Below are 57,671 nucleotides of genomic sequence, written 5' to 3' on the forward strand. Positions count from 1 at the left end.
TTAAGTCGTTTATTTTGTGTAAAATCCATAATTGAAGTCTCCCTTCGGTACTTAATTCGAGGTCATGCATGACACTCTCTATCGTACCAAGGGGGCTTTTTTTATGCACATCGCAAAAACTTCGATATAAACGCAATTTACTTTATAACAGGAATGCTCCTCGTCGCTTCGCTTCTGAACAAAGCCCTTCCGCTTTTCTTATCACCTACTCTTCCCGCAGGCGTCTTCGTCTTGCACTCCGATCAACTGCTGAAGCCCTCTGGAACAACCCTTTAATCTTTATCAAAGTTCAAAAAAAGACTACCTGCAAGGTTTAACACCAAAGGTAGTCTTAACTATATATCCCTAGCGGTCCGGGTCTTTTGGATGCAGGAAGCGCGGCCTTCTGTTTTTGAGGGGCATCGGCGAGCGCAGGAATACGTCTCTGAATGCCCGGAAGTTGAATGGGATGAACGGCCACATATAAGGAATGTCGAATGATTTCATTCTTGATAGTGCTATGATCCAGGCCATGACACCTATTACGAAGCCGTAAACGCCGAATAATGCAGTGGCTGCGAGCAGAAAGATCCGCACGAGCCGGTTTGCCAGGCTGAGTTCATAACTCGGTGTGGAAAATGTCCCGATTGCAGCGATTGCAAGGTACAGGATCACTTCGTTCACAAATAGCCCGACTTCTACTGCAACCTGGCCGATCATCAGCGCAGCCACAAGACCGAGGGCAGTGGCGAGCGACGATGGTGTATGGATTGCGGCCATCCTCAAAATATCGATCCCTATCTCGATCAGCAGGAACTGAAGGAATAAGGGGACCTCTCCGGTTTCATTCGGTCCGACATAGCTGAATTGTGCCGGCAGCAGATCGGGCTGTACGGCAAATAAATAGTAGAGAGGAAGCAGAAAGATGGAACTCCACACTGCTATAAATCTTACAAAACGCAGATAAGCCCCAACCGAAGGCTTGTTACGGTATTCTTCTGCATGCTGCAAATGATGCCAAAATGTAGTAGGGGTGATCAGCACACTTGGAGACCCGTCCACCATGATGATGACATGCCCCTCATAAAGATGAGCAGCGGCGGTATCCGGCCTCTCCGTATACCTTACCATCGGATACGGGTTCCAGTGTCTGCCGGATATATACTCTTCCAGCGTTTTTTCACCCATAGGCAGCCCATCGGTGTCAATTTTCGAAATGGAATCCTTGATTTTTTTCACCAAATCGGGATCGGCGATATCCTCGAGGTATGACACGACAATGTCCGTTTTCGATCTTCTCCCGACCTGCATATATTCCATGCGGAGGGATGGATCCCGAACCCTCCTTCTTGTAAGGGCGGTATTAAACACGATCGTCTCAACATATCCGTCCCTTGAGCCCCGCACAACTCTTTCGATATCGGGTTCCTGCGGACCCCTGACCGGATAGGTCCTGGCATCGATGATGATGACTTTATCGATACGGTCCACAACGAGCGCCGTAGGTCCTGCCAGCACCAGATCCACGACTTTATTCAGGTCGTCCACCTGTTCAATCTCGATATACGGTATATAGGTTTTCAATAATTTTTCCAAGGCATTTTCTTCAAGCTGCTTTGGATCCAAACCTGAAAGCAGCTTCATTAAGTAATGCATGATATCATCTTTTACGAATCCATCAACCATGAACATCGCCATTTTGCGTTCTGCATATTCCAAGTCAAGCTGTATGACATCAAAACTCTTATCAACAGCCAGCACTTCTTTTAGAAAGCTCGTATTTTCCTCTATTTCTGCAGAGACAGGCTTTTTCTCCATCGACATTCCAGCCTTCACCCCTCATTAGTTAACATGTTTTACCATATTTACCATACTAGACAACCTGCACCTAAATCATACCTTGACACATATTAAAACACCTCATTACATAGTAATTAACAACCGGACAAACCATTGAGGTGAACGATATGAAACAAAAGTTGCTTCTTGCCTTCCCTTTTTTGATCCTTATGGTCATTCTTGCAGTCGGCATTGAGTTCATTTATCAGCCGAGGACAGAGGAGAGCATCATTTTTTTCCCTATCAATGAAAATGTTGCATATGAATCGGCTTCGACACTTCTCACTCTCGTTCCTGAAAAAAAAGATAATGTATATGAAGTGAAATGGAAGATCTCCTCGAAGCTGGATACACCTGCTTACCTGCGCCAGGATGTTGGTTTTCTATTTATCAATGGGAGACTGAAGGGAAAGCAGAATGAGTGGGAGCAGGATACCGATGGGATGGTTCAAGAAAAAACAATAGAATGGAAAGAAAGCAGCCTGTTGGAGGCGGTATCTTTCCATTATTCTGAGATTCATGAAAATGATGACACGGCCTATACAAGTGCACAAAAGATGACAGAGGATCGGCTCTACGTCATCGATTCTAATTTCAGTCCGCTCAATTCTTTCAGACAGCCTGGAACCGACGCAGAAAAAGAATGGAAGATGATCCTCGACAGGGTGACATCTCAGCAGCTGGATTATACATGGGAAAAAGCAATCCAAACACTCGGCATTCCCATTGACGAATATACTGCTGTACCACTTACAGAATTAACCCGGCTTGAGCAAGAACCCCCGGGAGGGTTTGAAAATCGAGAGTGGCAAAGGCTCATTGGAAACCTTTGGGAAGGACTGTATAAAAACTATTACTTAGGAATAAAAAAGGAAGACGGTACAATCGTCGATTCATTCGACAGTACCATCCCCCTTATTCTGATCAAGAAAGATAAAAAAGAAGTTCTTGTTCTTCTGGTAGATAAAGACGGAAATCCTTCATTATTGAGGCAGAGGGTGACTCCTTCTTAGGAACCTCCCTCTAATTCATCGACCAATCTTTTATATTTATCGTCTTTTTTATTCAGGCTGTACGCCTTTTCAGCATGTGTAAGTGCCTCTTCACGATCACCGCTGTCAATCAGGATCAGTGCCAGATTATAATGGGCTTCATGGAAATCATCCCTTTTTTCAATGGATCTCATCAAATTCTCTTTGGCAGCTTCGGTTTTACCAAGCTTTATTTCAGCATAGGAAAGATAAAAATATGTCTCTGCATTCGGCGTGCCTGTTTCAATCACTTCATTCAGCAATTCTTCAGCTTCCATCCATTCTTCGTCTGCAATTTTCTCCTGGGCCACGCCGTTCACTGTATTGATGTCCCAGTCAGAAGGGTTTGACTGCCGGTCGCCTGCATAAAACACACCGATGAGTACCACGGTTGCCGCCAGGATGAGTAACTGTCTGAAAATCCGGTGTTTGCCGGGGACACTGACAATTCCGGCAGCAAGGAAACCTCCTGAAAGACCGCCAAGATGACCGGCGTTGTCTATGCCGGGGATCGTGAAACCGAAGGCGAGATTCAAAAGAATGACCGCAATGATATTGAAGCCCATTGTTCGGAAGAAAATTTTCGGATACAGAACCCCGAAATAGAGCAGTGCACCGAAACATCCGAAGATTGCCCCGCTCGCTCCCGCAGAAAGGTTAGAGGTGAATAGGTAGCTTGCAAAAGAGCCTGCGATTCCCGACAGCATATAGATGAACACAAAGCGGAATCGTCCATATATTCTTTCTACAGCACTGCCCAGATAGTAGAGCGCCAGGGTATTCATGAGAAGATGCAGAAGCCCGATATGCAAGAAAATCGGCGTGATGAGTCTCCACCATTCCCCCTCGATGATCAATGGATTATATTTTGCCCCATATTCGATCAGAGCTTGAGGATCCTGGCTTCCCCCATTCATCTCGAGTACGGCAAACATGATGAGCTGCACTGTGATAAACAGATACGTGAAGAAAGGTTTTCCCCTATCGAATAACTCCCTTTCCTTTTTAACCTGCTTTGTCGACGCGCTGACAGCCCTGCTTCTCATCCATTCTACGTTGGCTTCAAGCACATCGGGAGGAAGCTCCCAGTCGCCATCCGTGAAAATCGGCTCCTCGTTCAGCGTTTCTTTTCCGGCTGCCTCATCAATGAGAATGGATTCAACGACAGCGTGCTCATTTCCTCCATTTTGAGTGAAAGTCCCTACTCCCCCGTCAACAGGCGGGTATGTGGTTATGTATAGATTCTTCATCTTCAAAGTTCGTTTATGCCGCTTTCTTCGTATCATTTCTGCATTCCTGATCGTCTGATCAATATCCCGTTCCAGCCAGGCTCCCCAGTCGAGGTCTTTCAGGCGAAGCCTTATCACATCAGGCTCTTTTAAGACTGTGGATTCGAACCAAATTTCATCCTGCTCCTGTGACAGATTCAGGATACGGTAGTGCTTTTGTTCGATCAAGTAAAGCGCCATCTTCCAAAACAGGTAATGATATCGTAAATTCACTACATCCACTACTTTCTGTTTTTTACAGGAACCCCGGAGGTTTCCTTGATTTACTGCTACTATAACCTTACCTTTTTTAGAATGTAAAGTTATAAAGGTCAAAGTCTAGTTATCGCATAAAAACCGCTCGAGAAGGAAAGTCCTTTTCGAGCGGTTTTTTCTACCTGAATGTACTTTGAATGAATTTCGAGCGAATTGCTGGTATGCTCATTGCTCCTTGAACAGCAAAGCGGCGGATAAGAAAATTCCCGAGGAGCAGGTTGAGTATCCGATAGCGGTTAGGCAGCAAAAACAGAATGAAGCTGCCGATTACGAGCCATTTGATCCATCCGTTCATCTTGATCCCTCCTGGGAATAGTTTGGATCATACCCCGGCAGATTATCCATTTATTATCACAAGCACACAAAAAAGGAACCCTCCAGCAAAAAGACTGGACAAAAAATTGACAGCTTCATTGTTCAGCCAAGCGTACCCTTTGCTTTGGACGGTCGCAGTGCCGCAATGAACGGCAGATTCAGTGGTGGAATTACACACCACACATGAGAATTCAGCCTGCCAAAATGCACCTGCCACGGTATCAAACACATTCCCAATAAATCCTGCAGCTGTGATCATGATGAACATCGGCCAGTTAAATGAACCCATGAAAAAGAAGAACAACAGAGATATAAAGAGAGCCCCCGCTATTGAAGCAATTGTGCCGATGAGGGATACGGCCCCGGAAGTCCCTTTTTCCACTCTCCTGAAAGAACGTATTGAAAGCGGTGATTTTTTGCTCAAAGGACCGATTTCAGAAGCCCAAGTGTCAGAGTTTGCTGCAGCGACAGCAGCTGCAAAGGAGTAGAGCCACCAGTCATTGCCGGTAAAATGGAATAATAGGATGAAGAGAACCGAGGGCCCCCCATTCGCAGCAACTTGCTGCCAGTCACGAACGGCAGTCTTAGCGAGCCGCCCTTCTATTTCTTTTTTTGAAGAGGAAAACAGCTTTGACCATATGCTGGAACTCAGGAAAAATGCCCCGATCAACAACAGGCCTCTCCAATGATAGAAATGGGTGATGATCAAGCCCATTAAAAAAGCGGATACGGCCCCTGAAGGGCTGAGATTTTTTGTTTTCCATCCCCCGCTTGAAACAAGCAGGATGATCAGATAGACGATGATGTTCTCATTCACAATGGATTCGTCCATTTTCAGTTATGATTTCAGCTACCGGAATATCGAAAGATTCAAGTGGAAGGTTCTCTACAAGCTGTTCACTGAATGCTAAAGATAAGGTATGCCCATTGAACCCTGAAAGGAAGCGGTCGTAATATCCCCCGCCGAATCCGAGCCGGTATCCTTTTTCGGTATAGGCAAGGCCCGGTACGATCACTGACTGAATGCTGTCTCTATGTACTCGTTTGGTAATGGAAGGAGTGGGTTCAAATAGTCCGTAAAATACTGTCTCAAGCTCTTGAAACGAATTGAGTTCATGAAAAATCAGTTCCTTCGTTTTAGGCATGCATTTCGGTACACAGATGGTCTTACCTTCCTCCCATCCCCTTTTGATGATGTTCCATGTATTTACTTCAGGGGGCTTTGAAACAGTGACTGCTACCACTTCACTGTTCTTCCAGAAATCAGACCGAAAGAAGCGTTGTTCAATTTCAAAACATTTTTGTTCATATTCCAATGGAGAAATCGCTTTTAACAGATCCAGCTGACTTCTTCTCAATTCTTTTTTGTCCATATCATCCCTCCTTTTCATTGATTATTATATCAGCACTTCAGCCGAATGCTAAAAAGAAGTATAAAAAAAAGCAGCGGATAAAATCCGGCTGCTTATTTCGTTTCGCGGTGAAGAGTCACACGCTTTAATTTCGGGCAATATTTTTTTAGCTCAAGACGATCTGGGTTATTACGCTTGTTTTTTGTTGTAATATAGTTACGCTCACCAGTTTCTGTGCAAGCTAAAGTAATGTTTACACGCATTATTATTTCCCTCCAAACTTCACTATCTTCATCTATTCATACGACTTTTCTATAATATCACTTTTCCTGCTGAAATGCTAGTCCGTTTTTCATTCTATCATTTAAAATTAATCCATTGCCTTCTACAGCACCTTCGACGGCAAACAGCTTACCTTGTTTAACTTCAAAAGGCTTGAACGTATATTCCAGCATATAGGCCATCATATGAAGGCCATTGGTGATGGGATAGTAATGCAGGCTTCCGGATTTCAACGATTTTTTCCACATTTGCAACCCTTTGAGATTTAAGGGATACACGGACTTTTTTATACTGTCTGCACTTGATACAACGTTAGACATCGCCATATCTCTTTTACTGTAATTGTAGAATGCATTTTTTGAGAGGGAAAGGACGCCTATTGTTTCTTCACAACAGGAAAGCCATTCCACCAGGAAGAATATTTTCAGCTTCTTGGTTTCCTTGGTGACGTTTTCCAATTCGAACGATAACGATTCCCCCCATTTCTCATTTCCTTCTGACAGATTGACTGTAATACCGTCGAATCCATCCGTCATTTTCTCGAGAGGTATATATGAACCGGCTTTCTTCCAGGCAATCCCTTGAATATGAAATTTTTTATTCGGTTTATTGTTCATCAGCCTCTACACCTTTTGCCAAGTTTTTATTTTTTTCCCATAGTATCTGGCAAGTTCCCTCGCCAGATTTCTTCGATCCGCCTTTGAATAAATGACAAAACCCCTGTCAGGATCACTTACTATTCTGGTCCAGCCGCCATCACGGTGTTCAATTTTGAATTCTTGTTCATCCTTAAATGGAACTGATTCAGTTTCCAGTAATTTAGCAACTACGAATGGCTTTTTCACTTTTGGACAGGCTACCTGGACCCTGGTAATGAATGGATCAAGGACGGCCGTCTCTGTCTTTCCGGCGGCAGGTGCGGTTTCAGGTGCGAACTGCCCTCTCATTAAATCCTCACGTGCTCTCTTGTATTCCTCCGGGTTTCCAATATCCCTCCAATAGGCGTTCGTTTTGAAGACATACACCTCTTCATTGTTATGGAGTAGTGACGGAATAAGATCATGACTGAAATCCAGTGCACCTTTCCGGAAATACTTCTGCAGAAGGAAGGGCTCGATGACATATACTCCTGTGTTAACCTCATTCCCCTTCCAAGAAGAAGGCTTTTCAGTAAAACCGGTAAGCTTCCTGCTTTGATTGGTATAGCAGATACCATATTCCCTTGGGTCCGGCACTTCTTTGGACACCAGCGTCATGGCAGCCTTTTTGCTTTGGTGGAAATGGATTACCTGATCGATCGGGATATTGGTGAAAGCATCCCCGCTCAATACGAGAAAAGGTTCCTCCAAAAGGTGCTTCGCCAAAAAGACCCCACCTGCGGTCCCTAACGGTTTCCTTTCTTCCAAGTACGTGATATTCACATTGAACCGGCTTCCGTTCCCGAAGTATTCTTTAATGGTATTGCTTTTGTAACATGTCGTAATGAGGATATCCCTGATCCCGTAGGATCGAAGCAGGTTGATGCTGTACTCGAGTATTGGCTTATTAAGGATCGGCACCATTGGCTTGGCGACTGAAATCGTATAAGGTCTCAGCCGCTTCCCTTCTCCTCCTGCTAAGATGACCGCTTTCATCATCGGAGTCCTTCTACTTTTGTATGGAGGAGTACATCATCATACACATTCATGGTCTGATCTGCGATCCGATCCCAGCTGAACATGGATTGTGCCAATTTCAGCCCAATTTCTCCCAACCGTTCCGATTTAGATGGCTCATGGAGCAATGAAAGAAGAATTTCAAATAAATCCGAGTCATTGTCAGGCTGGAATAATAAGCCGGTCTTCTCATGCTTTACAATGCTTTTCAGCCCACCCGTCTCAGATGCAACCACTGCTTTCCTGAAAGCCATTGCCTCAAGCGCAACAATGCCGAACGGCTCGTAAAGACTCGGAAAGATGACTGCCAGACAGTTTTTCAAATAACCATTTCTCTTTTCATCGGAAATGAACCCGGGGAAGAACACCATATCATCCAGATTTTCATTTTTAACAAGCTGGCGGTAATGCTCGAGCATCGGTCCTTTTCCGGCGATGATGAATGAAACCATGTGACCGTCCCGTTTTAACAGAGCAGCGGCCCTGATAAGCGTTTCAAAGCCTTTCTCATGCACCATCCTTCCAATGGAAAAGAAATACGGCCTGCTCTCATCAACTGATTGATCAAAGGTCATTTGACCGAGTCTTTCCAATTCAACTCCGTTGGGTATCACTTCAATAGGTGCTTCAAAAGTAAATAATGATCGGACTTCTTCCTTCATATGCTCACTGCACACGATCAAATGGTCGGACGCCGCAGCCAGCAATTGTTCTTCACGGTGTATCTTCTCCTGAAGTTCTGTATAGATCCCCTGATTTCTGCCGTGTTCGGTTGCATGGATGGTCGTAATCAATGGAAGAGAGTAAAATTCCTTCAGCTTGATGGCAGACGTTGATACGATCCAGTCATGGGCGTGAATATGTGTGATTTTCTCCTGTGAGATCAGTTCATGTGCATATTGAACAAAGGATTGGTTCAGATCAAACACCCATTTAAAGAAATTTTCTTCATAGGGATGCAGCGGATGCACACGGTGAATAGTCACACCTTCCACAGTTTCGTAAGGAAGAGTGTCCTTGGCCCTTGCAGTGAGGACGTGTACCTGCTTCCCTTTCTTGACCAGATTATTCGCTAAATCATAAACATGACGCGAAAGCCCGCCTATAATATTCGGGGGATATTCCCAGCTCAATATCAGGACGGCATCCTGTTTATCCTCATTCGGAGCAGTTGTCTTAGAATTCTGGGAAAGATCTAATAATTCATCTGACGGATAAGGATTCACTTTCTTGCGGTGATAAAAAAAGTGATCGTCCGTATTCCCGCCCATCATCATAGCGGCCGTCCTGTTAAAGGCTGAATCGTCAATGCCGGTCTCAGACATTCCTTGAATTGCTGAGATGAATTCTCTCATTAATTGTTTGAAGCCGGAAACACTTGTTTTCTTATCGGCCCTCAATCTCTCCATTTTTTCTTCCATCCAATGAATTTTCCGCAAATTCCTCATCTCTGCATCGTTCATGATCGGCGATTGTTCTTCCATCCCTATATAGCCGAAACCGATTCTTGCAAGTGTTGACGGTGCATTGAGCCAGTCATTTAAAGGCAGATCTGAATGGACCGGGAGTTTCTGTCCGTACCCTTCTCTCAAATTTTCATTTTGAAGATTTTCCGCAGATACCGGAATCAATTTCAACCCTCTTGGGCTGTGAAGGAAATCAGCCTCTTCATTCTCTTTCTCGCTGAACTTGTAAGAAAAGGAGGAAATGAAAGAGGCTTTAATCCCTTCCCTGAGAAGATAAAGATCGATTCCCGGCAGATAGGCTGCTTGAGGAAGCCAGAAGAATTCCGGATCGCGTCCAAGGTGTTTCTTGTAAATCCCGATGCTTACCTTAACCTGTGCCTCTATGCCGGTTGTGGTCCGGTAATGTGTCAACGGGACGGAGTTCATGGCAGTCGGGATGACCATCGTCTTTCCTTCATCAATAAGATTTTTATAGGCTTCTGACAAGTTCTTGTCCCAATTCAGCCACTGTGAATAGATCCTGACCCACTTCTCCTTTTCATCCTTCTCTCCCATCAGCATCCCCTGAAGAAATTCATCGGCTGCCGCAATGAATTCCTCTGTAGAAAAGATGCACAGCGCCAATGGATTCAAGATCACCGGTATAGGGCATCCATCATTTCTATTAAGCATTTGGATCAGATTTAACTGTTCCTTGAACAGGGCTGAACATCTTTCTAAAAACTCTTTATTATCTTCCATTTCCATAGCAGGTTCATTGAATCGGGGTATAATCATCACGTTCTGCCAATTGCTCATGCTTTATCCTCCTGCTCCATCACATAATAAGAGTAGGTGCTTACATGCTCCACCCATTTCGGTTCTTTCATTCTGCCTTGCTCAAATTCTTTTAATTCTTTTAAACTATGATATTCCGTATCAAGCGCAGTCCGGGGTGTATGAATGACATTGGACCGCTTTATTGCGATGAATTCCCCTGAAGGGGCCCGCATACCTAAATCCATGCAATAACTCCGGTTTTCCTTAAGGCCATTTATAAACCAATCACATTCTGATGAAGGAACGAATGAATCGGAATACGAGTGATGATTATGGCCATTAAATATGATCGAAGTGATATCATACAGCCTGAGAACGAAAGGTGATTCAACGTCCATATTGAAACGGTCTTTCAAATGATTCACCCATTCTCTGGAAACCGTCCAATAGCAGTAAATCCTGGATCCCGTTGAGTATGTAATCGTGAGGTCCTCAACGATTGGTCTGCGGCTTTGTTTTCCCGATGTTAATGCAGCTTTTTTCTTTACTCTCCCCACTCGGACATCAGTGTTTTTTTTCTCTGTTATGGTTTCCGCCGCCGCGATCTCAACGCTCCCCGATTCGAGCACCCTTTGGTATTTTACCCATTGATATTGAACCTTTCCTACGGTCGTACCCAGCTCTTTGGCAATTTTCCTGAACGAGATGCCCTTTTCTCTCATTATTATGATTTCATCCAGCACTAAAAGACCCTCCCAGCATTAAACAAATAGTATATGAATTCATCTAAATATTATGACAATTATCATTAAGTCAATCGTAACACCGTATTCAAAAACCTACAATAAACGCATTTTGTCGTATCTTGCTAAAGGAGAAGAAAACAACGCCTGTATAAAGAAAAACTTTAAAATAAATTCTCGAATTTTCCTAAACTGCAAATTTAAAACGGTTTCATTTATGTTACGACATATTTTTCACTGTATAAACCGGAAACCTTTTGACAAATAAATTAGATTTTTTACAAATTATTCTTTCCTTCTCTAGAGAACGCTCTGCCACTATGCTATAAATAAGTAAGAATAAACTGGCAAGAGGTGATATCTTTGGAAGCAATACTTATTGGATTATTGGGGTTTTCAATTCTATTATTCTTTCTATCTTTCTTTCAGAAAGACAGATATGCTGTCATCGAGAAAGAAGTGGAAGAGTTATCAATGACCGTACTGCAGGAAAATTATCAAATGAAGAAACGGGTGAAAGTATTGGAGGAAGAACTGATGATGGACGGGGAAGTATTTCAGGGACGCAATCCCTCCCCTAAGAAACCGATTCATGAAGTGGTAAAGAATCAGGTCATCGCGCTCCATCAGCAGGGGACACCGCTCGAACAAATCGCAAAACAATCAGCCCTTACAAAATCGGAAGTCGCACACATTATTTCCAAGCTTTAGAAAGGAGCCCACATGAACAAGCAGACAACCAGAGCCTTTTCAGCGGGCATCATGTTCACCGCCGCAATCATATTCATCTACGGTCTTTACTTTAATGAAGCGCCTTCGCAGAATGAAGACGCTCTCCCCTCTGGCATTATCATTATAAAAGAGTCAGAAATCAAGGCAAAAGAGAACGAAATCTCCGACTTAAAGAAACAGCTTGATCGATATAAGACTGGAACAGAAAAAGAGAATGCTCCCACCCAGACAGACAAATATCAATTGACACTCTCTATAAAAGCCGGGACGCCACCCCAGGATATTGAAGAGAAATTGAAAGATGTGAACATCATCAGTGAGGATGAGGATTTCGTCCAGTTTGTAGTTGATAATGGGTATGCTGATAAAATACAGATCGGTGAGTTTCTTGTTAACTCGGAGATGTCAGTGGAAGAAATTGCAAACACAATCATTAAATAAAAGGGCAACCTGTATAGTTTAATCAGGATTATAACAAAAGCTGGCTGACAAGAATTTTGTCAGCCAGCTTTCTTTGTTAACTCCATGGAAGGTATTGAGCTTTATCAATCGTTCAAATCGAAGCGCTCTCCGGTTACCAGATAAATGACATTCTCACAGATGTTCGTCACATGGTCGGCAACCCGTTCAATATATCTGCAAGTAAACGCAAGCTGAGTGATCTGGCTGATCTCGTCCGGATATTGAGGGATGTATGCCATCAGTTCCTGAACGAGCTTTCCGTACAACTCATCGACTTCATCATCACGGTCGGCTATCTTTCTTGCAGCTGCAGCATCTTCTTCGTAAAATGCTTTCAGGGCGTCTTCAAGCATTTCTTCTGCAATCGACAGCATCCTTGGGATTTCTTCAATCGGTTTGATCAGTTTTTGATCGCCTATGTGCAGAGTGGCTTTACTGATATTGGTGGCCATATCGCCGATCCGTTCAATCTCGGAACAAATTCTTAAAGCGGAGATGATTTTGCGCAAATCAGTTGCTACTGGTGACTCCTTCGCAATCAGTACGATTGCCATATTGTTGATTTCGTTATCAAATTTGTTAATTAAACGGTCATTGCTAATGATTTCCCTGGCTTTTTCTATGTCTTGATTTTTAAGTGTCTCAATCGAATCCCTAAGAGATACTTTTGCCAAATCAGCCATGTCGAATAATTTTTCTTTCAGTTCTTTCAATTTGTTATCAAAATGCGTTCTGTTCACCATGAATTCATTCCCCTTTATCGTCTTTTATGAACTTAAATCAGCCAAATCTGCCGCTGATGTAGTCTTCTGTCCGTTTGTCAGCTGGATTTGAGAAGATTTTATCTGTTTCGTCCAATTCAATTAAGTCCCCAAGAAGGAAAAATGCCGTTTTATCAGACACCCTTGCAGCCTGCTGCATATTATGGGTGACGATGACGATTGTATACTGTTTCTTCAGCTCTGCGATCAACTCTTCGATTTTCACCGTAGAAATCGGGTCAAGCGCGGACGTTGGTTCATCCATCAAAAGGACGTCCGGCTTTGTGGCAAGTGCGCGGGCAATGCACAGACGCTGCTGCTGGCCACCGGAAAGTCCGAGCGCTGGAGCATCCAAACGGTCCTTTACTTCATCCCACAGCGCAACATTTTTTAAGCTGGTTTCTACGATTTCATCCAGTTCTGCCTTCTTTTTGGTACCATGGATCTTAGGGCCGAAAGTGACATTGTCATAAATGCTCTGCGGGAAGGGATTACCCTTCTGGAAAACCATTCCGACGTTTTTCCTCAGCTCAACCAGGTCGATGCGGTCTGAGAGAATGTTTTTGCCTTTATAGTTGATCTCACCTGACATTTTGATTCCGGGTACGGAACGATTCATCAGATTCAACGTTTTGACAAACGTTGATTTCCCGCAGCCAGAAGGACCGATGATTGCGGTCACTTCCTTCTCCAGGATCGGAAATGTAATATTTTTTAGCGCATAGTTATTCCCATACCATAAATTCAGGTCATCTACATTGAATATCGTGTTCTTTTCTACAGCTGTTCTCATATTAAAAACCCCTCCATCCTCTTAAATCAACTGAAACGCCCTGAGATATAGTCTTCCGTACGTTTCTCTGATGGGTTTGTGAATATCTTCTCTGTCTCGTCAAACTCCACCAGATCTCCGTTATAAAAGAAAGCCGTTTTGTCGGAAACCCGCGAAGCCTGCCCCATATTATGTGTAACAATGACGATTGTATAGTCTTTTTTCAATTCAGTGATCAATTCCTCTATTTTCGCGTTGGAAATTGGATCTAGTGCAGATGCCGGCTCATCAAGCAGCATGACGGTTGGTTTCATCGCAATCGTCCTCGCAATACAGAGACGCTGCTGCTGACCGCCTGAAAGAGAAAGGGCTGATGTGTGCAGGCGGTCCTTTACTTCATCCCACAAGGCAGCCTTCCTTAAACTTTCTTCTACAATGTCCATAAGAGTACTCTTCTTTTTGATACCGGAAAACTTAAGGGCATGTGTGATGTTCTCATAGATTGATTTATTGAATGGGTTCGGTTTCTGGAAGACCATTCCGATTTCTTTTCTCAGTGCCACGACGTCAATGTTCTTCGCAAGGAGGTTGACATCCTCGTACATGATTTTCCCTTCAGCACGCGCAATCGGCACGAGGTCGTTCATTCGGTTGATTGTCCGAAGGAATGTGGATTTCCCGCATCCTGATGGACCGATTAATGCCGTAACCGCGTTCTTCTCTATTTTCATATTGATATTCTTCACTGCATGATTATCGCCGTAATAAAAGTTGAGGTCCTGCACATCCAAGATGATTTCTCTGGATGATTTCTTATAGTCCGATCTAATTGGTTTTTCTGTTAATTGTACAGACATCATTTATCACACCTTCTATTATTTTGTTGCTGTGATTTTCTTGTGTATATAGCTTCCAAGGAATCTGGCACCAAGATTAAAGATCAGGACAGAGATGATAAGAACCGCAGATGCGCCTGCAGCTTTTTCATCTACATCCGGGATCAACCCTTGTGTGTTTACTGACCAAATGTGTACCGCTAACGTTTCAGCAGGTCTGAAAAGATTGAGCGGGGACGTCGGTGAAAATGGATTCCAATCCATATAATTCAGTCTTGGTGTAGATAGACCGGCTGTGAATAATAATGCAGCCGCTTCTCCAAAAACCCTTCCCGATGCCAGGATTGCCCCCGTCAGAATGGATGGGAATGCGCCCGGGATCAAGACGGTTTTAACCGTATGCCAATTGGTAATACCTAGTGCGAGACTTGCTTCTTTCAGCTCCCTCGGTACACTTCTGATCGCGTCTTCGCTGACACGTACCATGACAGGCAGATTGAACACTGTCAAAGCAAGTGCACCGCCGATGATTGTGTAGCCCCAGCCAGTGATGTTAACAAATACTAATAAGCCGAACATCCCGATAACAATCGAAGGAAGGGATGCAAGTACTTCAATACACGAACGGATGGAATCCGTCACTTTACCAGGCTTTGCGTACTCAGACATATATATACCGCCGCCGACTCCAAGAGGGACAGTGATAATCATTGTGATCACCAGGATGTAGAAAGAATTGAAAAGCTGATCTCTGATTCCGCCGCCCGCGCGTACTGCGCTTGAAGGGGATGTAAGGAAATCCCAAGTAATATAAGGAACACCTTTGACTAAGATATATGAAAATAATGCTATCAATATTGAAATGATGATGGCCGCGATCCCGATAAATATACCGGTCGCAAGCTTATCGGCTCTTTTACTGTTCATTAGATTTTCCTCCTAGCAGAGAGATAACGGATAATCAGGATAAATATGAATGACATAACCAATAGGATTAGGCCCATTGACCATAGTGTATTATTTTCAACACTTCCATATGTTGTATGTCCCATATTCAGCGTGATGATCGTTGTCAATGTTGCAGAAGCATCCAATATACTTCCAGGCAGATCTCTTGTATTACCGATGACCATCTGGACTGCAAGTGCTTCACCAAAAGCCCTTGCCATACCAAGCACTACCGCTGTCAGCAAAGTAGGGAGTGCCGCCGGGATCAATACTTTTCGAATCGTCTGCCAGCGTGTCGCCCCTAATGCATAGGAACCGTCCCTTAAGCTCTTAGGCAATGAACTCATTGCGTCCGTTGCAATTGTTGTGACAGTCGGCAGGATCATGACTGAAAGCACAATCGTCCCTGCCAGCAGTGAGAATCCCATACCAGAGAAATTCTCACGAATAAACGGTACTAATACTGTAAGCCCTATAAATCCATAAACAACTGACGGAATCCCTACAAGCAGCTCGACGATCGGCTGCATGATTTTCCTTCCCCATGAAGGTGCGATTTCAGTCATGAAGATTGCTCCGCCGATACCAAGAGGGGCGGCAATCAATGCAGAAAGAATCGTAACAGCAAAGGATCCGAAGATGAACGGCAGTGCTCCATACACAGGGTTTTCTCCTGTAGGGCTCCAATCCGGGCTGGTTAAGAACTCAATGAGGCTTACACCATTTTTTATGAATGATTGCAATCCTTTCGTGCTAAGGAAAATCGTTATTGAAATGGTCGCTGCAATCATAATGATTGCAGATAACGTCACTAAGAACTTCCCTTTAAATTCCCCGTTCATCCAAGCTCTATTATTCTTCACTAGCCTCTTTGAGGCAGGCATATTTTTTTCCATACTCGTCAAACACCCCTAATACGATATAATAGGGCAAATGCGTACCCGCATTTACCCTATTGATTTATTGGAATACTGAATACTACTTCTTTGTTTGATTACCTTCTGCGTCGCGTTCCACTTCCATTTTTGTAGAAGCGATGTAACCTTGGTCTTTTAATAGTCCAGTTTGAACTTCCTCACTCATCATGTAATCAAGGAATTCTTTTGCAAGTCCTTCTGGTTCACCCTTTGTATAAGAGTGCTGATAAGCCCAGATCGGGAATTCACCTTTTTGTACATTTTCATCTGTCGCTTTAACACCATCTACTGATAGTGGAATCACACTGTCATCTGTGAAGTAAGAGAAAGCAAGATAACCGACTGCCCCATCCGTTTCAATGATGATTTTCTTCACAGTGTTTGATGAGTCTTCTGTGATTCCTTCAGCTGGAGTTTCACCATCAAGACCGTATTTCACGAAAGTTGCACGTGTACCAGATGAATCCGGACGGTTTACAAGCGTGATTTTTTGATCTTTACCGCCAAGCTCTTTCCAGTTCTTGATTTCACCTGTAAATACCTTTTTAAGGTCTTCTTTTGAAATGTCTTTTACACCAACATTCGGATTCACTGCAGCTGTCATACCAACGACCGCCACTTTATGGTCAACCAGCTCGTCCGCCGGAATTCCTTCCTTTTCTTCAGCAAACACGTCAGAATTACCGATTTGAACTGACCCCTCAGAAACCTGGGATAATCCTGTACCAGAACCGCCAGCATTTACCTGGATATCTGCTTCTGGATTTTCTGCCATGAATTCTTCAGCTGCCGCTGCAACCAATGGCTGCATCGCAGAAGAACCTGAAACTACGATTGAACCTGAGGCACCTTCGCCTCCGCCTTCTTCGTTACCTGCATTTCCATTTCCGCAGGCAGCCGCGAAAGCAACAAGCATTCCTACGATCAAAAGCAGTCCGTATTTCTTTAAGTTCTTCATTACGTAATTCCCCCTAAGAATATTGGTTGTTTTGTCCTACGAGTACTAGATTAATAGACGAGTGTTAATTGTGTATTGACGGTTTGTAAAGGTTTTGTAAATTCGACAAAGTTCTTTATCTGCGCGGGTGTTTTGACGATTTATGGTAACTTTGCAACCTGTATTATGCTGATTATCCTTCGATTTATATTCAGCGGGATCCGTTACTTTTTTCCTGCAAAAAAAGCAGCTCCCACTCGGGAACTGCTTTTTGTAGTTCATCAGTTATTTTCTTGTCTGTCTTCTTCCTGTCTTTTTTCCGCCTCATCGGCATTTTCAATCTTTTTGTTGACAGAAGTCGGGTCTCCCATTTCTTCTGCTCTTTCTTTTTTCAATTCGAAATACTTGTCCATCACACGCTGTGAAATATACTTATTCACATAAGGGTCAGCGACTCCGCTTGCCTGCACATGGGATGCAGGTACCAATGTGGCGTATGCCACTTCGGGCTGATCGAATGGAGCATAGCCGATCAAGGTCGTGTTATAGCTCAGCTTCCCGTCAATATATGTCTCGGCGGTACCAGATTTACCTGCAGCGTTATAAGGGGCATCCTTGAATTGTGCATAAGCCGTCCCTTCAGGGCTGTGATACACCCGGTAAAATCCTTTTTGAACATGTTCAATCTGTGACTGAGTCGCTTCTATGCGATTCAATACATTAGTTTCTTTTTCATAAAGGATCGGACCCAGCCTGTCTTTCTCGTCTGTCGGTTCCCTGATTTCTTTCATGATATGCGGCTGCACCCGGTATCCGTCATTCGCGATCGTTGAAACATATTGTGCGAGCTGCATCGTAGAATACGTGTCAAATTGTCCAATTGCGAAATCCAGGAGCAATCCGGGATTTGTAAGATTTCCTTCGATACCGCTCGCTTCACCCGGCAGATCAATTCCCGTTGATACACCCAGCCCAAATTGGGAGAAATGGTTGCGGAACGTCTTGATTGCCTGTGGGTTGACCGGCATGTTTGCACGGGGAACGTATTCCCGTCCATTTATTTTCATGGCGATTTTGAACATATACGAGTTTGAAGACTTTTCAAGTGCGTAAAGATCCGACATCGGTATACTTCCATATCTATTGAACCATGATGTCTTAGGGGTACCCTGCTTACCGATGATGATCGGTTCATCTACGAGGACTTGCCCCGGAGTCAAATTCCCAGTCATATAACCTGTCAATACGGTTGCACCTTTTACGACCGATCCAACTTCATAAGTGGTTGTGAAGGTACCGAGCGCTGCATCGCGCATTTCATATTTCCCGGTTTCCGGGTCCTTGACATATTGCTTTCCTGCCATAGCGAGGATTTCACCTGTATTCGGATCCATCATGACTACATAGGCACGGTCAAGATCCGGCGATTCACTGCGGTTGACCACTTGCTTCATCAATTCTTCTTCGATGATCTTTTCGACTTCGCGCTGCAATTCCATATCGATTGTCAGAACGGCGTCTTTTCCGCGTTGTCCTTCCTGGATCAGAAGAGATTCGAGTACACTTCCGCCTTTTGTGACGTTTTTAATCTGTTCTTTCTGACCCTGCAGGACTTCTTCATATTCCAATTCAACATAGCTTTTTCCAACCCGGTCATTGCGGTTATAGTCTCTAGCTAAATAGGAATCTACGAGATCCTTTGGAAGACCTTCACGTGCGGATGAAACATTTCCAAGGATGGTCCGGAGTGTATCATCGAACATATAAGACCGTTTCCAGTCAGTTGTTGTATTGACCCCCGGAAGTTCACTCAGGTGTTCACTGACGACTGCAAATTCCTCGGGTGTCACCCCTTCATTTTTAACGATTTGAGGATTAAGTGCATAGCCGGTTGTAAACTCGCGATAGATCGCAATCACTTCCAGATCTTTATCAGTCAGTGATGAGAGCTCCTTCTCGGTGATCCGGTCAAGCCTCATTTTATAGACTTTTGCGTTCACTTCTTCTTCTGATAAGTCTTCATTATTCTGAAGTTTTTTAATTTCCTCTTCAGATACCTTCTCCTCGGCTTCTTCCTTGTTTTTAATGATCCAGTAATCTTTTTTATCCCGCTCGGTCACTTCTTTAGGATCTTTCTCGATAAAATCCGAAAGCTTCGATGCTACATCAAGCATTTCTTCGGTTGAAGTGTTATTCGTACGTGTATAGGTAATCGCATTCAAAGGAATGTTATCGACGATCACATTCCCGTAGCGGTCAAAGATTTTACCTCGGGGCACACTTGTTTTCACCACTACATCTTCTGTTCGTTCAACTTCTTTTTTGTAGCTTTCCCCATTCACAATTTGAACGAGACCAAGTCTCAGAACCAAAAGAGAAAACAACAAGAACACCGCAAAAAACAGCAAATTCATTCTTACGGGGACATGTGTCTTTTTCTTTCTCTTACTTTTTTTCAATCGTTCCAGTCCTTCCTCTATGTAAAAGTAGTGCACATCTTTCTGTCCATCCCTTATTTTATAGAAAATAAACCAGTTTTTCTACTATCATGAAGAGGAAATCACACAACAAAGAGAGGAAATAATTCCCTCTCTTTGTACGTATTTACATATTCAGGATACAGGGAACTCCACTTTCCTTACAAAGAAGTAAATCAGTGTGTGTCCGGCTCCCAATATTAAAAGCAGAATCGGTATGCTCTGATCCTGATTAAAGTAAGTCACAGCAATAATGAATGCTGCAACCGATACGATCCTCCCGAGATTCAGGAACAATTCCCTCACGACAATATATTCAATCCTCATTTCCGCAGCCTGCCAGCCAGTACCGATCACATCATAGGTCATGGAAATATAAGGTACCAGCAGGATGGGATAAGCAATGGCAATCACAGCTGCATAAATGAGCAGTTTTGTGTAGGTTACATCAAACACGATCAGGAATATGGCCAGATAGAGAAGCATTCCGCCAAGAAGGATGGCGCGTTTCCGGAACTGTTTCTTAATGACCCTGGAGGCGACATAATAGCCGACAAAGGCAATTCCTGAATTGATCAGACCGAAAGTACCGATGGCGAACTCACTTCCGGTGCTGATGAACACAAAGACGGAAATGATGAATACAAAAGTTCCTTCCCGCAGCCCCTGAAAAAAATGGGCATTGGTGATCAGCCTCCAGTTATTGTTGTGTTTTCTTTCCTCGAATATCCTTACAAACAGATAGCGCCCCGAAGCAGGACGTCTCTTCAAGAAAAAGCTTAACAGAACAGCAACGGTGAATAGTGCAAGTGAGATGCCAAACACGATTGTGTATCCTTTGAATGAAGCGAATCTTGAAATGATATACCCGGCAAGAATAGGGCCCAGCATTCCCCCTGCAGATGTCAGGGTCCCCAGGAATCCATTAAAGAAATCCCTTGTCTCCGGTTCGGTTATTTCGAATGTCAGCACGTTGAATGCCAGCCAGTAAAAACCATACCCTATCCCCAAAAGGGCGCCCAGGACAATCAGGAAGTCCTCGGCCGATTCCCCGAATGACAATACGGATATGTAAAAAACAGCCAAAAAGATAACACCGAACCTCAAGACGATCACCCGGTCCACTTTCTTTGCCAGTCTTCCAGCCAGAATGAATGTCAACGGTTGAAAAATCACGACGGTCAAGTTGTAAATGCCGAGATCGATAAACTCACCGGACTGTTTCCATAAATAGATATTTACGAACGTATTCGATAACGCGATACTAAGTGAATATAAACCTCCAATAAGCAATAACAACGTAAGGTCTCTTGTTAAATCAATGTCGCCTAAGATCTTTTTAAAGCTGCTCATCATTAAAACTCCCCTTTTGCGTACCCCTATCTTTTGAAAAAGGGCGGGAAGTTATGCAGAAAAAAGAGAGGTTCTAAAAAGAACCTCTCTGCACAGTTAGATAAGAATTATTTTGCAGCTGAATAACGCTTAGCCACTTCATCCCAGTTAACTACATTCCAGAATGCACTGATGTAGTCAGGACGGCGGTTTTGATAATTCAGGTAGTAAGCGTGCTCCCAGACGTCAAGTCCAAGGACAGGTGTCTTGCCTTCCATCAACGGGCTGTCCTGGTTCAGGGTGCTTGTTACTTCCAACTCACCGTTGTTCACTACGAGCCAAGCCCAGCCTGAACCGAAGCGTGTTGCAGCAGCATTTGCAAATTCTTCTTTGAATTTGTCAAAGCTTCCGAATTTTGAAGAGATAGCGTCAGCCAGTTCACCGCTTGGAGCTCCTCCGCCGTTTGGAGAAAGGATCGTCCAGAATAGTGAATGGTTAGCGTGTCCACCGCCATTGTTGCGGACTGCCGTACGTGCTCCTTCTGGAACAGCATCCAGGTTTGATACAAGATCTTCGATTGATTTGCTTAGAAGATCGTCATGTCCTTGAAGGGCATCATTTACTTTTGTTACATAAGCGTTATGGTGTTTTGTGTGGTGGATGTTCATTGTTTCCTTGTCGATATGAGGCTCAAGAGCGTCATAAGCGTAAGGAAGTTCAGGTAATTTGTAAGCCATAATAAAATTCCTCCCTATGTAAGTTTCCTGAAGATTTATTCAGGTCGTTTCAGTATAAGATTACCAAATCTCCTATATGTGTTCAAATATTTTGATTGGTTATTCTTACAAAGATAAAATGCCCTTTTCATTTGGAATTTAACCAATTTAAAATCCGGGTTTTATTGCCGCTGTTGATTTCCGTGCAAGACTTCGCTTTCCGCGGGTAGCCCGCCCTCATTGAATCGGTTATATGTCTAGCTGCAGGGCTTAGAGGAACATGTCATAAGCCTGACCGACCAAGGAGGCAAAGTGCGCCTTCGTGGCCGATTCGTCTTATGCCACACTCCTCTGTACAAAGCCCTTCCGCTTTTCGGGAGTCTTCGTCTTGCACTCCAATCAACAGCTGGAATGAACTAGAATCAATAACAGCCACTAATCAAAAACAAGAGATTAAATTACTATAAAAAAGTAAATCACCATAACAATCTGAATCAATCCTTTTGTGAACACACTAGAGATGAATCCTACTACTGAGCCGATTCCGACTTTGAGGGTTTTTTTGAATGAGGATCGGTGTACGATCCATTCCCCGATTATGGCCCCGAGAAATGGCCCTAAGATGATACCGAAGACGGGAATGACGAATGGGCCGATCAGGAGCCCGATTGTACTTCCCCATATCCCCGCTTTTGTCCCTCCAAAACGTTTGACACCGAATAATTTCGCTAAGTAGTCTGCACCGAATAATAACAGTACAAATAGGACCTGGACAGTCCAGAACAGCCAGTTGAATGGTGAGAAGTCAAAGAAGACACCATAGAGCAAAAAGCTTGCCAACAGAAATAAAACACTCGGTATGATCGGATAAACAAGTCCGACGAACGCTAAAACCATGAGAACGATGATGATCGTCCAATATACCACATCCAACATTACTGCCTCCCTTCAAAAAAAAGACTGACTCAAGCTTGAGTCAGTCTTTACTCTGCTATCTTCTATTATTCTACACCAAGTACTGCTTCTGCAATATTTACGGCGTGGTCACCTATACGTTCCAGGTTAGAGATGATGTCGACAAATACGATTCCAGCCTGTCCTGAGCACTTCCCTTCATTCAGGCGAAGGATGTGCTGCTTGCGGAGCTTTCTTTCCATTTTATCGATTTGATCTTCTTTTTCTGCCACTTCACGTGCAATGTTTGTGTCATTCAGGTCAAGTGATGTAAGCGATCTTTCAACAGTATCGATTGTCAAACTGAACATTGTTTCAAGATCCTGCATCGCATCATCCGTGATTTTCACTTTGTTGGACTGCTGATATTCGATCAGTTCAACTATGTTTTCAAAATGATCACCGATCCGTTCGATGTCACGGACGGTGTCCATGAGGATGGAGTGGCGCTCTGATTCACCCTCCGATAGTGAAGAGGATGAAAGGTCAACCAGATAATTGGTGATTTTCTTATCCAGATTGTTAATGGCCCCTTCAATTTGATAGGCAGCCTCAGAATTTTTCGAGCTTTTCGTCTTCAAGAATTCATTTGTTTCCTCAAGGCCCTTCACTGCAAATTGACCCATTCGCAGGACTTCTTCCTTCGCTTGACCCAATGCGATTGATGGAGACTGCTCAATGAACACCGGATCCAAATGTTTTGAGTTTGAGTCGACGAACGTGTCCTGACCAGGGATCAGTTTCGTCACGATCACTGCGAGTAAAGCAATGAACGGGAACTGAATTATGGTATTGGTGACATTGAAAGTCCCGTGAGCAAATGCGATTGTCATTGGTTCGTTCAGATTTAGTTCTGCCTGTAAGAACAAAATGAGTTTTTGGAACAACGGTAAGATTATAAGGAATATCGTCGTACCAATCAAGTTAAACAGGACATGGACAGCTGCCGCTCTTCTGGCTGCAACAGAAGCACCAAGCGCAGCAAGTACGGCAGTGATCGTAGTACCGATATTATCTCCGAATAATACAGGAAGAGCCGCTTGAATATCAATCAGATCCGAACTGTACAATTCCTGTAAGATACCGATTGTTGCTGAAGAACTCTGTACGATCACTGTAAACAATGTTCCGATGACCACTCCAAGGATAGGACTGGAACTCATGCTTACCGTCAGATCATGGAATGATTCCAATGAACGGAGCGGCTTCATGCCGTCACCCATCAATTCGAGACCATAGAAGAGCGCCCCGAAACCGAAAATCAGCTGACCGAAGTTCTGAAGTTTTTTATTTTTAAAGAAGAACAATAAGATGGTTCCGACTGCTATGATCGGCAGCGCGTACGCACCAATATCGAAGCCGATGATGAACGCAGTGACGGTTGTACCGATGTTCGCACCCATGATGACCCCGATTGCCTGTCTAAGCGTCATGAAGCCTGCACTGACGAGTCCGACCACGATAACCGTGGTACCACTGCTTGATTGAATCAGGACAGTTACAAAAACACCTGCAAGCACACCCATGAACGGGTTGGTCGTGAACTTATCTAGAATGTCCTTCAGGCGTTCACCTGCAGACTTCTGCAGTCCGTCCCCCATGTATTTGATTCCAAAGAGGAAGATCCCCAGTCCACCAAAGAACTGAAACAGCATCTCTTGCCAATTTAATTCCATTTTTTCAACCCCTACTTAAATTTTCGACATTAACTAACAAAAACCCCATACCATTTTTAATATATTTTAGAGTATCCGTAAATAGATTTCCCCGCAAATTTACAATAGGTTAATAAAAGGGCCCTATTATTACATAAATGTTACATTTAATATTAATTATAATTAACTGACTGATTCAATCTTTTTCCTTCAGCCCCTGCTGAGTTTTTGTATACTTACTTTTCCCCGATGAGCAGTCAGCATGTACAAAAGAATATTTACGACAGAGAACAGAAAGGTGACGATGTACATTCCCATTTCATTTTCCATCCAAGAAGAGAAGGCAATCGGTCCGAGCGCAACACCCAGAAACCTCGCCGTTCCGTACATACTGACAACAAACCCCCTCTCTCCTTCATTCACACTTCCTGTAATGAATGTATTTAGTACAGGAAGGATAAAGCCAAGCCCCCCGAAGCATACCGTAATGCAGAAGAGCAGGGAGCTCAATGAGTGAAAGATAATCAATATCCCCAAAGGGACCGTCATCATCCCCAGTCCCCATTTTATGTAGTACCATCCCCGTTCTTCATCTGTCTTAATCCTTTTTCCGCTCCAGATGGAAGAAATCGTCATCGCCCCCAGCGGGAACATAAACGAAAACCCTTTAAAAAAGCCATCGATGTGAAAAGTATTTTCAATATGGTAGGAAAGGAAGAACAGGATGCCGAATAATAGGAATAAGCCTATTCCGCCAATCGTATATAAGGGAAGAAGCAACAGCCATTTGGACTTCATAACAGAAGCAAGATCCCTGGCATACTCCCTTACCCCCTGTGAGTTTTTCTCTTCATCAGCAGGCTTCAAAGTCTTTTTCAGACCTAAGAGAATCACAAGGCAGAGCAGGGGAAAAATCCAAAAGGCGTTATTCCAGCTGAGGAATATTGTCAGGCCCGCACCTATGATCGGGGCAAACACCTTACCCATGCCGTTAAATACTTCCAGTGTCCCCAATACTTCCGAGCGCTCGTCTCCGTTGAACAGGTCACCGGCCAACGCGATGGCAAGCGGCGCAGTCCCGGCAGCCCCCACACCCTGCAGCCCCCTTCCACCCATGAATAAAAAAGCCGGGTTCTTCAGCAAGACACTTACTGCACATAAACTGCTCCCAGCCAGGATGATCCATAAAGAATATTTGATCAGGCGATCACGGCCGAGCCGGTCAGATAAGAAACCTATGAATGGGATACAGACTGCTGCTGGAATTGTAAATGAACTTAATATCCAGCCCGACCACCTTTCATCGATGTGAAGCCCCTTCTCAATGCTCGGCAGAATGGGTATCAGCATGGAGTTGCCGAGTACCATGAGAACCGGGAGCAAGCCGATCACGGTCACCAGTTTTTTGTTCGTCATTGCCTTTATCTCCTTTATCCCCAACTTAATTTACAGGAGGTTCATTATGAAGCGGATGTTTATATTCTTCGGTATTATCATTCTTCTTTACAGCGTCTATTATGATTTAAATAAGGGCACTTTAAATTTATTAACTGAAAAACAATCCACAGTGGCAACCTCCCGTCCCCAGGAAATGAAGAAAGAAAATGTGGAATCGGCTTCACTGACTGCAGAACCTGACGTTTCCCAAGCTTATATCGAAAAGGAAATTAAACCCGGCGACACGGTATTGAGCCTGGTGGAAGAGTCACTGCAGGGCAGGCTGCCTGTCTCCATTGAAGAGGTCGTCTCAGACTTTGAAGAACTGAATAACACGACAGCAGGCAAGATTCAGATAGGCAGGACGTATAAAATACCTCTATATGCCGACTGACAACTTCAATGCAGTACACCTAATTCTTGTCAATTGATGCAAAACACTGTTACAATAGCTTCGTATTATTTATAATGTATAGTTGAAGAACCTTTCTAAAGGAGCGAATTACACTTGAGTGAAATTATACATCGTTCAAAAACACGTCCAGTAAAAGTCGGGGACTTAACAATCGGCGGAAACAATGAATTAGTTATACAAAGTATGACGACCACCAAGACTCATGACGTAGAAGCGACAGTCAAGGAGATCCATCGTCTTGAGAAAGCCGGCTGCCAGGTTGTCCGGGTTGCCTGTCCGGATGAGCGTGCTGCAAATGCGATCGCTGACATCAAGAAACAGATCAATATCCCGTTAGTCGTGGATATCCACTTTGATTATAAGCTTGCCCTGAAAGCAATCGAAGGCGGAGCGGATAAGATCCGGATCAACCCGGGGAATATCGGACGCCGCGAAAAAGTGGAAGCAGTGGTAAAGGCTGCGAAGGAAAAAGGCATACCGATCCGGATCGGTGTCAATGCCGGAAGCCTGGAAAGAAAAATCCTTGAGAAGTATGGTTATCCAACAGCCGACGGCATGGTAGAAAGTGCCCTTCATCATATCAAGATCCTGGAGGACCTTGATTTTCACGACATCATCGTTTCGATGAAGGCATCCGATGTCAACTTAGCCATCGAAGCATATACAAAAGCTGCGCAGGCATTTGATTACCCCCTTCACCTTGGGATTACGGAGTCCGGAACATTATTTGCCGGAACCGTTAAAAGTGCGGCAGGACTCGGAGCCATTCTCAGCCTTGGAATCGGAAACACTTTGAGGATTTCCCTGAGTGCCGACCCTGTGGAAGAAGTTAAGGTCGCACGTGAGTTATTGAAATCTTTCGGTCTTGCATCAAATGCAGCGACATTGATTTCATGCCCTACATGCGGCAGGATCGAAATCGACTTGATTTCCATCGCAAATGAAGTGGAAGAATATATCCAGACCATAAAAGCGCCGATCAAAGTAGCAGTGCTTGGCTGCGCGGTCAACGGACCGGGTGAAGCCCGCGAAGCGGATATCGGCATTGCAGGTGCACGGGGCGAAGGACTCTTGTTCCGCAAAGGGAAAACCGTTCGTAAAGTTCCCGAGGAAACGATGGTCGAGGAATTGAAAAAGGAAATCGACAAGATCGCTCAGGAATACTATGATAAGCAGGAAGCTAAAAAGAAAGAAAAAGAAAAGCAATTATAAATAAATGCGCAGGCGACTTGATCAGCCACGGTAAGCATTGGAGGCACAACCGGTGAAGTCGCTGTTTGACTGGCGGTACCGGAATGTCACGAAGTGCCAGGCGCTTGAGCTAGCCATAATAAAGAAAAGAGGACTGATCGCTCAGTCCTCTTTTTACTTTTTTAAAACGCTCCCCATTTTAAAAAAGTGATTTATTGGTTAAAAGAAGGGCAGTACAAATAATCCAACGATAATGGATACTGCTCCGATCCCTATTGCCCATGCCCCAAGCGTTTCTGCTCCGCGTCTTCTGGCAACGAATCCGAGGACGATCCCGGCCGCCCCCATGATGACTGGAAGAATGAAAAGGGAAAGAATCGATAGTGCAAGTGCCGAGTAACCGAGCACCCGTCCTGACGTCGTGCTTTCCTCTGCTGCGTCTTCCTCAAAATCGCGGCTTACGTTTACCGGAGCAGCGATTTCTGCAGCTGTTTCTTCATTGAAATCATCGTCTTTTTCCACAATATCCGGATTGTCGTAATACAGGTCGATCTCATCACGATCACGAAGTCGTTCATCAGCCATACAGCAATCCCTCACTTTCGATATTTGGGAGCATTCTTATTGTTTGTCACGGGCTGTATTTTACTATGCTAATGTTTGTCATTTATGTAATGATGTACTGTATCTGCATTGATAAAAACTTTGCCTTAAGGGATAAGCTGTAATGTGGTACACTTGAGTAAGTTTGGATAAGAGGAGCATGATAACGCATGAAACGGTTTGGAATTGATATAGACGGGACAGTGACGTCCCCGGAGTCTTTACTGCCGCATATAAATGATCACTTCAATTTGAATCTGACACTGAATGATATAACACAATATGAACTGACAGAAGTACTCGATGTTGCCCCGGAGGTCTTCGTAACCTGGTTCAAAAAAGCTGAACCGCTTATTTACAGGCAGTCACCGCTCGCTTCAGGAGCGAAAAGAATCCTTGATGACTGGAAGGAACACCATGAACTGTTCTTCATAAGCGCCCGTCCATCGGAGCTTCTTCAATTGACAAAAGAATGGTTTGATGCAAAGGACTTGATGTATCATCATATTGAATTGATCGGATCTCATAATAAAATTGCGACTGCACAGAAACACGGCGTCGACATCTTTTTTGAAGATAAGCATGACAATGCAGTCATGATCAATGAGGAGTTGAACATCCCCGTCATCCTTTTCAATACCCCTTACAATCAAAAACCGATTCCTGAAGGGATCATCCGAGTGAATGACTGGCAGGAAGCCAATCAATGGGTTCAAAATTGGCTGCGTAAATAAAGAAAAAGCCTTGGACTTTCCTGAAGTCCAAGGCTTTTTTACGTATATAATTCACTGGCACTGAGGGCATTTTCCATAAATTTCAAATTTATGGCCCGAAATATCATAACCCGTCTTTTCGATGCTATCTTTCAGAGCATCCATCGGGCATGTGTGAATTTCCTTTGTTTTGCCGCAGTCCATGCAGATGAAATGATGGTGGTGATGGCTGCTTTCACAGGTGAACCGGAAATGCCTCTCCCCTGAAAGTTCTGTTTCTTCAAAAATCCCGAGCTCGACAAATAAGCTTAAATTTCTATAGATCGTGTCAAAACTTAAGGATGGATAGTCACTTTTCATGTGTTCAAGAACATCCTTCGCCGTCAGATATTTATTGGAGTCAGAAAAAAGTTGAAGCAGCTCCTGTCTTTTGCCCGTATGTTTGTATCCTTCAGACTTTAAAAGCTCCATTGCTTGAGTTACATTCATTCTTTACACCTCTGCTTTTTCAGAATGCCTGGATGATAAGACTTTCTTTGCGGCAATCGTAATCAATAAAATGAAAATCGCCGTTACGACAATCGTTCCGCCAGGGGCAAGGTCTAAATAAAATGCACTGATCAATCCAACGACTACTGATATTTCCCCGAATAAGACAGAAAAGCCGATTGTTTGCTTGAAGCCCCTCGCGATTCGGATGCTGGCCGCTACCGGAAGGGTCATAAGAGATGACACAAGCAGGATTCCGACAATCCTCATGGATGCTGCTATCACCAATGCCACCATCACCATGAAAATGAAGTGGATCGCTTTTGCCGGTATCCCGGATGCCTTTGCATGATCTTCATCGAAAGAGAGCAGGAATAGTTCTTTATAGAGCAGGAAAATCACCAGGATGACCACAATGCTGATCACTGCAATCAGATAAAGATCCCCCCTGCTCACGGCACTGACACTGCCGAATAAGTAACTGAATAAATCAGTCGTAAACCCGTCAGCGAGTGAAATGAAAATGACCCCGATCCCGATCCCTCCGGAAAGGATGATCGGGATGGCGAGTTCCTGATAATGTTTATACAAAGTCCTCAGACGCTCGATGAAGAGTGAACCCGTAACGGAAAAGATCATTCCGAAATATAGAGGGTTGAGTCCCTGCATGGATGGAACCGTCTTGCTGAAGTAAAGACTTGCAGCAATGCCGGATAACGTTACGTGACTGAGAGCATCCGCTATCAGTGAAAGTCTCCTCACCACAATGAACGCCCCTAACAGCGGAGCGATGATTCCGATCAAGATCCCTGTAAAAAAAGCATTTTGTAAAAATTCATACTGAAAGATTGCCTGAAGCACCCGCTTTTCCTCCTATCAATGGTGTTCGTGCTGCAGAAAGTGGACATCGTGCCCATAAAACGAAGACATCTCACCTTCTCTAAGCTGTTCAAATTCTTCCGTCGGCCCGTGAAAATGAAGATGTTTATTCAAGCATGCGACATGGGTCACTTTATTCGAGATGGAGCCGATATCATGTGTCACCAATAACAATGTAATACCCAGATCTTTATTCAAATGGTCGAGCATATCATAAAAATGCTGGACATTTTTGCTGTCCACTCCGACTGTGGGCTCATCCAGGATCAATACATCCGGCTTGCTGACAAGAGCCCGCGCAATGAATACCCTCTGCTGCTGGCCGCCGGATAGTTCCCCGATGTTCCTCTTTGTAAAAGGAGTCATGCCTACTGATTCGATTGCTTCCGCGATATCTTTCCGATAGTTCGAAGACACCCTTCTGAACAATCCGGCTTTTTTTGATAAGCCGCTGGCCACGACTTCCTGTACCGTCGCAGGAAAGCCGGTATTGAAACTGTTTGCTTTTTGAGAGACAAATCCGATGCGGTCCCACTGCCTGAATTTCTGCTGCGGGGTCCCGAACAATTCGATATCCCCCTGCTTCACTTTCAGTAAACCGAGCATGAGCTTCAATAAGGTCGATTTACCGGAACCATTCGGACCGACGATGCCGAGGAATGCACCCTGCGGGATACAAAGATTAATGTCTTCCAGCACCCGTTCACGATCGTATCTATAGCTCAAATTTTCAATTTTTATAATAGGAGTCTGATTATGTTCCATTGTATTCAACTCTCTTTTTAAGAATCATTACGATTTAAAGCACTTAGGAAAGTATACAACACGGGAAAATGATTGTAAACTGTACTGTTTCCCGTTTCCTCTTTTTCTCCGATAAAAAAATGTCACTTTCTTCACCGAAGTCACATATGTATTTTTTGAGGAGTGATATGGATGAAACTATTACAAAATGTGATCAATCATAAGATCAATACGATCAACCGTGCAGAATTGCTGAAGTATGCCAATCAATACAACATTTCTTTGACCACTAAGCAGGCCGATGCGATTGTTGACAAAGTCAAAGGGAAAAACATCAATATATTTGATGACGCCGGCAGGAGCAAACTGGTGAAGGAACTCGCTAAAGTGATCGGTCCTTCCAAAGCAAGAGAAATCAATCAGCTTTTCATGCAGCTGATCAGATAAATACTTAAAAAGGAGGCTGCTTCAATAAGTGAAGAGCCTCCTTAAATTTATTGATTTTCGATTTTAGTCAATACGTCTTCATCAAATTGCTGATTGCGGAGCATATCAATCTCAAATTTGTATGGGGCCTTCTTGTTTTTCTTATCTTCCCCTACATAAGGCGTCTCGAGAATCTTCGGCACCTCTGACAGCTGCGGATGATGGACGATATAGTTCAACGCCTTGAAGCCGATATGGCCGAAACCGATATTTTCATGGCGGTCTTTACGTGCACCTGTCGGATTCTTACTATCGTTGATATGAAGTACCTTCAGTCTGTCGATACCGATGATCTTATCGAATTCTTCCAGTACACCATCAAAATCTTCCACTATGTTATACCCTGCATCATGGGTGTGGCATGTATCGAAACAGATTGACAGCCTGTCATTCAATTCCACTCCATCAATGATCTGAGCAAGTTCTTCGAAGGACCTTCCGCATTCAGATCCTTTGCCAGCCATTGTTTCAAGTGCAATTTGAACAGTATGATCTTTCGTCAATACTTCATTCAGCCCTTCAATGATTTTGGCGATCCCTTTATCTGCTCCGGCACCAACATGGGCACCCGGATGAAGAACGATTTGACCAGCACCGAGCGCTTCGGTACGGTCAATTTCAGACCTTAGAAAATTAACGCCCAATTCATACGTCGCCGGATTGGTTGTATTCCCGATATTGATTATATAAGGGGCATGTACAACAATATCTTGAATATTGTTTTCCTTCATGTGCTGCAGGCCTGCTTCAATATTCAAATCCTCGATTTTTTTCCTTCTTGTATTCTGAGGTGCGCCGGTATAAATCATAAACGTATTGGCACCATAGGATACAGCTTCCTCACTGGAGGCCAGCAGCATCTTCTTGCCGCTCATTGAAACGTGCGATCCAATCTTAACCATTCTCCTCAACTCCTAAGAAAATCTCTTCGTACATTTTATCGAATGTGTGAAAATGAATCACGTCATATGACTTATTTGCTTCTATTTTTCTTTCTTCTTTCTTTCTTTTTGATTTGTTCCATCTTGTATTTCATTTTCTTTTTGTAACCAGGCTTTACATTCTTTGGTTTTCGCACAAGGGATTTTGCTTTTACATCAATTTCATCCGCCCCTGTCTTCTGGCGGCTTTTTCTCTTATTCAATGCCGGGAGCTCTATCCATTCACCCTTCTTCAGTTCCATGTTTTTGAAAGAGATCCCCATTTTTTCGAGACGGTTCAATGCATCTTCATCAGACGGCTCATAAATCGTGTATGCGATTCCTGAATTACCCGCTCTTGCTGTACGGCCAGATCTATGCACATAAAAATCCAGATCCTGAGGAAGTTCAAAATTAATGATATGGCTTACACCTTCAATATCGATCCCTCTGGCAGCAAGGTCTGTCGCAACGATATATTGGTAATCAAGGTTGCGCACCTGCTTCATCATTTTTTTGCGCTCGCGGGGGGAAAGGTCGCCATGTATCCTGCCGACTTTCAGTCCTTTTGTGATCAAGGCATTTGCTACTTCATCCGCATTCGACTTTGTATTAGTGAAAACGATCCCTAAATATGGGTTGATTTCCACTAAAAGATCGTAAAGGACATTGACTTTATCACGGCTTTTCTTCGGAATGATGATGTGCTCGATGTTCTTTGCTGAAATCCGTTCAGGCTCCACATGGGCATACTGTGGATTTTCCATGTACTTTTTCAAAAAAGGCTTCAGTTTTTCAGGAATGGTTGCAGAGAAAACCAGCATTTGCAGCTTTTCAGGCATTTTTGCGGCAATCTGATCGACATCTTCGATAAAGCCCATATCAAGCATAAGGTCTGCTTCATCAATCACGAGCATGGAGGCAGTATGCACAAACAGCGCCTGCGCCTTCACAAGGTCATTGATGCGGCCGGGAGTACCGACCACGATGTGCGGCTGGGTCTTCAGCTTTTCAATTGTCCTTTGTTTATCCGTCCCGCCGATAAAGCAGCGGGAAGTGATCTCGCTGTTTTTCGTGAGTTTCAGGACTTCTGTATAAATCTGCTGAGCAAGCTCCCTTGTCGGTGCCGTGATGACAGCTTGTACCTGTTCGACTGATGCGTCTGCCTTTTCAATGATAGGCAGAAGATAGGAGTGTGTCTTTCCTGTTCCTGTCTGTGACTGTCCGATCGCACTCTGCCCCTTCAGGATCAAGGGAATCATTTTCTTCTGGATCTCAGTCGGTTCATAGAAACCCAGTTCTTCTATCGCCCCGATAATAAAGGGTTGAAAATCATATTCCAGAAATAAGTTCTTTTTCATCTGTTTCATCTCCTTATTGATAATATTCTTTTATTTAAACGTAAGTAGTCGGCGTTATATTTTAAAGAACATCTAATCATTATAATAAACTTTTCCCAAAACATCTAGTTACACTTTCAGAGATTCGCCCAATTTGACTCAATCCCCTTTTCACGCAACTTGCATACTCTATAATGACAACAGATATTTTCAGCGAAAGGAGGCAGGCAGAATGCCGCCTAGATTACGAATGAGAATGCAGAACCAACAGCATGGCAGCCCTTTCGGAATGATGCCCCGGGGCGCGGGAAGAAGACCGTTCGGCCAGCAGCATGAGATGAGAAATCAAAATCCTTTCGGAATGGGGAACACCCAGCCATCTCCCTTTCAGATGGGACCGCCTATGAATGGATTCATGGGCCAGCAGGGACGGCCGCCCATGAATATGCAAGGTATGGGGGGTGGACCGAGAAAAGGACGGGGAGGCGGACTCCTGGCGAAAATACTAAAAAAAGGTGATCGTAACAATGGCCAGGGACAAGGAAGCATCCTTCAGCAGTTCAGCAGGGGAGATTCGGCAGGGGCAGCTTCGGGATTCGAACGCGGACCGGCTGCAGGGGCAGCAGGAGCTTCGACAATCGGCAGCCTGCTTAATCCCGGAAATATCACATCATTTCTCTCAAATACTCAGCAGGTCCTGAATGCAGCCCAGCAATTCGGCCCGATGATTTCACAGTACGGCCCCATGGTGAAGAATATACCTGCACTGTGGAAGCTTTACAGGGGAATCAAGGACTTTTCGGCAGACGACGCTTCCTCAGGAGACAGCACTAAAGAAGAAGCTGATGAGAAAGATGGTTTGGAGGCAGCAGTTGAAAAACCGTTAAGGAAGAAAAAGAAAAAAGCGGAGAAAAAAACGGAATCAACAGAAGGATCGGCTGATCATCTTCCAAAGAAAAAACATTCACAAGGAAGCTCAAAGCCCAAATTATATATATAAGACCCAATCCCTCAGGCACGCCTGTTTGGAGGGATTTTTCTTTTGACATATGAAACTGTATGCCCCTTCTCTTTGTCAGATAACCCATTCTCCTATATAATAGAATCACAACCTTTTCTCAAGTAGGAGGATTTTCATAGATGGATATTATTAAGATAACTCCGAGGGGCTACTGCTACGGTGTGGTGGATGCAATGGTCATTGCAAGAAATGCCGCGCTCGATAAATCGCTTCCTCGTCCTATTTATATACTGGGAATGATCGTTCACAACAAGCACGTCACCGATGCATTTGAAGAAGAAGGCATCATAACGCTGGACGGAAAAAACCGAAAAGAAATCATCGAACAGGTGAATGAAGGGACCGTCATTTTCACTGCTCACGGCGTCTCGCCCGAAGTGAAGGAAATTGCAAGGAAAAAAGGACTTGTCACCCTTGATGCCACCTGTCCCGATGTCACGAAGACACATGATCTTATCCGTGCCAAACAAGCTGAAGGATACGATGTCATTTATATCGGCAAGAAGGGGCATCCGGAACCGGAAGGCGCAGTGGGTGTTGCTCCCGATATCGTCCATTTAGTCGAAACGGCTGAAGATGTAGAAAAATTAACCATTGATAATGACAAAATCATCGTGACCAATCAGACGACCATGAGCCAGTGGGATGTCCTTGACACAATGGATAAAGTGAAAGAGATGTTCCCGCATGTTGAACTGCATAAGGAAATCTGCCTCGCTACCCAGGTGCGTCAGGAAGCGGTAGCGGAACAGGCAGGCGATGCAGATGTGCTGATCGTCGTCGGCGATCCCAAGAGCAATAACTCAAACCGTCTCGCTCAGGTATCCAAAGAAATTGCCGGAACTCCCGCCTACAGGATCTCAGATATCAGCGAACTTGATATCGAATGGATCAAGCAGGCAAAAGTCGCAGCGGTCACAGCCGGGGCTTCGACACCTACGCCAATCGTAAAAGAAGTCATCAATTTCCTCAAGGCGTTCGACCCGGAAGATGAAACGACCTGGACAAGGGAAAATAGTGTCCCGTTGAATAAAATCCTTCCAAAGGTAAAGAAATCAAAGCTAAGCTAAAATATCAGAAATCCCCCCGGCGAATTGCCGGGGGGATTTCTATTAGGCTTACATAAAGGTAAATGGATTCGTATTAGCCTTTGAGGCAAATATATTTACGATGTATCCCTTTTCTGCACATTTTTTCGCCAAATACTCTGCAACCCCATCCTTCATGACCTTCTCAATGTGATGGCCGGCATCCACGACATTCAGCCCCATCATCATGGCATCATGGGCAGTGTGAAAGTAAATATCACCGGATACAAATGCATCTGCTCCCTGCCGTTTGGCTGCAGAAATAAATTTATTCCCATCTCCGCCGAGAACGGCGATCTTCTTTACTTTGGCTTCCATATCCCCGATGACCCTGATTCCGTCCATACCAAAGGTTTCCTTGACGATCGCGGCAAATTGTTTCAGCGGTACTTCCTCCTGGAGTTTCCCTACTCTTCCAAGCCCGAGGGCTTCTCCTTTATTTTCAAGGGAATAAATATCATAGGCCACTTCTTCGTACGGATGGTGGGTGAACATCGCTTTCAGTACCTTTTTTTCAAGTGAGCGGGGGTAGATCGTTTCTATCTTTTCTTCACTGACCTCTTCAAGTTTCCCCTTCTGACCGATATGGGGATCTGTTCCTTCACCTGGCAAAAACCTGCCCGTTCCTTCTGTCGAAAAGCTGCAGTGGGAGTAATTCCCGATGTGACCGGCACCCGCTTTGCCCAATGCATTCCTCAGCTCTTCACTGTTCTCCTTCGGAACATATACGACGAGCTTTCTTAGTTGTTCAGAATGCGTTGGAAGCAATACAGACGTTTCTTGGAGGTTCAGGGCATCTGCAAGAAGATCGTTAACCCCTCCTGCAGCCACATCCAGATTTGTATGGGCAGCATAAACAGCAATGTCATGTTTGATCAGCTTCTCGATCATTCTCCCTTGATAGGTGTCTGTATGGATCGACCTAAGCGGCCTGAACAATGGCGGGTGATGGGCTATGATGAGCTTCACATTGTTTTTGATAGCTTCATCCACGACGTTCTCAAGTACATCCAATGTAATCATGACATTTTCCACTTTCTCATTCAGTTTCCCTATCTGCAGACCGATCGGGTCACCCTCTTCTGCCAGATGTTTCGGAGAAAACTCTTCAAAGAGTTGAATGATTTCGTGTCCGTTTACCGTTTTCATTTGGAAAGAACCTCCTCAACCATTTGGATTTTATCCATTAATTCAGCTTTTCGTTCATTCAGCGCATCTGTTTGCTCTGCTTTTTCCATGTTGGACATTATATTTTTCCACTGGGCACTCTCCTGTGTCCATTTCTTTCTGAACGCCTCATTTCGTTCCTGCATTAAGAAAGGCCCGAGCAGGAGTTCTTTTTGGCGTTCGTCCTCTGAGTATGGTCGGTCGGATTCTCCCCTGTCGGCAGTCAGTATTTCATACACTTTGCCGTCTTCTTCGATAATTTCTTCGGCTGTCAGCTCCCAGCCGTTTTGGAGAAGCCATACCCGAATCGATTTGGCACTGACATTCGGCTGAAGGATCAACCTTTTCACAGACGCAAGCTTATCCTTTCCCTCTTCCAATATAGTAGCGATAAGAGCTCCGCCCATCCCTGCTATCGTTATGCAGTCCACTTCTCCCGGTGCAACGACCTCGAGCCCATTGCCGAGCCTGACCTCGATTTTATCCTGGAGGCAGGCATCTTTCACCTGCTTCTCTGCTGAAAGATAAGGGCCTTTCACGACTTCGCCTGCTATGGCCGTTTCGGCTATTCCTTTTCTTAATGCATAACAGGGAAGATATGCGTGATCTGATCCGATATCAGCAATCCTTGAACCTGCGGGTATATATGAAACGACCGTTTCTAAACGTTTGGATAATTGTTCTATATTCATGACTTCACCTTTTTATTTTGATTTAATACTTAGTATGTACGTTTTACATTCTATCTGACTTTCTTCCATAAAAAAAGTCCTTTGCCCTATTAGACAAAGAACCTTTTTAAGCGTATACATTATTTAAGTGATTTGACCCATTCTGCCATTGCATCGAGATTTTCGTCAGCAACTAGGCCGGCAGGCATTGCGCCTTTACCATTTTTAATGGTCTCTTTAATCTCATCAACAGATTTGTCTGTGCCTTTCAGAGCCGGACCCATTCCGCCTTCATAGTTCCCACCGTGACAAGACAGACAGTTGTCTTTGTAAGTTTGCTCAGGATCAAACTCGCCGCTTGAAGCCTGTTCTTCCTTACCGCCTTTTTCCCCGTGTTCCGCTTCTTTCGCTTTTTCATCAGCATTGTTCAGGCCTTCAAGAGACATGAAGAATACAAGGCCGATCCCCATAGCCATGATCAGAATGAATGGAATGATTGGATTACGATTCATGATTTAACCTCCTTTATGTACAACATCCAAAATAGTGCTAGTAAACACCTTATATTTTACTTTAAAAAGGGACAAAGGAAAAGTCCTATAGATTAACTTTTCCATCTTTCTCACAAATTAGACACATTTGTTTGCTTTTCTTGTTCTTACTATCTTAGATTGTACTTTTAATATCCGCTTTTGGTTTCAATGCAGGACTTCGCTTTCCGCGGGTGACTCGGGGGCTTCCTGATAAAATCGAAACCGTCAAATTATTGTCACCCACAGGTTTTGGTTGTATTGTTAGGCACCATTAATTAGAGAAGAAATTTTGACTTCTCAACTTATTTGATTCCATTCATCACCGCTATTGATTTCCGCGCAAAACTTCGCTTTCCGCAGGCGGTTGGTGAGCCTCCTCGGCTTCGCCTGCGGGTTAGAAAAGTGGAAGGGCTTTGGTCAGAGGCGGGTGGCATAAGGCGAATCGCCCACGAAGGCGTTCTTTGCCTTCTTGGGCGAGTTGACTTATGACATGTGCCTCTAAGCCCTGGAGCTGGACAAACAGAAAAGCGCAGGCGGCTCGCCCAGAGGCGACAAGCATAAGGCGAGCAAGCCGGAAAGGCGCTTTTTGCCTTTCTGGATTGATTGTCTTATGACCTCGAGCCTCTAGCCGCCGGAGCTGGACAAGTCTCACCTAACACGCTTTTCCCGCAGGAGTCTACGTTTTGCACTCCAATCAATCGCTGGAACCGTTTATGAATATGGCTGAGTCTACACATTGTTAGATCACGGCACGAAGGCAAAAATCTCTACTGCGGTTAGCACTCTGATATTCACCAAAAAACATAGATCATTAAACATTGGGAGGACTTTCAACTTCCTGCATAAAGGCTCAAAAAAGCCGGCTAACTCTCTCTCTCCAGCTGGAAGCAATGAATAACAAATCTGTGTCATTCATCTTACCGACAAACACTCTTCTTGAAAATATAATAAAACATTGCTCTTTATTAACAACTACAAAGAGCTGCAGGTGCGGTTAGCCAGCCTGCAGCTCTTTTGTGGGGGTTAGTTATTTACGCCGATCAGGCGGGAGATGACCATACGCTGGACTTCGGATGTTCCTTCTCCGATTTCGAGCAGCTTGGCATCACGCATGTATCTTTCGACGTGATATTCTTTCATGTAGCCGTAGCCCCCGTGGATCTGGATTGCTTCATCAGCTACTTCCATGCTGATTTCGGAGGCATACAGTTTGCACATGGACGCTTCTTTAGAGAATGGTCTTCCTTGATCCTTAAGCCATGCAGCTTTGTGGACCATATTGCGGGCAAGTTCGATTTTCATTGCCATATCAGCCAGTTTAAACTGGGTGACCTGGAACTCGGAAAGCGTCTTGCCAAACTGTTTCCTTTCCTTGGAATATTGCAATGCTTTATCGAACGCGGCCTGGGCCACGCCTACAGCCATTGCACCGATACCGATGCGGCCGCCGTCAAGTGTGACGAGGAATTGTTTAAATCCTTCCCCGCGTTTACCAAGGAGGTTCTCTTTTGGAACTTCTACATCTTCAAGGACCAATTCAGTCGTATTGGAAGAATGCAGCCCCATTTTTTCGTAGTTGTCAATCACAGTGAATCCCTTTGCCTTGGTAGGCGCTATGATCGCACTTATCTCTTTCCTGCCGTTTTCTCTGCCTGTTATTGCAGTCAGCGCCAGGTGGTCAGCATAGCTTGCATTGGTAATATAACATTTGTTGCCGTTGATGACCCATTTATCCCCTTTATCCTCCGCAGTGGTTTGTGTCCCTCCTGCATCAGATCCTGCATTGGGTTCCGTCAACCCGAAGGCTCCGAAGGATTCCCCTGTACAAATCGGAGTAAGATACTTTTCCTTTTGTTCATGAGTACCGAACAAATTGATTGGAGCGCCTCCTAATGAAATATGTGCAGAATATGTGATCCCGGTAGAAGCACATGCCCTGCTCAACTCTTCCGTCACAATCGCAAAGCTGACCGTATCCGCCCCTGCACCTCCGTATTCTTCCGGAAATGGAAGGCCCATCATCCCCAAATCAGCGAGTTTTTTAAAGATTTCTTTCGGAAATTCCTTGGTGCGGTCCCTGTCCAATGCGCCGGGAGCGACTTCCTCCTCAGCAAATTCACGGATTGTTTTTTTGATCATTGCCTGTTCTTGCGTTAAGTCAAAATTCATCCTTATCCCCCTTGTATTAACTTGATGAATGAAAGCCTGATTCGACTCAGACTGTTAATCGCGCAAGCCTGTCAACATATCTATGAATGCGCTCTCATTACTATTATAAGAGGGAATGGTGAATTTTCTCAACTTTAAAAAACTTTTTAAAATTCAGAAGTTATCGTAATATAGAAAACAGGATGATAAGAATACCCAATGCTCCGGATAATGTGAAATAAAGGAGCTTTCGCTTCCATCCCAATATCATCCACAAAATACAGTTTAAAATCAATACAGCATAGGTTACGGACCGGGAACCGTCAAACAAAGATTCCGAGATATTCAAGGAAAGGATCAGGATGAGAAAAGCTGCAGCAATATGAATAAATGGAGTCGAGATTTTTTTCTTAGTATAATAAATTCGCATTCCAAATAATGATACGACAAAACCTGTCAAAATCGCTGTTTGCAAAACGACTGACAATTCAGTAAAATAAATGACAAATAATGAAAATGAAATGATGAAAGCTGAAAGCAGAATGGCCGTGATGCTGTGATTACTGTTTCTTTTATCAGCAGTTGTATCCTGAATAGGGTCATTGCCATTTGTATACAGCGCCAGCAAATAGTCGCAATATTGATCAGGAAGCATATTATTCTGCTTCCAAAACTTGATCTCATTGACTATCACAGCTTCTCTTCCCTGTTTAGATTTAGACATAGTGAACTCACTTTCTGAGAATTGACCTTTATGTTCTATTCGTCAAATGTCAGGATAACTCCTTTAAAATCCATCAAAAAAACCTCTGCCATTTGCATGGCAGAGGTTGGAGATTCTATTCCAGGAAATCCTTCAGTCGTTTACTGCGGCTCGGGTGGCGCAATTTACGAAGTGCTTTCGCTTCTATCTGACGAATACGTTCCCGTGTTACTCCAAACACTTTTCCAACTTCCTCGAGAGTACGGGTTCTTCCATCATCCAGCCCGAAGCGTAAACGAAGGACGTTTTCCTCACGGTCGGTAAGGGTATCAAGGACATCTTCCAATTGTTCTTTCAGCAATTCATAAGCTGCATGCTCAGAAGGAGACTGAGCTTCTGCATCCTCAATGAAATCTCCGAGATGAGAGTCATCTTCTTCACCGATCGGGGTTTCAAGGGACACAGGCTCCTGGGCAATCTTTAAGATTTCCCTGACTTTTTCAGGAGTCAGATCCATTTCCTCAGCAATTTCCTCCGGTGCCGGCTCACGTCCGAGGTCCTGAAGCAATTGTCTTTGGACACGGATCAATTTATTGATTGTTTCAACCATATGAACCGGAATACGGATTGTTCTTGCCTGGTCTGCAATGGCGCGCGTGATCGCCTGGCGGATCCACCATGTGGCATAGGTACTGAATTTATACCCCTTACGGTAATCAAATTTTTCCACGGCTTTGATCAGACCCATATTCCCTTCTTGAATCAGATCAAGGAAAAGCATTCCGCGGCCTACATATCTCTTGGCGATGCTGACTACAAGACGCAGGTTAGCTTCTGCCAGACGGCGCTTGGCTTCTTCATCTCCATCTTCGATTCTTTTCGCAAGATTGATTTCTTCTTCCGCGGACAGGAGATCGACTCTTCCGATTTCCTTCAGGTACATTCTGACGGGGTCATTTATCTTAACTCCCGGAGGGACACTTAAATCATTTAAGTTGAATTCTTCCTCTTCTTCTTTCTCCAGTTCATTGGCACCCGGATCGTCATCTTCTTCATTTTCATTAATGATTTCTACACCCTGTTCACCTAAGTGGTCGTAGAACTCATCCATTTGATCTGAGTCCAATTCAAAACCGGACAGCTTATCAGCGATATCCTCGTAAGTAAGGACGCCTCTTTTCTTTCCTTGATTCACTAAAAATTCTTTCACCTGATCAACAGATAATTCAGACGCTATTTGTTTGGAACGCGCGGACTTTTCAGCCATTTGTTCCCCTCCTTCCAACTTCCTTGAACAACTTTATAAAGACTTACGCAGCTGTAAGATTTCCATTGCTATTTGTGCTTCTTTACGGTAATCATTTTGCCTCTGTGCTTCTTTTCTTTCGGATTCCTTTTCTTTTATCCTCAACATCTTTTGATGTTTTAAGACGGACTGCACATAATCCAGCAGCTCTTGATCCGTACATTCATCGCTGATGGACATCATTTCAATTTCTGTGACAATCCTCCGCAGACGTTCATCAGGCAGGAACCCTATGAAAGAACTGGTCCCCGGAGGCATCCCTTCCTCATAATAACCGAATAAATAAGTAATAATGGCTTGATGCTCATCAATATTAAGGTGGGTGCCGTCAAGCCAGTCCTGAACCTTAAAGGCTATATTGGGATCTTTAAGCATATAGGCAATGAGACGCCTTTCCGCAGTCTGATATGCAGGCAGGAGTTTTGTCTGCACGTTGGGACGATACGGCTTTGGTGCCGGAGCCTTCTTGGCAGGCTTTGAATTCCCCTTCAGGGCGCCGCCTATCTCAGCAAGCTGCTGCTGGAGGGCTTCTAAAGAAACATCGAATTCTTCTGCCAGATATCTAAGGTAATAGTCCTTTTCGACTGCGTTCGTAAGGTGGATGATTTCCTTAAGTATGTCTTCTATATACTGAAGGCGGTCTCCTTCATCATTCAAATTTTTATTCAGCTTATAATACCTGAGCTTAAATGCCATAAACGTCAAACTGGCCCCTATTACATCCTGTTGAAACTTCTCTTTGCCATATTTTGAAATGTAGTCATCAGGGTCCAGACGTTCAGGTATCATCGCCACCCGTATGGATAACTGGTGGTTGAGGAGCAGATTACCCGCCCTGAACGCAGCTTCCACACCGGCGAAATCACCATCGTAGCATATGACAACGGAGTCGGTCAGCCGCTTGATCAATCCAATCTGTCCTTCTGTCAATGATGTCCCCATTGTGGCTACACCATTTTCAACAGAAGCACCACTGGCCGATATCACGTCTGCAAATCCTTCGAAAAGGATGATTTGCTGCTTTCTTCTAATAATCGTCCTTGACTCATGAAAATTATAAAGAATACGGCTTTTGTTAAAAATCTTTGTTTCAGGGCTATTCAGGTATTTAGGCTCATCATCAGAATGAAGGCTTCTGCCGGAAAACCCCACTACTTTTCCTTTAGGGTTGGTAATGGGGAACATAATCCTTCCCCTGAAGCGGTCGAGGAATGATTGGTCTTTTTCCCTTCTGACCAATAATCCGGCTGCTTCCATCAAATCGAGCGAGTACCCTCTCTTTTGCAGGAACTTGACTGTGAAATCCCAGCTCGGCAAGGACCAGCCAATCTGGAACTTGCTGATACTCTCTGTCGTGAAGCCCCTTGAAAGTAAATATTCAAGAGCTTCCTGACCCTCCTTTGTATTTAAGAGGAGATGATGGTAAAATTTACTTAACAGCTCATGAGCCTGAAGCATTTGCTTTTCGTCTTCCCGCGGCGGCGCTTCCTGTTCACCAGAAGCCGAGGGGACAGAAATTTCTTCCCCGATCTTACTTCCGAGCTTACGTGCCGCTTCAACGAATGACAGGCCGTCTACGTCCATCAGGAATGTAAAGGCATTTCCTCCCGCTCCGCAGCCAAAACAATGAAATATTTGTTTGTCCGGCGATACAGAGAAGGATGGTGTGTTTTCCCCGTGAAAAGGACACAGGCCGAAATAATTACGGCCCTGCTTCTTAAGCTGTACATAATCACTGACAACATCTACGATATCCGTAGAGGATAGGATTTTATTTATTGTTTCTTCAGGGATTCTATCAGACACTGTATATCACCTGGTTCTCTTTTCCCTCTTAATGCATTCGATATGGATGATCATTCTCCTGCAATCTTCGACAAGATTTTCTCGAACTGCGCTGAAAATTCTTTCCGGTCATCATCCGTAAAAGGCTTTGGCCCTTTACCATAATTCCCTTTCCGTCTTTCCTTCGCTGCCACATAACGATAATCGAGCGCTGTCACGATGCTCTCTTCTCTGTAAACCTTTCCCCTGGGGGATAGGACATAAACTTTTTTCGGCAGCACCAAGCTTGCGAGTCCAATATCCTGTGTCACCAGAATATCGTTTGTCCGGACATGGTTCATGATATAAAGATCTGCTGCTTCTTTCTCGCTGTCCACATAAACCCATCTTCCTTCATCAGGGCTATTCTTCCTATGGGCATGGGAAGCAACAAAAACCACTTCAAAACCAAAATCCCCGGAAATCCGGATGATTTCCTGTTTGACCGGGCAAGCATCGGCATCTACAAATACTGTAGATTTTAATTTGCTATTACTAACTATTCTACATCACTCCGCATTATCCTTCTCTCCTCAGGAACTTTTCCCGGGAATTCAGGTAGAATATCGAAAAAAATTTGAGACGAGGCTTGACATATCACAATAATTAGTTTATTCCTTAAGACTTTAGTCTAAACCTATTTTAAATATTTTTATCACAATTTTTTATTATAGTACAATCGGACAAGTTTGACCACTAATTTACCCCAAAGAATTTTTTGGATGTTTTAAACAAAAGTAAAGAACGATCCTCGCCGTAAATGGGACAGGATCGTTCTTGATTATGAGTTATTTGTACGCTGATAAATATTCGTGATGATATTCGCTGTTTCTTCCACAGCTTTGTTGGTCACATCAATCACGTGACATCCCATTCGCTCGGAAATCTTTTCGAAGTAAGTCAGCTCTTCTTCTATGCGCCTGATATTGGCATAACTCGCCTCATCATTAAGACCCAGTGATTTAAGCCGTTCCCTCCTGATCGTATTCAGCTTCTGAGGAGAGATCTTCAATCCAAAACACTTCTTAGGTGAAACCTTAAAGAGTTCTTCAGGCGGATCCACTTCGGGGACCAGCGGGACGTTCGCCACCTTGAACCGCTTATGCGCAAGATACTGTGAAAGGGGTGTCTTGCTTGTTCTGGATACCCCGACAAGGACAATATCCGCTTTAAGGATGCCTCTTGGATCCCTGCCATCATCATATTTCACAGCAAATTCGATCGCTTCCACTTTTTTGAAATAATCATCATCAAGCTTTCTTACTGTACCAGGTTCGAATAAGGGTTCTTTTTCATAAATCGTCTGGTACGTATCCATCAAGGGACCGATGATATCAAAAGCGTAAAGCTCTTCTTTTTCTGCCTGCTCTTTTATATAGGCCCTCATGTCAGGCTTTACAAGCGTGTAGACAATCAGCCCCTGATTCAGTTTCGCCAGGGATATGACTTCATCGATATTTTCAAAGTCCTCAATATACGGAAAGCGTTTGATGACCGTATTGGAACCATTAAATTGACTAATGGCCGCTTTAGTTACTAATTCAGCAGTCTCTCCCACCGAGTCGGAAACAACATAAATAATCGGTTCTTTCACGATCGTTCACCACCTTCTACTCTTCTTCTGCAAGTGCAACAAATGCTTTTGTAATGTTGGTCTTCGTGACCCTTCCGGTGACTTCCATGTCCCCGTTTTCAGTTTTCTTCACTACCGGTACGGAATCAATCTGTTTATGGATGAGATCCTTTGCCACAGTAATCAACAAATCGTCTTTTTCACAAGTCGTGATATTGGGCATCCTCGTCATTATGATATTCACCGGCAGCGTGCTGAGTTCTTGCTTCCCGATACTTGCACGCAGGAGATCCTTCCTGGATAAAACACCAACAAGGTATGTATTGGCATCCACCACAAATAAAGTACCTACGTCCTCCAGGAACATTGTAACAATGGCATCATATACTGATACATTCTCATTCACAACAACGGGAATGGATTGATAGTCTTTAACATAAATTTTATTCAGGTTTTCTGTCAAGAGCTGAGTACCCGTTTTACCCGTGTAAAAATAACCGACACGCGGCCGGGCATCCAAATAACCCGCCATTGTCAGAATGGCGAGGTCGGGTCTGAGCGTTGCCCTTGTAAGGTTTAACTGGTCGGCGATCTGTTCACCGGTGATCGGTCCATTGTCTTTAACGATCTGCAAAATTTGTTCTTGCCTTTTATTTAGTTCGATTGTTACTCACCACCTAACGAACAAACGATTAATGTCATACTTTATAATAAATATTATATACTATTTACGGAAAATGAAAAGAGTATATTGTCTTCTCTTGGTGACAACACTATGCATATTATCAAAGAGTATCTTTTTTTAATAAAAACATCAAATGTTTTATCTTTGCAGCGGTCGGAGTTGTTATTTCAGCGCCATCATGATAAAATATCTTCATCTTACAACCATATAGAAGCTGAGACGGATACATAAGTACTTGCAGACTATAGCGACCGGGGATGGTGAAAGCCCGGAAAGCAGGGAAACGGCAGTCCTGAGCTGATTTAATCTAAAGTGGATATACGGAAACACCGTATATCAACTAGGGTGGAACCGCGAGTTACAAGCTCGTCCCTAGGCTTAGCCTAGCGACGAGCTTTTTTTATTTGGCTCAATAATTTTTTTCACGAATGACAAAAAGGAGTGACTTATATGTCAATGGAACAAGTAGTAAATTTAGCAAAACACCGCGGATTTGTATTCCCGGGCTCCGAGATCTACGGCGGCCTCGCAAACACTTGGGATTACGGTCCACTAGGCGTGGAACTTAAAAACAACATCAAAAAAGCATGGTGGAAGAAATTCGTCCAGGAATCCCCTTACAATGTAGGACTTGACGCCAGCATCCTGATGAACCCGCAAACATGGGTCGCTTCCGGACACGTTGGAAACTTCAATGACCCGATGATCGACTGTAAAGAATGCAAGACACGTCACCGCGCAGATAAAATCATTGAAAATGCGCTTGAAGAGAAAGGCATCGAAATGATCGTCGACGGCCTTCCATTCGATAAAATGGAAGAGATCATCAAAGAACATGATATTAAGTGTCCTGATTGCGGAAGTGACAATTTCACGGAAATCCGTCAATTCGATTTAATGTTCAAGACACACCAGGGTGTAACAGAGTCGTCTACAAATGAAATTTACCTGCGCCCGGAAACAGCTCAGGGTATCTTTGTAAACTTCAAAAATGTCCAGCGCTCAATGCGTAAAAAGATGCCATTCGGTATTGCGCAAGTAGGGAAAAGCTTCAGGAATGAAATCACTCCAGGTAACTTCACTTTCAGAACACGTGAATTCGAACAAATGGAACTTGAATTCTTCTGCAAGCCTGGCGAAGACTTGGAATGGTTCTCTTACTGGCGTGAATTCTGTAAAAACTGGCTTCTCAACCTGGGAATGAATGAAGAGAACATGCGCCTGCGCGATCATGATAAAGAAGAGCTTTCCCACTACAGTAATGCGACGACGGATATCGAATACAAATTCCCATTCGGATGGGGAGAACTTTGGGGAGTTGCCGACAGAACGGACTTCGACCTTAAACGTCATATGGAACATTCCAATGAAGATTTTCATTATATGGATCCACAGACGAACGAAAAATATGTTCCATACTGCATCGAACCATCCCTTGGTGCTGACCGTGTGACACTTGCGTTCCTATGTGATGCATATGAAGAAGAGGAATTAGAAAACGATTCAAGAACAGTCCTTCGATTCCACCCGGCGCTCGCCCCGTTCAAAGCGGCGGTACTGCCTTTATCGAAGAAGCTTTCCGACGAAGCATTCAAAGTGTATGAAGAGTTGTCAAAAGACCTGATGATCGATTTCGATGAAACGGCATCCATCGGTAAACGCTACCGCCGCCAGGATGAAATCGGTACACCATTCTGCATCACATTCGATTTTGACTCTGTGGAAGACGGTCAGGTCACAGTGCGTGACCGTGACACGATGGATCAGGTAAGAATGCCGATCAGTGAAGTGAAATCCTTCCTGATGGAGAAAATCCAGTTCTGATTTGGTGTGAAGCGTCCAAAAGGGTATCCTTTTGGGCGCTTTTTTGTTTGTTATATATACTTTTGACAGAAATGGACGTAAAAATGTAAAGGCATCAACAATACTGCTCTGGGTATTAGCGGTGATTTATGAGCGAAATAATGTTTTTATGAGCGAAATTCCAGATATATGAGCGATATCTTCATTTTATGGGCGAAATCCAGAATTTATGAGCGAACTACCGATTTTTCGACAAACTCCTCCCCCCAATACCCCCTCCCCATAAAAAGACCTCTCGCAAAAATAAAGTTCTCCAATAATAAAAAAACCGGCCCTCATAAGAGAGCCGGAAAAAATCACAATATGCTTTAAAAACTAGAATAAGTCCTTAAGGTTATCCATTTGATCAAGGAATCTCCTGGATTTCAATGTCAGCCCTGAATTCTCATCGTAATAAGTCCTGATAACCCGCTTGAGCTGAGCTTTTGTTTCATCTTTAACGGAGATATTCCCCAGCCGGGTTATATCGAAATAATAAAACAGCCTCAGTAATTTTACGGTACTCTGCGATAATGGCAGATGGTATGGATCCTTCTCGCTGCATCGATGGCAGATAAATCCGTTTTCCTTGAATGAGAAACCGAATGTACCCTCGGTCTCCCCGCAGACTGAACAACCGTCCAAGTGAGGATGCAATCCAAGAACAGGGAGCATCTTCATTTCAAAAATATACATCAATATTTCCGGGTCGTAATCTTCGTTCAGGTACTGAAGCACCTTATATAACAATTCAAACAGAAATGGGTTGGGCTTTCTGTCTTCTGTACTTTTATCGAGGAGGTCCACGATATAAGCGGCATATGCGGTCTTGAATAAATCCTCTCTCACATGCCTCAGTGATTCCGCAATTTCACCCTGTTGAAGAGTCCCTAAACCACTGCCTTTAATGAATAAAAAATATCCATATGTAAACAATTGGGAAACTGCGGAAAGACGGCTGTTGGACTTTTTTGCCCCGCGTGCCATCAATCCGATTTTCCCGAATTCCCTGGTGTATATGGTAACGATCTTGTTAGACTCACCATAATGGTTCGTTCTGATTACAATTCCTTCACACTTCTGCAGAATGTTGGCCACCTCCCTTAATTCCTCGGGTGACAGCGGCCTATTACGTCAGGGGAAAGTCGACCTCCGATACCTCTTCTTCCAGCTGATATGGTTGGTCCACTCTTTCTTTTTCAAGCTCCTTAAAAAGTAAATATGTGTCGATATTGCCTGTTTGCGAAAACACTTTCCAAGTTAAGTCTAACATCAAAAACCCACCTTTCTGGATTTAAACTAGCAAGACTTCAAAGCTTTCTTGTGATTAGATTTAGCATCTTTTTAGCAAAGCATGTGAACTAAATATTGTTAATTCTGTTCGCTTGACATTTTTAGATTAATTAATATTCATCATCATTGAAACCATAGTCGCGAAGATTAGACGCCCGGTTTCTCCAATCTTTCTGGACTTTCACCCATAATTCCAGATACACTTTGGAACCAAGCAGATTTTCGATATCCATGCGGGCACGCTTCCCTACTTCCTTCAGCATGGATCCCTGCTTTCCAATGATGATCCCTTTCTGTGAATCTCTTTCCACTATGATCGTAGCGAGAACATCAATGAGATTCTTGTCATCTTGTCTTTCCATCTTATCGATGACCACCGCTATACTGTGCGGGATTTCTTCCCTCGTTAAATGAAGGACTTTCTCCCGGATCAGTTCTGATACGATAAAGCGTTCAGGGTGATCGGTAATTTGGTCTGCCGGGTAAAATTGTGGACCTTCGGGAAGATTCTCCTGAATTAATTCAAGGAGATGCTCCACATTATTGCCTTCAAGTGCCGAAATCGGGACAGTCGCTGCAAAAGGATACAGCTCATTGTACCTCTTTATGATGGGCAGCAGGTCATCCGGATGGATCTGATCGATTTTATTGAGAATCAGGAATACCGGGGTCTTGACCCCTTTCAGCTTCTCGATAATGAATTGATCTCCTTTACCCAGCCCTTCTTCTACATTCACCATAAATAGTATGATATCTACTTCTTTCAGGGTGTTCTGGGCGATTTTCATCATAAAATCACCAAGCTTATGTTTGGGCTTGTGAATACCCGGTGTATCGATGAATATCATTTGTGATTGTTCAGTAGTCAGTACACCTTGGACCTTATTCCGTGTAGTCTGCGGTTTGTCACTCATGATGGCGATCTTCTGACCGATAACCCGATTCAAAAACGTGGATTTACCTACATTGGGGCGTCCTATGATCGAAATGAATCCTGATTTATATGCTGCGTTATTTTCTTTATTATTCATGTAAATCCTCCGGCGAAAACGCTCCCGGCAACAGTTCTGCAACGGATAATTCTTCAACATCGCCCTTTAGATTCGTCAATACAACTGTCATATCCTTCGAACAAAGCTCGGAAATCACTTGGCGGCATGCTCCGCACGGCGGTACCGGCCTTGCCGTATCCGCGACCACAGCAATCATCGAAAATTCCTTGTCGCCTTCTGAGTAAGCTTTGAAGAGTGCTGTTCTTTCTGCACAATTACACATACTGTACGCTGCATTTTCAATATTGCAGCCGTGGTATACTTTTCCATCTTTCGTAAGAAGAGCTGCACCGACCTGGAATTTGCTATAAGGTACATATGCTTTTTCACGTGCGGCTTTTGCTTCTTTGATTAATTGCTCTTTATTCATTCGATTAACTCTCCTTTTGACCCTTACATATTCATTTTACTATATTTTTCATAAAAGAAAATGGGCTGTTATCATTTTGTAATAAAATAGTTAGATAATTCAAACTATTTAAGGGCATTCTGTTTATGCGCGCTTAATTTATTCTATACAACAATAAGAGCGTTTTCAAATTAAAAAGAGGCCTGCAGGAAGAAATCTTCTCCGTGCAGCCTCTTTTCTTTCGATAAACATGATTTTTATAAAATTTTCGGTATGAAAATGAGGCATCCGATGATGAAGGCGCCGATTGCGTACACGAGGACAGCGCCAGCTGCTGCGTCTTTGGAAATTTTGGCAAGCGGATGGTACTCGGGTGTGACGAGATCGACCGCTTTTTCAATCGCGGTGTTCATCGTTTCAAGGGCCATCATTCCGGAAATGAGTAAAATAACGATGATCCACTCGAATAGTGAGATGGATAGCATCACCCCAAGGGCAATAACAGCGGCTGCGGCTCCCGTATGAATTCTGAAGTTCTGTTCTGATGACCATACAAATCTGATTCCCTGCCAGGCATGAGCAAATGATTTCCGGAGACGTTTAAGCCCGGATTTACTCCCTTTTGAGACCGTAGTCATCGAGGATGTCCTTTTGTCTTTGGAACATTACTTTTTCATCCCGCTCTTCCATATGATCATAACCCAATAAATGCAGGAAACCATGCAGGGCCAAAAACCCCAGTTCACGGGAAAAGGAATGATTGTATTCTTCCGCCTGCTCTTTGGCACGTTCTACAGATATAATGATATCACCAAGGACCCTCGGCATATCCGCTCCGACTATTTCAATTTCATCTTCACCCATTTCTTCAAGGGCAAATGAAATGACATCGGTGGGCTGATCTTTATCACGGTATTCGCGATTGATCTCGCGGATTCGTTCATTCGATACGAAGGTAACAGAAACCTCACTGCCTTCCTCCACTTCCTCTTCGCCGGCTGCAAAATCCAGTATGCCTTTAATCATTTCGTTCTCTTTATCGGATAATTGTCCGGTCTCATCTACAAAGTCGATGGATAATGTCATTCTTATTCTTCTCCTTTTTCTTTAAGTTCAGGGTATTCAATCCTCGGATGGTAAATGCCATTCAACGTCTCGCAAAGAGATTTCTTTACTTTTTCAAGCTCTTTTAACGAAATATCACATTCATTGAATTGGCCGTCATTCAAGCGGTCTTTTACAATCGCTGCCACAAGGTTCCTGATTTCTTCCTGGGTCGGGGATGTCTTTGAACGGACTGCGGCCTCCACACTGTCGGCAATATTGATGATTGCAGTCTCTTTTGTCTGAGGCTTCGGACCAGGGTATCTGTATTCTTCTTCACTTACATCTTTCCCCTGTTCTTTCGCCTTATAATAAAAATATTTCAGAAGGGTGGTTCCGTGATGCTGTTCTGCTATATCGATGATTTCTTTCGGAAGCTTGTATTTCCGCAGCATCTCCGCACCGTCTGTGGCATGATCGATGATTATTGTCCTGCTTGTTTCGGGAGTCAACCGATCATGAGGGTTCTCTATATTCATCTGATTTTCTATAAAAAAATGAGGACGCTTGGATTTTCCAACGTCATGATAATAACAGCCGACCCTTGCGAGAAGTCCATTTGCTCCAATGGCTTCACAGGCTGATTCAGCCAGATTGGCAACCATTACACTATGATGATAGGTACCCGGTGCTTCTGTCAACAGCTTCTTTAATAAAGGCTGGTTCGGACTTGAAAGCTCCACCAGCCGCATGGAAGACAGAATCCCGAATCCTGTTTCAAAAAACGGAAGAAATCCAATGGTCAGGATAGAGGAACCGATCCCGGATACCAATGCAAATACAAGATAATAAACGTATTCCGTACTTGTATAAGACACATCGCTCAAAAGGACCAGGAATGCAATGATCAACATATTCACAAACGCAACATAAATACCTGCGCGCAGGACATTGGTGCGCTGATTGCGGCTGATGAGGGTCATGATTCCTGCAACACCGCTGAACAGCGTATAAATCGCCACCTGGATATCAATGGATCCTGAGAATTCCTCATTGAAAACAATACTTGCACATGCAGCAATGATAAATACCATCATCATGGCAATCCGCTCATTGAGAAGGATGCGGAGAATCATACCCGTGAACGCAGCCGGGAACAAGAATGCAATATCATTAATTTCAAGCTGCTTCAACAATCCGGTAATCTTCATGGTGAGCAGGGATATGACAAACACGATACTTGTTAATATTAAGTAGTTCTGTTTCTGCTCTTCCTTTACTTCGAGTGTGTAAAAGAAATAATATAATGAACTGATGATCACGACAATAAATAGAATGAGACCGATGATCGGCTTCAAAGAGTAATCCTCTTCCACCATGCCAAAATCATTCAATGTATCATAGATGGCCGGGGTGACCAGGACACCCTCTTCCACGATGACTTCACCATCGATGACTTTCACTGGCTGGACTTCTTTTACCGCCTGTTTTTTCAGCTGCTCTGTTTTTTCCTCATCGTAATATTCGGTCGGTTCGATTGCAACATTCCCGAGAGCAACAGCGGCATCGGATAATTTGCCGGAAAACGTGAAATTCTTTATCCGCTGTTCTAAATTGACTCTTGCCTCTTTCAATTCTTCTTCCTTCACTTTATCCTGCATGATGACCTGCAGCTGTGTCGTAACGATGGATTCCACTCTTTCCAACTCTGTTTCAGACGCAGACAACAGAGCCTCCAATAACTCATCGGTCAATGATTTTGTCACAAGATTATCATTGCGGTCCGGCAGACGTTTCTTCAGCTCTTCAATCTGTTTGTCGATTTGGGAGTTTTTCGGGTTGGCCGCTTCTTCCTCCGGGGAGATTTCTTTGAACTCTCCTTTTACATCAAGCACACTGTCGATCAATGAACTGACAAGCGTGACTGCATTATCCACGGCACCCTCTTTCGAGCTGTATACTTTTTCGATCTGTGCAGCAGCGTCCTCTTTTTTCTTTTCTGTGGCTTCTTTATCTTCAAGTGTCTTAGGCGCCCTGATGGTGGACGGAGCTTCCTCGTACAGACTGATATCGAGCGGCTTGGGCTTTACGTTGCCGTATAGGATGCCAAAAACGATGAAACCGAGCAGAATGAACATTAAATTAGTGAATAAGCGGTAACTCAGAAACTTTCTTATTTTATGTAATAATGGGTGCGTCTGCATAATGTACCCCCTGTAATCTAACGGATCAGGTTTGATCGTACGATGTAAAGCATTCTTCCAATATGTAAAATCATAACAGTTTTTAACTTATTTATCTATTCTAATCACGGAAAAGCTTGCTGCGGGTGATAAAAAAAATTGACCGCCCTTTATCCGGGTGCGGCCAATCTTCAGGGTAACTCTTATTCATTTTTTTCGAAGGCGTCGATGATTTTGGCGACCAGTGGATGCCTCACAACGTCTGCCTGTTCGAGGTAGATGAAGGAGACACCTTTTACATCTTTTAAGATTCTTTCAGAAGACACAAGACCGGATTGGACGCCCCTCGGCAGATCCACCTGTGAGCGGTCTCCGGTGATGATCATTTTCGAATCGAATCCAAGCCTGGTCAAGAACATCTTCATTTGTGCCTGAGTCGTGTTCTGGGCTTCATCCAGGATGACAAATGCATCGTCAAGGGTCCGTCCCCTCATATACGCAAGCGGAGCGATTTCAATCGTCCCTCTTTCGATGAGTCGTGCGGTATGCTCTGCACCCAATACGTCATTCAAGGCATCATAAAGCGGCCGCAGATACGGGTCTACCTTTTCCTTCAAGTCCCCGGGAAGGAAGCCCAGGCTTTCACCTGCTTCAACTGCGGGCCTTGTGAGGATTATTTTCTTTACCTGTCCGGTTTTCAGTGCATGGACAGCCATCACGACGGCCAGATACGTTTTCCCGGTACCCGCCGGTCCGATGCCGAAGACCATATCATGTTTCCGGATGGCATGTATATATTGTCTTTGGCCAAGGGTTTTCACTCGGATCGATTTCCCTTTGGCATTCTTCGTTATTTCTTCATTATACAAGTCAATGAAATATTCCAATGTGCCGTTCTTGCCCATTTGTACGGCATGGAGTACATCCCTCTGGCTGATATTGATGCCTTTCTTGATGACACTCACTAAAACGTCACAAATCTCAAGGGCCAGCCCTGCTTGATCTTCTTTCCCTGAAACTAGCAACTCTTCGCCTCTTGTTACAATTGAAACGCCTAACTCTTGTTCGATTATTTTAAGGTGAGAATCTGAAACCCCAAATAAAGCGACTGCTTCGTTTGGATTTTCCAGCTGTAATTTCATTAAGATATCATCTGACATTCATTAGTCTCCTTGGATAATTGGTTGTCCTTCAGCAATATTTTCTACTACTTTAAAGTGAAGATTTACCTTAACTTTACCATTCTCCACCTTTTCTTGCAAAATTTTTTCACCGATTATTTCTGCTTCATCAGGCAAGTTCGATTCCAGGTTGTTTCTGGCAAGCTCTTTCGCTTCCTGGACGGCCTGTTCCTTTGTATAGGATCTTTCGACTTGTTCCTTTTCTTTCATACTCTGATCGATGTAGGAAATCGGCATCTCCCATTTCAGGAATTTAACCGGCTTTTCCATCTCTTCAGTCACTGACTCTTTAAACTCAGGGTTCCCAAAACCCCATATCGGGATTCTTAATGAACCGATTTCGATATAATGCTTTCTTTTCTCATTCCCGCTGAACACAACGAAATCTGTTTTCATGGGAAGCTCTACCGACGTTTTATACCAGGTTTCCCCCATTATCTTCGCTTTTGCAGGGACTCCCTTAGGTTTTTTTTCATTCCCGATCACCCCTGAAACGAGGAGTTGTCCCTTTTGAACATAATCATTCACTTTGACCTGAGGGTCCCCTTCTTCCACGAACATATCGACGATAATCGCTTTCTTCTTTGAGACTATATGCTGAAGTCCGGTGGATTCCAACTGTTCCGGGGCATTCTTTTCAACGACCTGGAAGTGAAAGGTTGTCCCCCTTAATTCGACACCGACCCAGGTTATATTATCCATCCTTGATGACAGTTCCCGCTGTATATTCTCAACATCCGGGATTGAGAATTGCAGTTTCCCGGTCTTGACTCCCATCGCTGTCAGTTCTTTTCGGATATTATGCTCGGTTTCTGGCGCAGCCCCCTTGATCTGGATACCCCAAACCATGTTTGACAACAGCATGACAATGACGAGGAATGATAAGCCGCCAAGGATAAAACCTGAATTTTTGAACGCCCGTTTCAGGAGGAACGGCCCTCCCTGCCCCCTGAGGAATGTCACTTTGCATCCTGATGACCTTACCGCTCTCCTGAAGTTATGTACATCCTCTAAGGATAGATAAAACGTAACGGTGTCCGTTCCTGCCCTCTTCACATTCCAGATGGATATATCCGAACGCAGCAGCTGGTTGATCACACTCTCGATCAGCCTGCCCTCCATTTTCACGAATACATTCCCCTTTAATGAGGTAATCCAATGGTTCTTCAAATTCGTCCCTCCTAGTTATCCAAATAAGTGACTTCGACGATTTTTCCCTGGAGCAGTATTTCTTCCGGCAGGATCATCTTAATAACAAATTGTTCTCCTCTGATCAATAATTGTCCCTGCTTAAGCAGAAGCCTCACTTCACGATCGGTGAACGTCAGCAGTCCCCGGTGGTTTTCTATATAGATATGGATTTGTCCAATCATTGTGACGCGCGGAAGGTCCATCATGACATCTTCAGGCAGGTCCATGGTCTGCGTCATCCATTTTCGCATTTGCTGCACCCAATTTTTCGCCATAAAAAAAGAACCCCCTTTCATCTCATATTTATGAAATGAAAAGGGGATTCATCACTGTTATTTTCGATGTTGCGGTTTTTTTGCACGCGGCGGGCCGAAGACTTCAGAGAAGATGAACCCTTTTACGATGTCATCCTGGTTCCCGAAGTCAATGGAGTATTGTGAATTCTTCCTATCTTTGATGGAATTCACCTTGCTGCGCTGCATCTTACTCTGTTCCTTATAGTCGCTTTCCTGCTTCTTCAACTGAGCGTACTTACTCTCGATATCTTTCTTTTTCTCTTCGAACTGTGGCTGAAGAGTATAAACAGGCTTTTCACGCAAGGGCTTCCGTTTTGTACGGGGCTCCTCCCTGTACGTCGGTGCAGGATTTCCTGCTGATATCGGCTTTGGCTTTGGTCTGTTTTCCTCAGAAGTCGATTCTTTCACCCGATTGAAAATTGTCGTCACTAGCCCGATGATGATGGCGATGATTAGTCCTTCCATGGAGAAGTCTCCTTTCTCACCCGGGGATATTATTCACCTTTCGGATTTTTTCCATCCTTTTTATCACCCGTTAGTTTTCCAATGGAGTCCCTCATATCCGTGTCGGCATCGATGTTCTTGATATTCATGTAATCCATCACACCGATATTGCCCGAACGGAGTGCTTCAGCCATAGCAAGTGGAACTTCTGCTTCCGCTTCCACTACCTTGGCTCTCATTTCTTCTACTCTGGCTTTCATTTCCTGTTCGTTCGCTACGGCCATCGCTCTTCTTTCTTCTGCTTTGGCCTGCGCAATGTTCTTATCCGCTTCTGCCTGTTCTGTCTGAAGTTCGGCACCGATATTCTTGCCGATATCGACATCCGCGATATCGATC

Annotated in this window: 60 protein-coding genes (1 of these 60 running past the window's edge); 10 read left to right on the top strand and 50 right to left on the bottom strand. The window is 44.0% G+C overall.

Going from position 1 to position 57,671, the window contains the following annotated elements; translation table 11 throughout:
• Positions 1–345: 345 nt before the first annotated feature.
• Complete coding sequence (locus tag BHE18_RS12525) at positions 346–1,797, bottom strand: spore germination protein (RefSeq protein ID WP_071619303.1); 1,452 nt, start codon at positions 1,795–1,797, stop codon at positions 346–348.
• Between the two features lie 149 nt (positions 1,798–1,946).
• Between BHE18_RS12525 and BHE18_RS12530 the strand changes: the two genes are divergently transcribed.
• Positions 1,947–2,831, top strand: coding sequence for a hypothetical protein (locus BHE18_RS12530; protein WP_071618912.1), 885 nt, complete (start codon positions 1,947–1,949; stop codon positions 2,829–2,831).
• Here the strand turns inward: BHE18_RS12530 and BHE18_RS12535 are convergent.
• The 9 genes from BHE18_RS12535 to BHE18_RS12575 form a co-directional block, all read right to left on the bottom strand.
• Positions 2,828–4,351 (bottom strand): rhomboid family intramembrane serine protease, encoded by a 1,524-nt coding sequence (locus BHE18_RS12535; RefSeq protein ID WP_071619304.1) that lies wholly within the window; start codon positions 4,349–4,351, stop codon positions 2,828–2,830. The genes BHE18_RS12530 and BHE18_RS12535 overlap by 4 nt on opposite strands.
• A 160-nt stretch (positions 4,352–4,511) precedes the next feature.
• Positions 4,512–4,688, bottom strand: a complete 177-nt coding sequence (locus BHE18_RS23250) for a hypothetical protein (RefSeq protein ID WP_169792801.1) — start codon at positions 4,686–4,688, stop codon at positions 4,512–4,514.
• A 42-nt stretch (positions 4,689–4,730) separates the two neighbouring features.
• On the bottom strand, positions 4,731–5,525 hold the full coding sequence (locus BHE18_RS12540; RefSeq protein ID WP_071618913.1) for a DUF92 domain-containing protein: 795 nt from the start codon (positions 5,523–5,525) through the stop codon (positions 4,731–4,733).
• Positions 5,518–6,081, bottom strand: coding sequence for a 5-formyltetrahydrofolate cyclo-ligase (locus BHE18_RS12545; protein WP_083573775.1), 564 nt, complete (start codon positions 6,079–6,081; stop codon positions 5,518–5,520). Before BHE18_RS12545 ends, BHE18_RS12540 begins: the two co-directional genes overlap by 8 nt.
• Positions 6,082–6,173: 92 nt before the next feature.
• Positions 6,174–6,323, bottom strand: coding sequence for a 50S ribosomal protein L33 (gene rpmG, locus BHE18_RS12550; RefSeq protein WP_064091498.1), 150 nt, complete (start codon positions 6,321–6,323; stop codon positions 6,174–6,176).
• Between the two features lie 57 nt (positions 6,324–6,380).
• Positions 6,381–6,959: a hypothetical protein gene (locus BHE18_RS12555; RefSeq protein WP_071618915.1), complete on the bottom strand. Its 579-nt coding sequence runs from the start codon at positions 6,957–6,959 to the stop codon at positions 6,381–6,383.
• Positions 6,960–6,965: 6 nt separating this feature from the next.
• On the bottom strand, positions 6,966–7,979 hold the full coding sequence (locus tag BHE18_RS12560; protein WP_071618916.1) for a nucleotidyltransferase family protein: 1,014 nt from the start codon (positions 7,977–7,979) through the stop codon (positions 6,966–6,968).
• The gene (locus BHE18_RS22725; RefSeq protein ID WP_083573776.1) at positions 7,976–10,261 is read right to left on the bottom strand and encodes a glycosyltransferase family 4 protein; all 2,286 of its coding nucleotides are present in this window, start codon (positions 10,259–10,261) and stop codon (positions 7,976–7,978) included. The genes BHE18_RS12560 and BHE18_RS22725 overlap by 4 nt, the downstream gene beginning before the upstream one ends.
• Entirely contained in the window at positions 10,258–10,965 is a 708-nt protein-coding gene (locus tag BHE18_RS12575; RefSeq protein ID WP_071618917.1) for a DUF4912 domain-containing protein, read from the bottom strand. Before BHE18_RS12575 ends, BHE18_RS22725 begins: the two co-directional genes overlap by 4 nt.
• 363 nt (positions 10,966–11,328) lie before the next feature.
• On the opposite strand from BHE18_RS12575, the gene BHE18_RS12580 reads away from it, so the two are divergent.
• Together BHE18_RS12580 and BHE18_RS12585 are read left to right on the top strand one after the other, a co-directional pair.
• The gene (locus BHE18_RS12580) at positions 11,329–11,676 is read left to right on the top strand and encodes a hypothetical protein (protein WP_071618918.1); all 348 of its coding nucleotides are present in this window, start codon (positions 11,329–11,331) and stop codon (positions 11,674–11,676) included.
• 12 nt (positions 11,677–11,688) lie between these two features.
• Positions 11,689–12,138: a hypothetical protein gene (locus BHE18_RS12585; RefSeq protein ID WP_071618919.1), complete on the top strand. Its 450-nt coding sequence runs from the start codon at positions 11,689–11,691 to the stop codon at positions 12,136–12,138.
• 104 nt (positions 12,139–12,242) lie between these two features.
• Here the strand turns inward: BHE18_RS12585 and phoU are convergent, their stop codons facing one another.
• From phoU to BHE18_RS12645, 12 genes are all read right to left on the bottom strand, one after another.
• On the bottom strand, positions 12,243–12,902 hold the full coding sequence (phoU, locus tag BHE18_RS12590; RefSeq protein ID WP_071618920.1) for a phosphate signaling complex protein PhoU: 660 nt from the start codon (positions 12,900–12,902) through the stop codon (positions 12,243–12,245).
• Between the two features lie 37 nt (positions 12,903–12,939).
• A complete protein-coding gene (gene pstB, locus BHE18_RS12595) occupies positions 12,940–13,713 on the bottom strand; it encodes a phosphate ABC transporter ATP-binding protein PstB (RefSeq protein ID WP_071618921.1) in 774 nt (257 codons plus the stop codon).
• Between the two features lie 26 nt (positions 13,714–13,739).
• A complete protein-coding gene (pstB, locus tag BHE18_RS12600; protein ID WP_141771883.1) occupies positions 13,740–14,549 on the bottom strand; it encodes a phosphate ABC transporter ATP-binding protein PstB in 810 nt (269 codons plus the stop codon).
• Between the two features lie 18 nt (positions 14,550–14,567).
• Positions 14,568–15,455, bottom strand: coding sequence for a phosphate ABC transporter permease PstA (pstA, locus tag BHE18_RS12605; RefSeq protein WP_071618923.1), 888 nt, complete (start codon positions 15,453–15,455; stop codon positions 14,568–14,570).
• Positions 15,455–16,372 (bottom strand): phosphate ABC transporter permease subunit PstC, encoded by a 918-nt coding sequence (gene pstC, locus BHE18_RS12610; RefSeq protein WP_071618924.1) that lies wholly within the window; start codon positions 16,370–16,372, stop codon positions 15,455–15,457. Before pstC ends, pstA begins: the two co-directional genes overlap by 1 nt.
• An 82-nt stretch (positions 16,373–16,454) precedes the next feature.
• Positions 16,455–17,351: a phosphate ABC transporter substrate-binding protein gene (locus tag BHE18_RS12615; RefSeq protein WP_071618925.1), complete on the bottom strand. Its 897-nt coding sequence runs from the start codon at positions 17,349–17,351 to the stop codon at positions 16,455–16,457.
• Positions 17,352–17,611: 260 nt separating this feature from the next.
• Entirely contained in the window at positions 17,612–19,810 is a 2,199-nt protein-coding gene (locus tag BHE18_RS12620) for a peptidoglycan D,D-transpeptidase FtsI family protein (RefSeq protein WP_440480394.1), read from the bottom strand.
• Between the two features lie 132 nt (positions 19,811–19,942).
• Complete coding sequence (locus tag BHE18_RS12625; protein WP_071619307.1) at positions 19,943–21,160, bottom strand: MFS transporter; 1,218 nt, start codon at positions 21,158–21,160, stop codon at positions 19,943–19,945.
• Between the two features lie 107 nt (positions 21,161–21,267).
• The gene (sodA, locus tag BHE18_RS12630; RefSeq protein WP_071618926.1) at positions 21,268–21,876 is read right to left on the bottom strand and encodes a superoxide dismutase SodA; all 609 of its coding nucleotides are present in this window, start codon (positions 21,874–21,876) and stop codon (positions 21,268–21,270) included.
• Positions 21,877–22,308: 432 nt separating this feature from the next.
• Positions 22,309–22,788, bottom strand: coding sequence for a DUF456 domain-containing protein (locus BHE18_RS12635; RefSeq protein WP_071619308.1), 480 nt, complete (start codon positions 22,786–22,788; stop codon positions 22,309–22,311).
• 68 nt (positions 22,789–22,856) lie between these two features.
• Positions 22,857–24,485, bottom strand: a complete 1,629-nt coding sequence (locus BHE18_RS12640) for a Na/Pi cotransporter family protein (RefSeq protein ID WP_071618927.1) — start codon at positions 24,483–24,485, stop codon at positions 22,857–22,859.
• A gap of 189 nt (positions 24,486–24,674) precedes the next feature.
• Positions 24,675–25,880, bottom strand: a complete 1,206-nt coding sequence (locus tag BHE18_RS12645; RefSeq protein WP_071618928.1) for an MFS transporter — start codon at positions 25,878–25,880, stop codon at positions 24,675–24,677.
• Between the two features lie 46 nt (positions 25,881–25,926).
• Between BHE18_RS12645 and BHE18_RS12650 the strand changes: the two genes are divergently transcribed.
• Both BHE18_RS12650 and ispG read left to right on the top strand, forming a co-directional pair.
• Positions 25,927–26,295: a hypothetical protein gene (locus BHE18_RS12650; RefSeq protein WP_071618929.1), complete on the top strand. Its 369-nt coding sequence runs from the start codon at positions 25,927–25,929 to the stop codon at positions 26,293–26,295.
• A 123-nt stretch (positions 26,296–26,418) separates the two neighbouring features.
• Positions 26,419–27,528 carry a flavodoxin-dependent (E)-4-hydroxy-3-methylbut-2-enyl-diphosphate synthase gene (gene ispG, locus BHE18_RS12655; RefSeq protein ID WP_171910713.1) on the top strand — a complete coding sequence of 370 codons (1,110 nt, stop codon included), beginning with the start codon at positions 26,419–26,421 and terminating at the stop codon, positions 27,526–27,528.
• 198 nt (positions 27,529–27,726) lie between these two features.
• On the opposite strand, the gene BHE18_RS12660 is transcribed toward ispG, so the two are convergent.
• Entirely contained in the window at positions 27,727–28,092 is a 366-nt protein-coding gene (locus BHE18_RS12660; protein ID WP_071618931.1) for a DUF4190 domain-containing protein, read from the bottom strand.
• Positions 28,093–28,280: 188 nt separating this feature from the next.
• Between BHE18_RS12660 and BHE18_RS12665 the strand changes: the two genes are divergently transcribed.
• Entirely contained in the window at positions 28,281–28,844 is a 564-nt protein-coding gene (locus tag BHE18_RS12665) for a 5' nucleotidase, NT5C type (RefSeq protein ID WP_071618932.1), read from the top strand.
• 51 nt (positions 28,845–28,895) lie between these two features.
• Here BHE18_RS12665 and BHE18_RS12670 read toward each other — a convergent pair whose 3' ends face one another.
• The 3 genes from BHE18_RS12670 to BHE18_RS12680 are packed head-to-tail and all read right to left on the bottom strand — an operon-like array spanning position 28,896 to position 30,956.
• Positions 28,896–29,312, bottom strand: a complete 417-nt coding sequence (locus BHE18_RS12670; RefSeq protein WP_071618933.1) for a Fur family transcriptional regulator — start codon at positions 29,310–29,312, stop codon at positions 28,896–28,898.
• Positions 29,313–29,315: 3 nt separating this feature from the next.
• Positions 29,316–30,173 carry a metal ABC transporter permease gene (locus tag BHE18_RS12675; protein WP_071618934.1) on the bottom strand — a complete coding sequence of 286 codons (858 nt, stop codon included), beginning with the start codon at positions 30,171–30,173 and terminating at the stop codon, positions 29,316–29,318.
• A gap of 15 nt (positions 30,174–30,188) precedes the next feature.
• Entirely contained in the window at positions 30,189–30,956 is a 768-nt protein-coding gene (locus tag BHE18_RS12680; protein WP_071618935.1) for a metal ABC transporter ATP-binding protein, read from the bottom strand.
• A 171-nt stretch (positions 30,957–31,127) separates the two neighbouring features.
• On the opposite strand from BHE18_RS12680, the gene BHE18_RS12685 reads away from it, so the two are divergent.
• Positions 31,128–31,382 (top strand): DUF2624 domain-containing protein, encoded by a 255-nt coding sequence (locus tag BHE18_RS12685; RefSeq protein ID WP_071618936.1) that lies wholly within the window; start codon positions 31,128–31,130, stop codon positions 31,380–31,382.
• 47 nt (positions 31,383–31,429) lie between these two features.
• On the opposite strand, the gene BHE18_RS12690 is transcribed toward BHE18_RS12685, so the two are convergent.
• On the bottom strand, positions 31,430–32,323 hold the full coding sequence (locus BHE18_RS12690; protein WP_071618937.1) for a deoxyribonuclease IV: 894 nt from the start codon (positions 32,321–32,323) through the stop codon (positions 31,430–31,432).
• 71 nt (positions 32,324–32,394) lie between these two features.
• Positions 32,395–33,702, bottom strand: coding sequence for a DEAD/DEAH box helicase (locus tag BHE18_RS12695; RefSeq protein WP_071618938.1), 1,308 nt, complete (start codon positions 33,700–33,702; stop codon positions 32,395–32,397).
• Between the two features lie 211 nt (positions 33,703–33,913).
• Between BHE18_RS12695 and vrrA the strand changes: the two genes are divergently transcribed.
• Positions 33,914–34,681 (top strand): VrrA/YqfQ family protein, encoded by a 768-nt coding sequence (gene vrrA / locus BHE18_RS12700; protein WP_083573778.1) that lies wholly within the window; start codon positions 33,914–33,916, stop codon positions 34,679–34,681.
• 140 nt (positions 34,682–34,821) lie between these two features.
• Positions 34,822–35,772 carry a 4-hydroxy-3-methylbut-2-enyl diphosphate reductase gene (locus tag BHE18_RS12705; RefSeq protein ID WP_071618940.1) on the top strand — a complete coding sequence of 317 codons (951 nt, stop codon included), beginning with the start codon at positions 34,822–34,824 and terminating at the stop codon, positions 35,770–35,772.
• A gap of 48 nt (positions 35,773–35,820) precedes the next feature.
• On the opposite strand, the gene BHE18_RS12710 is transcribed toward BHE18_RS12705, so the two are convergent.
• The 10 genes from BHE18_RS12710 to BHE18_RS12755 all read right to left on the bottom strand — a co-directional run bounded on the left by BHE18_RS12710 (position 35,821) and on the right by BHE18_RS12755 (position 46,379).
• Positions 35,821–36,939 carry a Nif3-like dinuclear metal center hexameric protein gene (locus tag BHE18_RS12710; protein ID WP_071618941.1) on the bottom strand — a complete coding sequence of 373 codons (1,119 nt, stop codon included), beginning with the start codon at positions 36,937–36,939 and terminating at the stop codon, positions 35,821–35,823.
• Complete coding sequence (locus BHE18_RS12715) at positions 36,936–37,649, bottom strand: tRNA (adenine(22)-N(1))-methyltransferase (protein ID WP_071618942.1); 714 nt, start codon at positions 37,647–37,649, stop codon at positions 36,936–36,938. The genes BHE18_RS12710 and BHE18_RS12715 overlap by 4 nt, the downstream gene beginning before the upstream one ends.
• A gap of 119 nt (positions 37,650–37,768) precedes the next feature.
• Positions 37,769–38,140, bottom strand: a complete 372-nt coding sequence (gene cccA, locus BHE18_RS12720; protein ID WP_071618943.1) for a cytochrome c550 — start codon at positions 38,138–38,140, stop codon at positions 37,769–37,771.
• Between the two features lie 1,044 nt (positions 38,141–39,184).
• Positions 39,185–40,330 (bottom strand): acyl-CoA dehydrogenase, encoded by a 1,146-nt coding sequence (locus BHE18_RS12725; protein WP_071618944.1) that lies wholly within the window; start codon positions 40,328–40,330, stop codon positions 39,185–39,187.
• A 160-nt stretch (positions 40,331–40,490) separates the two neighbouring features.
• Entirely contained in the window at positions 40,491–41,033 is a 543-nt protein-coding gene (locus BHE18_RS12730; protein WP_071618945.1) for a hypothetical protein, read from the bottom strand.
• Between the two features lie 115 nt (positions 41,034–41,148).
• Positions 41,149–42,279 (bottom strand): RNA polymerase sigma factor RpoD, encoded by a 1,131-nt coding sequence (rpoD, locus tag BHE18_RS12735; RefSeq protein ID WP_071618946.1) that lies wholly within the window; start codon positions 42,277–42,279, stop codon positions 41,149–41,151.
• A gap of 33 nt (positions 42,280–42,312) precedes the next feature.
• On the bottom strand, positions 42,313–44,124 hold the full coding sequence (gene dnaG / locus BHE18_RS12740) for a DNA primase (protein ID WP_071618947.1): 1,812 nt from the start codon (positions 44,122–44,124) through the stop codon (positions 42,313–42,315).
• Positions 44,125–44,174: 50 nt separating this feature from the next.
• Positions 44,175–44,645: a YaiI/YqxD family protein gene (locus tag BHE18_RS12745; protein ID WP_071618948.1), complete on the bottom strand. Its 471-nt coding sequence runs from the start codon at positions 44,643–44,645 to the stop codon at positions 44,175–44,177.
• A 278-nt stretch (positions 44,646–44,923) separates the two neighbouring features.
• Complete coding sequence (locus tag BHE18_RS12750; RefSeq protein ID WP_071618949.1) at positions 44,924–45,739, bottom strand: pyruvate, water dikinase regulatory protein; 816 nt, start codon at positions 45,737–45,739, stop codon at positions 44,924–44,926.
• Positions 45,740–45,752: 13 nt separating this feature from the next.
• On the bottom strand, positions 45,753–46,379 hold the full coding sequence (locus BHE18_RS12755; RefSeq protein WP_071618950.1) for a helix-turn-helix transcriptional regulator: 627 nt from the start codon (positions 46,377–46,379) through the stop codon (positions 45,753–45,755).
• A gap of 471 nt (positions 46,380–46,850) precedes the next feature.
• Here BHE18_RS12755 and BHE18_RS12760 point away from each other — a divergent pair, with 471 nt between their 5' ends.
• Complete coding sequence (locus BHE18_RS12760; protein ID WP_071618951.1) at positions 46,851–48,224, top strand: glycine--tRNA ligase; 1,374 nt, start codon at positions 46,851–46,853, stop codon at positions 48,222–48,224.
• 354 nt (positions 48,225–48,578) lie between these two features.
• Here BHE18_RS12760 and recO read toward each other — a convergent pair whose 3' ends face one another.
• From recO to floA, 12 genes are all read right to left on the bottom strand, one after another.
• A complete protein-coding gene (recO, locus tag BHE18_RS12765; protein WP_071619309.1) occupies positions 48,579–49,331 on the bottom strand; it encodes a DNA repair protein RecO in 753 nt (250 codons plus the stop codon).
• Between the two features lie 40 nt (positions 49,332–49,371).
• Positions 49,372–49,515: a YqzL family protein gene (locus tag BHE18_RS12770; protein WP_071618952.1), complete on the bottom strand. Its 144-nt coding sequence runs from the start codon at positions 49,513–49,515 to the stop codon at positions 49,372–49,374.
• Between the two features lie 130 nt (positions 49,516–49,645).
• Positions 49,646–50,566 carry a GTPase Era gene (gene era / locus BHE18_RS12775; RefSeq protein WP_071618953.1) on the bottom strand — a complete coding sequence of 307 codons (921 nt, stop codon included), beginning with the start codon at positions 50,564–50,566 and terminating at the stop codon, positions 49,646–49,648.
• Positions 50,559–50,957, bottom strand: coding sequence for a cytidine deaminase (locus BHE18_RS12780; RefSeq protein WP_071618954.1), 399 nt, complete (start codon positions 50,955–50,957; stop codon positions 50,559–50,561). The genes era and BHE18_RS12780 overlap by 8 nt, the downstream gene beginning before the upstream one ends.
• A 236-nt stretch (positions 50,958–51,193) precedes the next feature.
• Positions 51,194–51,574 (bottom strand): diacylglycerol kinase family protein, encoded by a 381-nt coding sequence (locus BHE18_RS12785; RefSeq protein WP_071618955.1) that lies wholly within the window; start codon positions 51,572–51,574, stop codon positions 51,194–51,196.
• Positions 51,549–52,022 carry an rRNA maturation RNase YbeY gene (ybeY, locus tag BHE18_RS12790; RefSeq protein WP_071618956.1) on the bottom strand — a complete coding sequence of 158 codons (474 nt, stop codon included), beginning with the start codon at positions 52,020–52,022 and terminating at the stop codon, positions 51,549–51,551. Before ybeY ends, BHE18_RS12785 begins: the two co-directional genes overlap by 26 nt.
• A 2-nt stretch (positions 52,023–52,024) precedes the next feature.
• Positions 52,025–54,184, bottom strand: a complete 2,160-nt coding sequence (locus BHE18_RS12795; protein ID WP_071618957.1) for an HD family phosphohydrolase — start codon at positions 54,182–54,184, stop codon at positions 52,025–52,027.
• A 182-nt stretch (positions 54,185–54,366) separates the two neighbouring features.
• Positions 54,367–55,323 (bottom strand): PhoH family protein, encoded by a 957-nt coding sequence (locus BHE18_RS12800; protein WP_071618958.1) that lies wholly within the window; start codon positions 55,321–55,323, stop codon positions 54,367–54,369.
• Positions 55,324–55,326: 3 nt separating this feature from the next.
• A complete protein-coding gene (yqfD, locus tag BHE18_RS12805; RefSeq protein ID WP_071618959.1) occupies positions 55,327–56,514 on the bottom strand; it encodes a sporulation protein YqfD in 1,188 nt (395 codons plus the stop codon).
• 11 nt (positions 56,515–56,525) lie between these two features.
• On the bottom strand, positions 56,526–56,810 hold the full coding sequence (gene yqfC, locus BHE18_RS12810; RefSeq protein ID WP_071618960.1) for a sporulation protein YqfC: 285 nt from the start codon (positions 56,808–56,810) through the stop codon (positions 56,526–56,528).
• Positions 56,811–56,867: 57 nt separating this feature from the next.
• The gene (locus BHE18_RS12815) at positions 56,868–57,296 is read right to left on the bottom strand and encodes a hypothetical protein (protein WP_071618961.1); all 429 of its coding nucleotides are present in this window, start codon (positions 57,294–57,296) and stop codon (positions 56,868–56,870) included.
• A 29-nt stretch (positions 57,297–57,325) separates the two neighbouring features.
• Positions 57,326–57,671, bottom strand: the final stretch of a protein-coding gene (floA, locus tag BHE18_RS12820) for a flotillin-like protein FloA (RefSeq protein ID WP_232353888.1). Its footprint extends 662 nt past the window's final position; 346 of the gene's 1,008 nt are visible here — the last part of the coding sequence; its start codon lies off the right edge, out of view — the gene reads right to left on this strand; the stop codon is at positions 57,326–57,328.

Source organism: Rossellomorea aquimaris, assembly GCF_001877785.1.
Taxonomy (GTDB): Bacteria; Bacillota; Bacilli; order Bacillales; family Bacillaceae_B; genus Rossellomorea; species Rossellomorea aquimaris_A.

What these genes read in the sequence shown, in the direction of transcription:
- BHE18_RS12525 (WP_071619303.1), bottom strand. Translation starts at nt 1,797, where the DNA reads ATGGAGAAAAAGCCTGTCTCTGCAGAAATAGAGGAAAATACGAGCTTT.
- BHE18_RS12530 (WP_071618912.1), top strand. Translation starts at nt 1,947, where the DNA reads ATGAAACAAAAGTTGCTTCTTGCCTTCCCTTTTTTGATCCTTATGGTC.
- BHE18_RS23250 (WP_169792801.1), bottom strand. Translation starts at nt 4,688, where the DNA reads ATGAACGGATGGATCAAATGGCTCGTAATCGGCAGCTTCATTCTGTTT.
- BHE18_RS12545 (WP_083573775.1), bottom strand. Translation starts at nt 6,081, where the DNA reads ATGGACAAAAAAGAATTGAGAAGAAGTCAGCTGGATCTGTTAAAAGCG.
- rpmG (WP_064091498.1), bottom strand. Translation starts at nt 6,323, where the DNA reads ATGCGTGTAAACATTACTTTAGCTTGCACAGAAACTGGTGAGCGTAAC.
- BHE18_RS12555 (WP_071618915.1), bottom strand. Translation starts at nt 6,959, where the DNA reads ATGAACAATAAACCGAATAAAAAATTTCATATTCAAGGGATTGCCTGG.
- BHE18_RS12560 (WP_071618916.1), bottom strand. Translation starts at nt 7,979, where the DNA reads ATGATGAAAGCGGTCATCTTAGCAGGAGGAGAAGGGAAGCGGCTGAGA.
- BHE18_RS22725 (WP_083573776.1), bottom strand. Translation starts at nt 10,261, where the DNA reads ATGAGCAATTGGCAGAACGTGATGATTATACCCCGATTCAATGAACCT.
- BHE18_RS12585 (WP_071618919.1), top strand. Translation starts at nt 11,689, where the DNA reads ATGAACAAGCAGACAACCAGAGCCTTTTCAGCGGGCATCATGTTCACC.
- phoU (WP_071618920.1), bottom strand. Translation starts at nt 12,902, where the DNA reads ATGGTGAACAGAACGCATTTTGATAACAAATTGAAAGAACTGAAAGAA.
- pstB (WP_071618921.1), bottom strand. Translation starts at nt 13,713, where the DNA reads ATGAGAACAGCTGTAGAAAAGAACACGATATTCAATGTAGATGACCTG.
- pstB (WP_141771883.1), bottom strand. Translation starts at nt 14,549, where the DNA reads ATGTCTGTACAATTAACAGAAAAACCAATTAGATCGGACTATAAGAAA.
- pstA (WP_071618923.1), bottom strand. Translation starts at nt 15,455, where the DNA reads ATGAACAGTAAAAGAGCCGATAAGCTTGCGACCGGTATATTTATCGGG.
- pstC (WP_071618924.1), bottom strand. Translation starts at nt 16,372, where the DNA reads ATGGAAAAAAATATGCCTGCCTCAAAGAGGCTAGTGAAGAATAATAGA.
- BHE18_RS12615 (WP_071618925.1), bottom strand. Translation starts at nt 17,351, where the DNA reads ATGAAGAACTTAAAGAAATACGGACTGCTTTTGATCGTAGGAATGCTT.
- BHE18_RS12625 (WP_071619307.1), bottom strand. Translation starts at nt 21,160, where the DNA reads ATGAGCAGCTTTAAAAAGATCTTAGGCGACATTGATTTAACAAGAGAC.
- sodA (WP_071618926.1), bottom strand. Translation starts at nt 21,876, where the DNA reads ATGGCTTACAAATTACCTGAACTTCCTTACGCTTATGACGCTCTTGAG.
- BHE18_RS12640 (WP_071618927.1), bottom strand. Translation starts at nt 24,485, where the DNA reads ATGGAATTAAATTGGCAAGAGATGCTGTTTCAGTTCTTTGGTGGACTG.
- BHE18_RS12645 (WP_071618928.1), bottom strand. Translation starts at nt 25,880, where the DNA reads ATGACGAACAAAAAACTGGTGACCGTGATCGGCTTGCTCCCGGTTCTC.
- BHE18_RS12650 (WP_071618929.1), top strand. Translation starts at nt 25,927, where the DNA reads ATGAAGCGGATGTTTATATTCTTCGGTATTATCATTCTTCTTTACAGC.
- BHE18_RS12660 (WP_071618931.1), bottom strand. Translation starts at nt 28,092, where the DNA reads ATGGCTGATGAACGACTTCGTGATCGTGATGAGATCGACCTGTATTAC.
- BHE18_RS12665 (WP_071618932.1), top strand. Translation starts at nt 28,281, where the DNA reads ATGAAACGGTTTGGAATTGATATAGACGGGACAGTGACGTCCCCGGAG.
- BHE18_RS12670 (WP_071618933.1), bottom strand. Translation starts at nt 29,312, where the DNA reads ATGAATGTAACTCAAGCAATGGAGCTTTTAAAGTCTGAAGGATACAAA.
- BHE18_RS12680 (WP_071618935.1), bottom strand. Translation starts at nt 30,956, where the DNA reads ATGGAACATAATCAGACTCCTATTATAAAAATTGAAAATTTGAGCTAT.
- BHE18_RS12685 (WP_071618936.1), top strand. Translation starts at nt 31,128, where the DNA reads ATGAAACTATTACAAAATGTGATCAATCATAAGATCAATACGATCAAC.
- BHE18_RS12690 (WP_071618937.1), bottom strand. Translation starts at nt 32,323, where the DNA reads ATGGTTAAGATTGGATCGCACGTTTCAATGAGCGGCAAGAAGATGCTG.
- BHE18_RS12695 (WP_071618938.1), bottom strand. Translation starts at nt 33,702, where the DNA reads ATGAAAAAGAACTTATTTCTGGAATATGATTTTCAACCCTTTATTATC.
- vrrA (WP_083573778.1), top strand. Translation starts at nt 33,914, where the DNA reads ATGCCGCCTAGATTACGAATGAGAATGCAGAACCAACAGCATGGCAGC.
- BHE18_RS12705 (WP_071618940.1), top strand. Translation starts at nt 34,822, where the DNA reads ATGGATATTATTAAGATAACTCCGAGGGGCTACTGCTACGGTGTGGTG.
- BHE18_RS12710 (WP_071618941.1), bottom strand. Translation starts at nt 36,939, where the DNA reads ATGAAAACGGTAAACGGACACGAAATCATTCAACTCTTTGAAGAGTTT.
- BHE18_RS12715 (WP_071618942.1), bottom strand. Translation starts at nt 37,649, where the DNA reads ATGAATATAGAACAATTATCCAAACGTTTAGAAACGGTCGTTTCATAT.
- cccA (WP_071618943.1), bottom strand. Translation starts at nt 38,140, where the DNA reads ATGAATCGTAATCCAATCATTCCATTCATTCTGATCATGGCTATGGGG.
- BHE18_RS12725 (WP_071618944.1), bottom strand. Translation starts at nt 40,330, where the DNA reads ATGAATTTTGACTTAACGCAAGAACAGGCAATGATCAAAAAAACAATC.
- BHE18_RS12730 (WP_071618945.1), bottom strand. Translation starts at nt 41,033, where the DNA reads ATGTCTAAATCTAAACAGGGAAGAGAAGCTGTGATAGTCAATGAGATC.
- rpoD (WP_071618946.1), bottom strand. Translation starts at nt 42,279, where the DNA reads ATGGCTGAAAAGTCCGCGCGTTCCAAACAAATAGCGTCTGAATTATCT.
- BHE18_RS12760 (WP_071618951.1), top strand. Translation starts at nt 46,851, where the DNA reads ATGTCAATGGAACAAGTAGTAAATTTAGCAAAACACCGCGGATTTGTA.
- BHE18_RS12770 (WP_071618952.1), bottom strand. Translation starts at nt 49,515, where the DNA reads ATGTTAGACTTAACTTGGAAAGTGTTTTCGCAAACAGGCAATATCGAC.
- era (WP_071618953.1), bottom strand. Translation starts at nt 50,566, where the DNA reads ATGAATAATAAAGAAAATAACGCAGCATATAAATCAGGATTCATTTCG.
- BHE18_RS12780 (WP_071618954.1), bottom strand. Translation starts at nt 50,957, where the DNA reads ATGAATAAAGAGCAATTAATCAAAGAAGCAAAAGCCGCACGTGAAAAA.
- BHE18_RS12785 (WP_071618955.1), bottom strand. Translation starts at nt 51,574, where the DNA reads ATGACTACGGTCTCAAAAGGGAGTAAATCCGGGCTTAAACGTCTCCGG.
- ybeY (WP_071618956.1), bottom strand. Translation starts at nt 52,022, where the DNA reads ATGACATTATCCATCGACTTTGTAGATGAGACCGGACAATTATCCGAT.
- BHE18_RS12795 (WP_071618957.1), bottom strand. Translation starts at nt 54,184, where the DNA reads ATGCAGACGCACCCATTATTACATAAAATAAGAAAGTTTCTGAGTTAC.
- BHE18_RS12800 (WP_071618958.1), bottom strand. Translation starts at nt 55,323, where the DNA reads ATGTCAGATGATATCTTAATGAAATTACAGCTGGAAAATCCAAACGAA.
- yqfC (WP_071618960.1), bottom strand. Translation starts at nt 56,810, where the DNA reads ATGGCGAAAAATTGGGTGCAGCAAATGCGAAAATGGATGACGCAGACC.
- BHE18_RS12815 (WP_071618961.1), bottom strand. Translation starts at nt 57,296, where the DNA reads ATGGAAGGACTAATCATCGCCATCATCATCGGGCTAGTGACGACAATT.